General features: G+C 61.8%; 46 protein-coding genes and 2 tRNA genes. 34 read left to right on the top strand and 14 right to left on the bottom strand.

Annotated features, from left to right (window positions below; all coding sequences use genetic code 11):
* Nucleotides 1–219 precede the first annotated feature (219 nt).
* Together JFN93_RS11915 and JFN93_RS11910 are read left to right on the top strand one after the other, a co-directional pair.
* The gene (locus JFN93_RS11915; protein WP_199384310.1) at nt 220–618 is read left to right on the top strand and encodes a response regulator; all 399 of its coding nucleotides are present in this window, start codon (nt 220–222) and stop codon (nt 616–618) included.
* A 14-nt stretch (nt 619–632) separates the two neighbouring features.
* Nucleotides 633–2,252, top strand: coding sequence for a methyl-accepting chemotaxis protein (locus JFN93_RS11910; RefSeq protein WP_199384309.1), 1,620 nt, complete (start codon nt 633–635; stop codon nt 2,250–2,252).
* A 376-nt stretch (nt 2,253–2,628) separates the two neighbouring features.
* Here JFN93_RS11910 and JFN93_RS11905 read toward each other — a convergent pair whose 3' ends face one another.
* The 3 genes from JFN93_RS11905 to JFN93_RS11895 are packed head-to-tail and all read right to left on the bottom strand — an operon-like array spanning nt 2,629 to nt 5,663.
* Nucleotides 2,629–3,852: an MFS transporter gene (locus JFN93_RS11905; protein WP_199384308.1), complete on the bottom strand. Its 1,224-nt coding sequence runs from the start codon at nt 3,850–3,852 to the stop codon at nt 2,629–2,631.
* Nucleotides 3,827–4,630: a hypothetical protein gene (locus JFN93_RS11900; protein WP_199384307.1), complete on the bottom strand. Its 804-nt coding sequence runs from the start codon at nt 4,628–4,630 to the stop codon at nt 3,827–3,829. The genes JFN93_RS11905 and JFN93_RS11900 overlap by 26 nt, the downstream gene beginning before the upstream one ends.
* Before the next feature lie 34 nt (nt 4,631–4,664).
* Nucleotides 4,665–5,663 (bottom strand): zinc-dependent alcohol dehydrogenase family protein, encoded by a 999-nt coding sequence (locus JFN93_RS11895; RefSeq protein ID WP_236021684.1) that lies wholly within the window; start codon nt 5,661–5,663, stop codon nt 4,665–4,667.
* Nucleotides 5,664–6,051: 388 nt separating this feature from the next.
* Here JFN93_RS11895 and JFN93_RS11890 point away from each other — a divergent pair, with 388 nt between their 5' ends.
* From JFN93_RS11890 to JFN93_RS11860, 7 genes are all read left to right on the top strand, one after another.
* The gene (locus tag JFN93_RS11890) at nt 6,052–7,278 is read left to right on the top strand and encodes a tyrosine-type recombinase/integrase (protein WP_199384306.1); all 1,227 of its coding nucleotides are present in this window, start codon (nt 6,052–6,054) and stop codon (nt 7,276–7,278) included.
* 51 nt (nt 7,279–7,329) lie between these two features.
* Complete coding sequence (locus tag JFN93_RS11885; protein WP_199384305.1) at nt 7,330–7,752, top strand: hypothetical protein; 423 nt, start codon at nt 7,330–7,332, stop codon at nt 7,750–7,752.
* Between the two features lie 214 nt (nt 7,753–7,966).
* On the top strand, nt 7,967–8,194 hold the full coding sequence (locus JFN93_RS11880; protein ID WP_199384304.1) for a helix-turn-helix transcriptional regulator: 228 nt from the start codon (nt 7,967–7,969) through the stop codon (nt 8,192–8,194).
* A gap of 26 nt (nt 8,195–8,220) precedes the next feature.
* Entirely contained in the window at nt 8,221–8,466 is a 246-nt protein-coding gene (locus JFN93_RS11875; protein ID WP_199384303.1) for a hypothetical protein, read from the top strand.
* The gene (locus JFN93_RS11870; protein WP_199384302.1) at nt 8,463–10,691 is read left to right on the top strand and encodes a YfjI family protein; all 2,229 of its coding nucleotides are present in this window, start codon (nt 8,463–8,465) and stop codon (nt 10,689–10,691) included. Before JFN93_RS11875 ends, JFN93_RS11870 begins: the two co-directional genes overlap by 4 nt.
* 198 nt (nt 10,692–10,889) lie before the next feature.
* The gene (locus JFN93_RS11865) at nt 10,890–12,614 is read left to right on the top strand and encodes an Eco57I restriction-modification methylase domain-containing protein (protein WP_199384301.1); all 1,725 of its coding nucleotides are present in this window, start codon (nt 10,890–10,892) and stop codon (nt 12,612–12,614) included.
* A 2-nt stretch (nt 12,615–12,616) separates the two neighbouring features.
* A complete protein-coding gene (locus JFN93_RS11860; RefSeq protein ID WP_199384300.1) occupies nt 12,617–13,357 on the top strand; it encodes a PaeR7I family type II restriction endonuclease in 741 nt (246 codons plus the stop codon).
* A gap of 814 nt (nt 13,358–14,171) precedes the next feature.
* Here JFN93_RS11860 and JFN93_RS11855 read toward each other — a convergent pair.
* Both JFN93_RS11855 and JFN93_RS11850 read right to left on the bottom strand, forming a co-directional pair.
* Nucleotides 14,172–15,722 carry an anti-phage dCTP deaminase gene (locus tag JFN93_RS11855; protein ID WP_199384299.1) on the bottom strand — a complete coding sequence of 517 codons (1,551 nt, stop codon included), beginning with the start codon at nt 15,720–15,722 and terminating at the stop codon, nt 14,172–14,174.
* Between the two features lie 437 nt (nt 15,723–16,159).
* A tRNA-Asn gene (locus tag JFN93_RS11850) sits at nt 16,160–16,235 on the bottom strand.
* A gap of 302 nt (nt 16,236–16,537) precedes the next feature.
* Between JFN93_RS11850 and mobB the strand changes: the two genes are divergently transcribed.
* Nucleotides 16,538–17,041 carry a molybdopterin-guanine dinucleotide biosynthesis protein B gene (mobB, locus tag JFN93_RS11845; protein ID WP_199384298.1) on the top strand — a complete coding sequence of 168 codons (504 nt, stop codon included), beginning with the start codon at nt 16,538–16,540 and terminating at the stop codon, nt 17,039–17,041.
* Between the two features lie 512 nt (nt 17,042–17,553).
* A complete protein-coding gene (locus JFN93_RS11840) occupies nt 17,554–18,945 on the top strand; it encodes an OmpA family protein (RefSeq protein ID WP_199384297.1) in 1,392 nt (463 codons plus the stop codon).
* Between the two features lie 98 nt (nt 18,946–19,043).
* On the opposite strand, the gene JFN93_RS11835 is transcribed toward JFN93_RS11840, so the two are convergent.
* The 5 genes from JFN93_RS11835 to JFN93_RS11815 form a co-directional block, all read right to left on the bottom strand.
* The gene (locus JFN93_RS11835) at nt 19,044–19,628 is read right to left on the bottom strand and encodes a putative metallopeptidase (RefSeq protein ID WP_199384296.1); all 585 of its coding nucleotides are present in this window, start codon (nt 19,626–19,628) and stop codon (nt 19,044–19,046) included.
* Between the two features lie 51 nt (nt 19,629–19,679).
* Nucleotides 19,680–19,982: a cytochrome C gene (locus tag JFN93_RS11830; protein WP_199384295.1), complete on the bottom strand. Its 303-nt coding sequence runs from the start codon at nt 19,980–19,982 to the stop codon at nt 19,680–19,682.
* A gap of 66 nt (nt 19,983–20,048) precedes the next feature.
* A complete protein-coding gene (locus JFN93_RS11825; RefSeq protein WP_199384487.1) occupies nt 20,049–20,831 on the bottom strand; it encodes an acyl-CoA dehydratase activase in 783 nt (260 codons plus the stop codon).
* A 17-nt stretch (nt 20,832–20,848) separates the two neighbouring features.
* Nucleotides 20,849–21,832 (bottom strand): 2-hydroxyacyl-CoA dehydratase family protein, encoded by a 984-nt coding sequence (locus tag JFN93_RS11820; RefSeq protein WP_199384294.1) that lies wholly within the window; start codon nt 21,830–21,832, stop codon nt 20,849–20,851.
* A gap of 6 nt (nt 21,833–21,838) precedes the next feature.
* Complete coding sequence (locus JFN93_RS11815; RefSeq protein ID WP_199384293.1) at nt 21,839–22,177, bottom strand: hypothetical protein; 339 nt, start codon at nt 22,175–22,177, stop codon at nt 21,839–21,841.
* A gap of 175 nt (nt 22,178–22,352) precedes the next feature.
* Between JFN93_RS11815 and gcvT the strand changes: the two genes are divergently transcribed.
* From gcvT to JFN93_RS11780, 7 genes are all read left to right on the top strand, one after another.
* A complete protein-coding gene (gcvT, locus tag JFN93_RS11810; protein ID WP_199384292.1) occupies nt 22,353–23,444 on the top strand; it encodes a glycine cleavage system aminomethyltransferase GcvT in 1,092 nt (363 codons plus the stop codon).
* Between the two features lie 42 nt (nt 23,445–23,486).
* Entirely contained in the window at nt 23,487–23,861 is a 375-nt protein-coding gene (gene gcvH / locus JFN93_RS11805) for a glycine cleavage system protein GcvH (protein WP_199384291.1), read from the top strand.
* 1 nt (nt 23,862) lies between these two features.
* On the top strand, nt 23,863–25,194 hold the full coding sequence (gcvPA, locus tag JFN93_RS11800; RefSeq protein WP_199384290.1) for an aminomethyl-transferring glycine dehydrogenase subunit GcvPA: 1,332 nt from the start codon (nt 23,863–23,865) through the stop codon (nt 25,192–25,194).
* A complete protein-coding gene (gcvPB, locus tag JFN93_RS11795) occupies nt 25,191–26,630 on the top strand; it encodes an aminomethyl-transferring glycine dehydrogenase subunit GcvPB (protein WP_199384289.1) in 1,440 nt (479 codons plus the stop codon). Before gcvPA ends, gcvPB begins: the two co-directional genes overlap by 4 nt.
* A 454-nt stretch (nt 26,631–27,084) precedes the next feature.
* A complete protein-coding gene (locus JFN93_RS11790; RefSeq protein WP_199384288.1) occupies nt 27,085–27,888 on the top strand; it encodes a lipoate--protein ligase family protein in 804 nt (267 codons plus the stop codon).
* A 164-nt stretch (nt 27,889–28,052) separates the two neighbouring features.
* Entirely contained in the window at nt 28,053–28,934 is an 882-nt protein-coding gene (lipA, locus tag JFN93_RS11785; RefSeq protein WP_199384287.1) for a lipoyl synthase, read from the top strand.
* Nucleotides 28,927–29,508, top strand: a complete 582-nt coding sequence (locus JFN93_RS11780; protein ID WP_199384286.1) for a M23 family metallopeptidase — start codon at nt 28,927–28,929, stop codon at nt 29,506–29,508. The genes lipA and JFN93_RS11780 overlap by 8 nt, the downstream gene beginning before the upstream one ends.
* Before the next feature lie 174 nt (nt 29,509–29,682).
* Here the strand turns inward: JFN93_RS11780 and JFN93_RS11775 are convergent, their stop codons facing one another.
* Together JFN93_RS11775 and trxA are read right to left on the bottom strand one after the other, a co-directional pair.
* Nucleotides 29,683–30,222 carry a TlpA family protein disulfide reductase gene (locus tag JFN93_RS11775; RefSeq protein ID WP_199384285.1) on the bottom strand — a complete coding sequence of 180 codons (540 nt, stop codon included), beginning with the start codon at nt 30,220–30,222 and terminating at the stop codon, nt 29,683–29,685.
* A 23-nt stretch (nt 30,223–30,245) separates the two neighbouring features.
* Nucleotides 30,246–30,575, bottom strand: coding sequence for a thioredoxin (gene trxA, locus JFN93_RS11770; RefSeq protein WP_199384284.1), 330 nt, complete (start codon nt 30,573–30,575; stop codon nt 30,246–30,248).
* Nucleotides 30,576–30,896: 321 nt separating this feature from the next.
* Between trxA and JFN93_RS11765 the strand changes: the two genes are divergently transcribed.
* The 6 genes from JFN93_RS11765 (at nt 30,897) to hemB (ending at nt 37,779) form a co-directional block, all read left to right on the top strand.
* Nucleotides 30,897–31,571 (top strand): precorrin-2 dehydrogenase/sirohydrochlorin ferrochelatase family protein, encoded by a 675-nt coding sequence (locus JFN93_RS11765; RefSeq protein ID WP_199384283.1) that lies wholly within the window; start codon nt 30,897–30,899, stop codon nt 31,569–31,571.
* Complete coding sequence (gene ccsB / locus JFN93_RS11760) at nt 31,568–32,383, top strand: c-type cytochrome biogenesis protein CcsB (protein ID WP_199384282.1); 816 nt, start codon at nt 31,568–31,570, stop codon at nt 32,381–32,383. The genes JFN93_RS11765 and ccsB overlap by 4 nt, the downstream gene beginning before the upstream one ends.
* A gap of 54 nt (nt 32,384–32,437) precedes the next feature.
* Nucleotides 32,438–33,742, top strand: a complete 1,305-nt coding sequence (gene hemA, locus JFN93_RS11755) for a glutamyl-tRNA reductase (RefSeq protein WP_199384281.1) — start codon at nt 32,438–32,440, stop codon at nt 33,740–33,742.
* Nucleotides 33,743–33,851: 109 nt separating this feature from the next.
* Nucleotides 33,852–34,808: a hydroxymethylbilane synthase gene (gene hemC, locus JFN93_RS11750; RefSeq protein ID WP_199384280.1), complete on the top strand. Its 957-nt coding sequence runs from the start codon at nt 33,852–33,854 to the stop codon at nt 34,806–34,808.
* Between the two features lie 234 nt (nt 34,809–35,042).
* Nucleotides 35,043–36,572: a uroporphyrinogen-III C-methyltransferase gene (gene cobA, locus JFN93_RS11745; protein WP_199384279.1), complete on the top strand. Its 1,530-nt coding sequence runs from the start codon at nt 35,043–35,045 to the stop codon at nt 36,570–36,572.
* 187 nt (nt 36,573–36,759) lie between these two features.
* On the top strand, nt 36,760–37,779 hold the full coding sequence (gene hemB / locus JFN93_RS11740) for a porphobilinogen synthase (RefSeq protein WP_199384278.1): 1,020 nt from the start codon (nt 36,760–36,762) through the stop codon (nt 37,777–37,779).
* A gap of 255 nt (nt 37,780–38,034) precedes the next feature.
* Here hemB and JFN93_RS11735 read toward each other — a convergent pair whose 3' ends face one another.
* Nucleotides 38,035–38,364, bottom strand: coding sequence for a cupin domain-containing protein (locus JFN93_RS11735; protein WP_199384277.1), 330 nt, complete (start codon nt 38,362–38,364; stop codon nt 38,035–38,037).
* Nucleotides 38,365–38,474: 110 nt separating this feature from the next.
* On the opposite strand from JFN93_RS11735, the gene JFN93_RS11730 reads away from it, so the two are divergent.
* The 8 genes from JFN93_RS11730 to JFN93_RS11695 all read left to right on the top strand — a co-directional run bounded on the left by JFN93_RS11730 (nt 38,475) and on the right by JFN93_RS11695 (nt 56,236).
* Complete coding sequence (locus JFN93_RS11730) at nt 38,475–39,572, top strand: ribonuclease Z (RefSeq protein WP_199384276.1); 1,098 nt, start codon at nt 38,475–38,477, stop codon at nt 39,570–39,572.
* A gap of 629 nt (nt 39,573–40,201) precedes the next feature.
* Nucleotides 40,202–41,449, top strand: coding sequence for a CxxxxCH/CxxCH domain c-type cytochrome (locus JFN93_RS11725; RefSeq protein WP_199384275.1), 1,248 nt, complete (start codon nt 40,202–40,204; stop codon nt 41,447–41,449).
* Nucleotides 41,450–41,512: 63 nt separating this feature from the next.
* Entirely contained in the window at nt 41,513–44,233 is a 2,721-nt protein-coding gene (locus JFN93_RS11720; RefSeq protein WP_199384274.1) for a hypothetical protein, read from the top strand.
* Nucleotides 44,234–44,369: 136 nt separating this feature from the next.
* Nucleotides 44,370–44,900, top strand: coding sequence for a hypothetical protein (locus tag JFN93_RS11715; RefSeq protein ID WP_199384273.1), 531 nt, complete (start codon nt 44,370–44,372; stop codon nt 44,898–44,900).
* A gap of 327 nt (nt 44,901–45,227) precedes the next feature.
* Complete coding sequence (locus JFN93_RS11710; RefSeq protein WP_199384272.1) at nt 45,228–48,953, top strand: CxxxxCH/CxxCH domain c-type cytochrome; 3,726 nt, start codon at nt 45,228–45,230, stop codon at nt 48,951–48,953.
* A 51-nt stretch (nt 48,954–49,004) separates the two neighbouring features.
* Nucleotides 49,005–51,098 carry a CxxxxCH/CxxCH domain c-type cytochrome gene (locus JFN93_RS11705; protein ID WP_199384271.1) on the top strand — a complete coding sequence of 698 codons (2,094 nt, stop codon included), beginning with the start codon at nt 49,005–49,007 and terminating at the stop codon, nt 51,096–51,098.
* A gap of 63 nt (nt 51,099–51,161) precedes the next feature.
* The gene (locus JFN93_RS11700; RefSeq protein WP_199384270.1) at nt 51,162–55,634 is read left to right on the top strand and encodes a CxxxxCH/CxxCH domain c-type cytochrome; all 4,473 of its coding nucleotides are present in this window, start codon (nt 51,162–51,164) and stop codon (nt 55,632–55,634) included.
* A gap of 236 nt (nt 55,635–55,870) precedes the next feature.
* Entirely contained in the window at nt 55,871–56,236 is a 366-nt protein-coding gene (locus JFN93_RS11695; RefSeq protein ID WP_199384269.1) for a translation initiation factor Sui1, read from the top strand.
* Between the two features lie 150 nt (nt 56,237–56,386).
* Here the strand turns inward: JFN93_RS11695 and JFN93_RS11690 are convergent, their stop codons facing one another.
* Nucleotides 56,387–56,584, bottom strand: a complete 198-nt coding sequence (locus JFN93_RS11690) for an RNA-binding S4 domain-containing protein (protein WP_199384268.1) — start codon at nt 56,582–56,584, stop codon at nt 56,387–56,389.
* Nucleotides 56,585–56,679: 95 nt separating this feature from the next.
* Between JFN93_RS11690 and JFN93_RS11685 the strand changes: the two genes are divergently transcribed.
* Both JFN93_RS11685 and JFN93_RS11680 read left to right on the top strand, forming a co-directional pair.
* Complete coding sequence (locus JFN93_RS11685; protein ID WP_199384267.1) at nt 56,680–57,243, top strand: elongation factor P; 564 nt, start codon at nt 56,680–56,682, stop codon at nt 57,241–57,243.
* 95 nt (nt 57,244–57,338) lie between these two features.
* Nucleotides 57,339–57,414: transfer RNA gene (locus JFN93_RS11680), tRNA-Phe, on the top strand.
* Nucleotides 57,415–57,671 lie beyond the last annotated feature (257 nt).

Genomic DNA, 57,671 nt, shown 5'->3' with positions numbered 1-57,671 from the left:
CCCCCTCAATCAGGTTGCGGGATTCACCTGCTGAAGCCGTCGCGCCCCTTACCTTTGGCCAAGCGTCGCTTGGCCGCCCAGGCTTTCTGGCCTTCCTTCCCGGGCAGCCGCCGATTCTCTCAATAAAATCCTAAATATTTCCAACTTTGCGCCGATACAAAATTATGTTGTCATCGCGGGCGGTTACTTTTCAATTCAATCCATATTGGAGGGGTGTGCATGAAGACGTTGATTGTGGACGACAGCTTCCTGGTGCGTGAGATCCTGAAGGACACCCTGAGCCCTCTCGGGGAGTGCGATATTACCGTCAATGGCCGCGAGGCAGTCCTGGCCTTTCAGCGGGGGCTGGTCAAGAAGGAGCCGTACGACCTGATCTGCATGGACGTCAAGATGCCCGAGATGGACGGCAACGAGGCTTTGCGCCAAATCCGGGAGATAGAGCGGGATTGCGGCATTGCAAACACCAAAGAGGTGAAGGTCATCATGATCACGGCGGTCGAGGACCCCAAAAGTGTCATCGACTCCTTTTACAACGGAGGGGCGACCTCCTATCTCACCAAGCCGTTCGACGACACGATGGTGATGGAAGAAATCGAAAAACTCGGCCTGTGGCCGTAGCTGGAGGTAGGTAGATGTCGGGTAATTTCCGGGTAGGGGCCAAGTTGATGGTCGCCTTCATCATGGTGGCGGCGGTCGCTGCGCTGATTGGCGGGATCAGTCTTTTCCGCAACCACCGTCTCAATGAGAGCCTCAACGAGATCTCGGCGAAGGTCGTGCATCCGATGGGGCTTGCCTCGAAGCTTTCGGCGACCATGCAACAGCGGAAAGGGATGTTGGCCGAGGCAATGCACGAAAGCGATCCGGCCCGGCGCCAGGCGCTCCTGGGTGATGCGGACAAACTGGTGCTGGAGATCGATCGTCTCCGGGACCAGCTGGAGCGGACCCTGGCCACCGAGAAGGAGCGCAAGACCATCCAGGAGCTGAAAGTCGCGCGGGACTTCGCCGACGAAAGCAGCACCAAGATGCTGAACCTCGAACAGGCGGGCCGGCACGACGAGGCGCTCGAGCTGCTCCGGGACGTGGAAAAGGCGACCTACATGATGCAGGACGCGATGGACAAGCTCGTCGCGGACAAAGATACCCAGCTGCAGGCGGCCCTTGGCGCCAACGACAAGGAAGGGACGATCACCACGGCGCTGGTGGTGATTCTCCTGGTGGTGGGGGCGCTGGTCTCCGTGGTTTTCGCCATGCTGATCCCGCAGACCCTCACCAAGCCGCTCACCGACGCGGCGGAATTGGCGAACCGGCTGGCCCGGGGGGAGCGCAACCTCCCGGTTTTGGACAATGACGACGAAGTGGGGCGTCTGCTCAACTCGGTGGCTGCGGTCGTGGGGGACCTGCGCGGCAAGGTGGCCCAGGCAGGGGACATTTCCGTTGCCATTGCCTCGACCTCGAGCCGGCTCTACGAGACCTCGCGCGAGATCGCCCAAGGCAACGAGGAAGTGTCGGCGCAGGCGGGCGTCGTCGCTTCGGCCAGCGAGGAGATCGCATCGGCGAGCTCGGAGATATCGCGGACCTGCTCGATGGCGGCGGAGGCATCCCGGGAATCGGCTCAGGCCGCCAACACGGGTGCCTCGGTCGTCCAGGAGACCATTGCCGGGATGAACGTTATCGCGGACCAGGTGCGGCAGGCGGCTAAGACCATCGAGGCGCTGGGCGCACGCTCCGAGCAGATCGGGGAGATCGCGGGGACCATCGACGAGATTGCGGACCAGACCAACCTGCTGGCGCTCAATGCGGCGATCGAAGCCGCCCGCGCCGGCGAACAGGGGCGCGGCTTTGCCGTCGTCGCGGACGAGGTCCGGGCGCTGGCGGAGCGGACTTCCCGGGCCACCAGCGAGATCGGCAACATGATCAAGGCGATTCAGGCCGAGACCCGCGACGCGGTCAAGGCGATGGAGGCCGGGGTGCTCCAGGTGGAGAAGGGGGCGGCGACGTCGCACAAGTCGGGGGAGGCGCTCCAGGAGATTTTGACCCGGATCGGGGAGGTCTCGGCGCAGATCGGGGAGATTGCCGCCGCAGCCGAGGGGCAAAACGAAACGTCGGTCCGGATGGCCGCCAATGTGCAGCAGATCGGCGACGTGCTGGCCCGGTCGGCCCGCGGGGCGGACGAGACTTCCGGAGCCGCGGCCGAAATCGACCGCCAGGCGCGTGAACTGGAGCGGCTGGTGCGGGAGGCGACAGCGGGGTAGGTGGGAGCGCCCTTCCGGGCGCGTGAGCCCCGCCCGCAATGAAAAAGGCCATTCCTATGCAAGGAGTGGCCTTTTTGTTTTCCTGACGAGCGTCAATTTTCAGGTGACGCCCTCTCCCTCCGGGAGAGGGTGCCCGAAGGGCGGGTGAGGGAAGGAGCTCCCATGGGAAATCCCCTCACTCCGACCCTCTCCCGGAGGAAGAGGGGGGCTCAGGTGCTTCGGCATGAAGAAAGACACTAATCAGCTTTGGTCTTGAGCAGGTGCCCGGTCGGTAGGAGCGCCTTTCCCCGCGATCATCACCGCCTTCGGCGGTTCGCGCCCGGAAGGGCGCTCCCACAGGGAAAGCGGCTATCCGGTTCAGGTAACGATGGTTGGGCTAATCAGGCGCAGCTTGGCACTCCGGCCCGTGCAGGTTGCGCAGGAAGAGGAACGCCAGCGGCGGGAGCACCACCACGAAGGCGAAACAGAGGTACTGGAGCGCTCCCCGGACGCCGCCGCGGTCGGAAAGAATCCCGATCACCGGGCCGGTGCAGGTGAACAGGAGCCGGAAACAGAGGGTCTGCAGCGAGAGGATACCGGCGCGGTTTGCCGAAGGTGACTCGCGCTGGGTCAGATCGAGCATCATCGGGCCGCGCAGTCCCCGCATCGTGGTCAAAAGGTAATAGAAAAGGAAAGCGCCGATCCCGCCGCACCACCCCAGCCCAAGGTACCCGATCCACACCAGTACGAGAAAAAAGAGGACCATCCGCCGCTCCCCCAGGCGCTGCTGCATCCGGTGGCTCAGGACCGCCGAGGCGGCGACCGTGAGGTTCGCACCGGTCCAGATGGGTCCGAACCAGGCGATCGGAACCTTGCTGTGCTGCAGGTAGGGCTGGATCAGCCAGACCGGGTAGAACGAGGAAATCCCGAGTGCCGCGTTCAGGAGCATGGTCGAACGCAGCCGCGGGTTGTCCCAGAAGACGTAGCGGGCGGTCCGCAGCGCCTCGGAAAGGTGGCTCACCCGCGGGGCGATGCTGCGGACCGGCTCCACCAGCGAGCGGGCGATCAAAAGCGCGAGAAACCATACGCCGATCTGCAAAAAGAAAGGGAGCAGCGGCGCGACCGCGTAAAGCGCGCCGGCAAAGAGGGCGCCGCAGGCCTCACCCAACTGGGCGAAGCCGTTCATCCGCCCCTCGTGGCGGGCGTAGAAGGTTTCCTTCCCTGCGTCGCGCAGCGTCTCGAAAAGGAGCGCACTGTCCGCCCCGCTGATGAAGGATAGGGAGATGCCGAGCAGGATTTCGGCGGCAAGGACGTCGCCGAAGTGATGGGCGACGGTATAGAGTCCCCAACCGGCGAGACCGAGCAGCGACGCGATGTTGAGGGCGGCGCGGTAGCCGAGCCGGTCGCTGACATATCCGGCCGGATATTCGAAGAGCACCATCACGAAAGAGAGGATGCTCTGGATCAGGAGGATTTGGGTGAGGCTGAGCCCGATGTGGTCCTTCCAGAACAGGGTGATGACCGCCATCGGGAAAAGGGTCATCTTGAGGAAGGAGTAGGCGTAGAGCTTGTTCAGGTTCCCCCGCAGCCGCAGGTCACTTCCGCTCGAAGAGAGCAACATTTCCTCCCAGCGCCTCGTAGAGCTCGAGCATGCGGGCCAGCGCCTTCTTTTCCACCTCGGTGATCTTGTGCTCCTTGGTCCCGGCAGCCCCGACGAAGAGCACTTCCGAGCGGCGGGCGGTCGCGAGGCGTTTGATGACCGCATAGCTGTCGCGGTTCATCGGGGCGTCATAGTATTCGGCAAACTTGCCGCCGGGGCGGGCCACCGAAGGGGTGATCTTCAACAGCGCGCTGGTCCCGTCGGTGCGGACCTTCACCGCATTCCAGACCAGCGGCTTGGGTCCGAAGGATTGGATGCATACCCAGGGGCGCGGGGCCTGTCCCTCATCCTCAAGGTAGAGGTAAAAGGAGTCGGCCTGCCGGTTGCGCGGGGAGGAGGCGTCGACGTAGCGAAGCGGAGTCGTGGCCGTCGGCGGTTCCTGTTTCGGGCCGCGGGTCCCTTTGTTCGCCGCGACGGCCGCCTTGATGAGCTCCTTGACCTGTGAAGACTGCTTGGGCATCCGGGTGATCTGCAGGTGCGCGGTGGAGTAATCCCCCTGCTGGATCGAGTCGCGCACCGCCTGGGGGACCGGCTGCGCGGCGACCGGGGCGGCGGGGGCCGGCTTGTCGGTCTCGGAGACGACGACGGTGAGCTCCTTGGGCTTTTTCTCCGCTTCCTTTTTCGGAGCCTCGTCGCCGGTGTTCAGGGAAAGAAGGTAGAAAAAGAGCGGCACGCTGAGGAGCAGCGCGATGATCACCAGGAGGAACTTGGTCTCATCACTTATCTTCTGTTTGCTCATCGGAAACCCCTTCCTGCCAATGATGTCTGCCCGGTCAGTCGGTGTCGCGCACGACGATGACCGCGGCGCCGTTGAAGGCACCGTTGCGCAAAGCGTTCAACGCTTCGTTCGCCTCTTCCAAAGCAAAAGCGGCCACCTCGGTCCGAACCGGGACCTGGGGGGCAAGGGCGAGAAACTCTTCCCCGTCGGCGCGGGTGAGATTTGCCACCGAGCGAACTACCCGCTCACCCCAGAGGAGCTCGTACGGAAAGGCGGGAATCTCGCTCATGTGAATGCCGCCGCAGACGACGGTGCCTCCCTTGGCGGTGGCGCGCAGTGCCGCAGGGACGAGCGCCCCGTCGGGAGCGAAGATGACCGCGGCGTCGAGCGGTTCCGGCGGCAGGTCGGCGCTGCCCCCGGCCCAATCCGCCCCCATCGCCCGGGCGAACTCCTGCCCTTTTACGTCCCCGGGGCGGGTGAAGGCGTACACCTTGCGCCCCTGCCACCGGGCCACCTGGACCAGGATGTGGGCGGCCGCACCGAAACCGTAGAGCCCCAAATGTTCGGCGTCACCCGCCATGCGCAGGCAGCGGTAGCCGATCAGCCCGGCGCACAAAAGCGGGGCTGCCTGCCGGTCGGGATATCCGGCGGGGATCGGGAAGCAGAAGCGGTAGTCGGCGACGGCGTACTCGGCGAAACCGCCGTCGATGTGGTAGCCGGTGAAACGGGCCTTCTCGCAGAGGTTCTCCCGGCCGGAGCGGCAATTGCGGCACTCGTTGCAGGTGGAGCCGAGCCAGGGGACGCCGACCCGGTCACCCGGTGCGAATCCTTCCACGCCGTCTCCCATCGCCTCGACCGTCGCCACGATCTGGTGCCCGGGGATCAGGGGGAGTTTGGGATCGGTGAGCTCGGCATCGACGATGTGCAGATCGGTGCGGCAAAGCCCGCAGGCGTGGACCCGCAGCAGGACCTGGCGAGGCCCCGGCGTCGGAACGGGAACCCATTCCAGGCGCAGCGGGATTCCTTTCCCGTGGAACCTCATGGCTCTCATCATGGCGACCTCCGGAACGACATACTCATCGAACGGATACCGTGCAAGGTACAGGCACTACTATGACACAGGATCGGACTGGCTGGTGAGTAAATTTACTGGATGTATCGGATCAAAAGCGGGAAATAAAGAGTAAAAAGTAATTGCTGGGGTGGGAAAAATGAAAACGGCCGATTTCTTTCGAAATCGGCCGTTGATTTTGCTGGCTCCCGAGGTAGGACTCGAACCTACGACACACGGATTAACAGTTTGAGGATCTGTGGGATGGGGCGGTGTGAGGAGTTTCGTAGAGCTTGAAAAATAGCCATCTTACGCCCTTTGGTGTATCGTAGAACCTTGACAAGGTACTCGTGTCTTGTACCCTATGTGTACCCTATGGGAGGTGGCGAAGATGGGGAAGGATTTTAAACTCACCAAGACGACCGTCGAGAGGTTGCCATACGCAGAAAAGGGGAAGCAGAATGATTTTTTTGACTCCGAGCTTCCTTCTTTTGGTGTGCGGGTTTCCCATTCCGCAAAAACTTATTTTGTTCGCAAACGGATCAATGGCAAAAATGCCAGGGTCAACATAGGCCGGCACGGAGTCCTCACTGCGGATACTGCCCGCAAAGAAGCCATCATGGTCATCGCGGACCTCGGCAAAGGTGTGGATATCAACCGGGAAAAGGCTAAAGCGAGAGTCCGAGGGATGACTCTGGCAGAGGTATTGGACAAATATTTCGTTGCGCGGACCGGATTGAAGCCGCGGACCATTAAAACATATCGGGATCTTTTCAGGCTGTATCTTGCGGACTGGCTGAGGAAGCCTCTTGAGGAGATCACGAAAGATATGGTTGCCCGAAGGCATTTGGAAATCGCCAAAAATCACGGTGATGCGGCGGCAAACAATACGATGCGGACCTTGCGGGCGATCTACAATTTCGGCAACGAAATCTTGGATGATACCCTTCCGGTCAACCCGGTGAAACGCCTTTCCAACACCAAGCAGTGGTTCACCATCGAGCGGAGGCAGACCGTCATTGAGGAGGTAGACCTTCCCGCGTGGTTCGCTGCCGTCAACGGTTTGGAAAATGTCACCATCCGGGATTTCTTCTTGCTCTTGCTGCTGACGGGGGCACGTCGAACAGAGACTGCTTCGTTGCCTTGGGGGGACGTTGACCTAGAGAAGCGGCGGTTCGTCTTGATGAGGACGAAGAACGGAAAACCGCTTTACCTCCCGATGAGCGACTTCATTTTTGATCTCTTCACGCGCCGTTCAGAGTGTCGAGAAAACGCCTTCGTCTTCCCCGGATCAGGGAAGGACGGGCACTTGAAGGACCCCCGCAAGCAGATGCTGAAGGTGACTGCACAGACCGGGGTAGAATTTTGCATACATGACATGCGGCGGACTTTTACCAGTGCCATTGACGGCGTTGTCGGCTACTACGAGCTAAAGAAGCTGCTGAACCACTCCACCAGGACCGATGACGTTACGGCCGGGTACGTCATCAAAAATCTCGAAAAACTGCGACCTTTAATGCAGAAGGTTACTGACCATATCCTGTCCCTTTGCCGCCGTCCAGAGCAAGAGACGGGCAATATTATCGATATTGAAGCGAGGCGGAAGGACCGGGCATAACCAAACCGCCCAGGTCTGTTTTGATGAATTTCCGGGGGAGGAAAACCATACATGGGTATTATCGCCAGGGCTCCGTCTGTAAATGACATATTGAAGAAAGACATCCCACGAGGGGAATTCCTGTTGCTCTACGAACTTCTTCGGGAAGGGAGGGCAGGGGAGATAGATTTGGAGTGCTGGGAACTCTTAATCCGCTTCCTGCATGGTGGGTTTAAAAAGCTAGGCCGGCCCCAACAACAGCATATCGAGGACGAATTATTTGAGGCCGAACAAATTTACCAGGAGTTTGAGGATCTTCGGAGAAAGGGAACAAAGTACGAAGATGCTCTAGTCGTGCTGTCGAAAAAAGAAGGCCGCTGCAGCAGCGAGAAAAGCGTTGAGCGGAAACTTTCGGCGTATCGAAAGTACATTCAAGCGTGGTCGGATCTTATTGAGGATCTAAGTTATGCTGACCTGATGGGCCCAAAAAAGTAAAATTGTCTCTTACACTAAACTCGAAATTAACGATACATCGCTTGGTTGTGTGACGTCTCGCCTGATACTGAAAGTTTCCCTCACATAGAACGTCTATAATTAGGTAAACAAAGTTTCAGCCTCCTGTACCCTTTTACTGGGCCGCAGGGGGCTTTTCTTTTTTTCGCCCTGGGCTACCAAACCACATTGGATTTGCACATGGAGGAACGGGACGATGGACGTGGTGTTACTAAAACAGAAGGCGGTAGAGGAGATAACAGGGTTGTCGGCCAGCACCCTCGAACAGTGGAGACTTCAAGGGAAGGGGCCTAAGTTCGTCAAGCTCGGCAGATCGGTGAGGTATCCGGCCGCCGATCTGAACGAATTCATCGCCGGTCTCGATCGGTACACGAGCACGACGGAAGCGGGCAATGCTCGTTTAACAACAAAGAAACAGCAGTAGCGCATCCGACGGGAGGGAGGACTTTTATGTCGCATGAGAAGATTTTTGAGACAGCAGACCTTGATTTGACCGCTGCGATTATGACAGGCACCGGGAATCCGCCGGTTATAGGTCATCAAAGGGACGGGCTCGTAATTTTCGAGTTCATCGACAACGAAGTGACCAGGGCGATTGTCATTGCTTTCGCGACCGGGCAACTGGTACAGCCCGTTAAACGTTTCGCTGCTGCTCGGGCATGGCTGTTCCGGCAGGTGAAGGGGGGGCGCCGATGAACGGAGGAAGCGAGGAAATTTCCGAATTAATAGCGAAGTTCATCGGCGCCATCGGTTCCGTGTCTACCTTCCAGCGAAAAACGGATATCAACCCCGTATTTCGCCCGTTAACACCGGGGATGTTCCAGCATTCGGTGCGCATGGATAAAGACGGCCCCCTCTTTACCCCCGCCACCTTCAGCGGCCCGAGGAAGAACGCTTCCTTCGTCATCGCTTCGGGTATATGCCTCGATTTTGACAAAGGCCATCCGACGCCTGACGATATCTTCGCTGCGTTCCCCGGCCAACTCGTATGGTTGTACAGCACGTTTAACCACCTCCCCGAGAGCCCGCGCTACCGGGCGGTGTTACCGCTCTCTCGTGCAGTTGAAGCGGCCGAGCATGTTCCCCTTGCAAAAGTGATCTTGGAGGTCCTTCCCGCGGGGTTGACGGCATGCCTTGATCCGTGTTGCCTTGAGCGCGGGAGAATTCACTACCTCCCGTCATGTCCTCCGGGGTCCCGAGAGTACGCACTTTCAAAGATCCAAGATGGAATCCTTCTTGATGTGGATTCACTGTTCCTCATCGGAAGAGAACTTCCCCCGACCGTAGAAGAGATCAAACGCGGAACACGAGCCGACAGCAAGGGCACGAGACCGGGCGATGACTTTATCCGCAGGCACCAGATTGAAGAGGTGTTGGAGACTCTCGGGTGGAAACACGTCCGTGGCGACTACTGGCTCCGCCCCGACTGCGACACCGATAGCGACCACAGTGGCAAGGTTTTTCAGCGGGGCGTCTATGTTTACTCGTCGAGCGCCCCGGTCCCTATCGGCTACCACGATGGTTTCAGCTTGTTCACCCATTCCCGGTTCAACGGAGACTTCGCAGCTGCAGCACGCTACCTTGCCGCCGAGGGTTATGGGGAAAACAGCTTCGTGCAAATTGCTGCCACTGAATCAGAAATCCTAACCGAGCCTGACTGTCCAGGTGAAGCAAAGCCGGGTTGGCCGGTCCTTTCTTCCGCCGCTCTCCCCGGAATCCTGGGAGAGTTTGTTGAGGTTGCTTGTCGGAATTCCGAAGCAGACCCGGCTGCGGTAGCCGCAACGTTCCTGGTCCGGTTTGGCATCGAAGCCGGGGCATCGTCTTTTGTTGCTGTCGGCGAAACACGGCACTACGCACGTCTGAGTGCGGTTATCGTGGGGGAGTCCTCGAAGGCGAGGAAAGGAACGAGTGCAGGACCCATAAAGACGGTGTTCTCTGGACTCCCCAATGGGTGTGCAACCTCCCCTGGTCCCCTGTCATCAGGCGAGGGGATCATCTACGCCGTCCGGGATGAGGAGCGGACTTGGGTGATAGACAGGAAATCCGGCTTCGGGCAGTACCAGGTTTCAGACCCCGGTATCGAGGACAAGCGCCTCTTTATACTCGACGAGGAGTTTGCAAACGCCCTCAATGCTACAAGGCGGGAGGGAAACACACTTTCTGGCATTATCCGGGGGTTGTACGACGATGGGAGTGCCGCCCCCCTTACCAAACACAACCGCACAAAAACCACCGGTGCCCATGTCGGGATCGTTTCCCACGTTACCGTCGCTGAACTCAAGGCGAAGCTGGCGGAAACTGAACAGCTAAACGGGTTTGGGAACCGCTTCCTTTGGGTCTGCGCCCGACGGCAACGCCTAGTTCCGTTCCCGGAGCCGATCCCCGACCAAGAGCGGAGGATGATATGCACCCTGATCCAGGAGAGGTTGGAGCACGCCTTTCGTGGTGGCGAATATCAACTTAGTCCGGAAGCGCGGGAGCTTTGGGCCGCTGAGTACCCCAAATTGTCAATGGCGCACAAGGGTCTTGCGGGGTGCATGGTCAACAGGGGAGAAGCCCAAGTAATGCGGCTCGCGCTGATTTATGCGTTGTTGTCTCTACACATCAAGATTGAGCGGGACGATATCGAAGCCGCCCTTGCCTTCTGGAGTTATTGTGAAGACTCGGCTCTACATCTCTTCGGGGGGGAACTCGGCGACATCCGGAAGCGGAAAATCCTTACCGCGCTAAACGCGCAACCGCGCATGACTCGCAACGAAATCCGGGAGCAGGTTTTCCAGAAACACCTGTCCGCGGAAGGCCTGACTACGGTACTGGAGGAGATGGAGGAAGAGAGCCTTGTGGAAACCCTAGTTGAGAAAACCGACGGGGCACCTCGGCAAATCGTGATGCTGAAGGAGTCTGCGCGAAAAGCGCGATAAGCGCGATAACTTTGGCCATTTCCCCCCGAAAAGCCGGTTGAAACCGATGGACTTATATTTTAGGAGGCGTTTCGCGGTTATTGAGCGGGTTACCTCCTACCAACGGTGGCAGTCACACGAGGATGTGACGTTTTGCCTTTGGGAGGGGTAAACGGATCGGGATTGACTCCATGATTTTTATCAGGTAAGGATTTGGGCATGGCACATGATCAACTTCGATTAGAGTTACCGTCCACCCAAATTCACCCGGTTGTTGCGGCTGCTGTCGAGCAACTATCCGCAAGCACCAATCCGGAGTCTCGTGGCGCAATCTTTACCCGAACAGAAGTCGTCGAATTCATCTTAGATCTCGTCGGTTATACGACAGAGAAGCCGTTGCATCGCTGTAGGCTTCTTGAGCCGTCTTTCGGTGAGGGGGACTTTCTGTTGCCAATCGTGAGAAGGCTTTTAGCTTCCTGGCGACAATTTGGTAGTACGCAAAACGCGTTTGGCGAGTTAGGGGGGGCGATCCGTGGGGTGGAGCTACACCGGGATTCCTTCGATTTGACTCGCGGTGCTGTGATTTCCCTGCTTGTTGGGGAGGGTGTAAGTAAAGAGGCGGCCGAAGCCCTCTCTGGTCGTTGGCTTACATGCGACGATTTTCTCCTTTCCCCGCTGGACGGTGAATTTGACGTTATCGTCGGGAACCCACCTTATGTGCGCCAGGAGTTGATTCCCGGCCCCCTGCTAGCTGAGTACCGTAGCCGTTTTGAGACGATGTACGACCGGGCCGACCTGTATGTTCCGTTCATAGAGCGTTCGCTTTTGAGCCTTAAGCCTGGCGGTTCTCTGAGTTTCATCTGCGCTGACCGCTGGATGAAAAACCGCTATGGCGGTCCCCTACGAAAACTGATTGCGGAGGACTACCACCTTAGGGTGTATGTTGACATGGTGGACACACCGGCATTTCTTTCTCAGGTGTCGGCATACCCGGCGATCACGGTTATATCGCGTGACAGACCTGGCCCGACCCGTATTGCGCGCCGACCCACTATCGATAGCACTATCCTTACAGAACTTGCCGCTGCTCTGGTCGGCCGGTCGCTACCGAAGGATTCCTGTTCCGTTCGAGAGATGCCAAAAGTGACTTGCGGCGCGGAACCTTGGCTTCTCGAATCATCTGACCAAACGGAGCTGATTCGACGACTTGAAAAGGAATTCCCTACGCTTGAGGAAGCCGGCTGTAAGGTCGGCATTGGGGTTGCCACTGGGGCCGATAAGGCTTTCATTGGTAATTTCGAAACTCTGGATGTAGAGCAAGAGCGAAAGCTACCATTAGCCACCACACGCGATATCGAGTCTGGTGAGGTCCATTGGCGGGGGCTCGGGGTCATAAATCCATTCGCTGATGACGGAAAGCTGGTGGACTTGAACTCTTACCCACGCCTGCGCCAGTATCTGCAAGAGCGACGCGACATTATTGCGCGGCGCCACTGTGCCCAAAAAACGCCGGCAAGTTGGTATCGTACCATCGACCGTATTACCCCCGGCCTTGCAACGAAGCCAAAGCTCTTGATCCCGGATATCAAGGGAGAGGCCCATGTTGTGTATGAGGAAGGGAGGTTGTACCCCCACCACAACCTGTATTACGTTATCTCGAACCAATGGGATCTCCGCGCCTTACAAGCCGTCCTGCTTTCCGAAGTCTCCCGCCTCTTCATCGCGACTTACTCTACAAAAATGCGCGGAGGATTCCTCCGTTTCCAGGCTCAGTATTTGCGTCGTATTCGCCTTCCTCTTTGGCGGACGGTTCCCCAGCGTCTACGGATGCAGTTGATCGATGCGGCGTTAACAAGAGATTTAAAGGCATGCAATGAGGCGACATTCGCCTTGTACAACTTAACAAGCGAAGAACAGGCCGCCTTAGGCGGCGGGGAGGGTTAGCTTTGGCGCTGGACCTTGTAGATTACGAAAATAAGGCTCGGGAAGCGGTAAAAGCGTTTTGGGGGAATCGAGAAGCTGCGAGGGTGAAGCAGATCGAGGCGGGAAAGGCCGACCAGGGAGAGCGTGCAGGGGTTACCGCTGGTAAAAACATGGATGGATTTATAGCTTTGGTCATCGACGTGATCCGGGCTAACGGTCTGGCCGATGCTGAGATCCACCAGAAGCGGGCGCTGCTCACCCTGCCGGGGTACTTCAGGCCCACCAAACTTTGGGATCTTCTGGTGATCCACAAGGGAGAGCTCGTCGCTGCCGTAGAGTTGAAGAGCCAGGTTGGCCCATCCTTCGGCAATAACTTCAACAACAGGACGGAAGAGGCCATCGGGACTGCACATGACCTCTGGACCGCATACCGCGAGGAGGCCTTCGGAAAACAGCCGCGCCCTTTTGTGGCATGGTTGATGATGGTCGAAGACGCGGCGGAGTCTCGGGCTCCAGTGCGGGATCTTTCCCCTCACTTCCCTGTGTTTGACGAATTCAAGGGGGCTTCGTATATCAAGCGGTACGATCTACTATGCCAGCGCCTGGTGAAGGAGCAGCTTTATTCTTCTGCGACTCTGATCACATCGGGCCGAAGCTCGGTCACAACCGGAGCGTACTCGGAAATGTCGGCTATGACCGGGTTAAAGGCGTTCATTTCTCAGTTGGCTGGTCATGTAGCTGGAGAGGCTGCGCGACTGAAATAACAGCATTGAAGAGGAAAGCACTGTTCCCAATGATCCCCGAACATGGATGCCCGATGTGCCCTGGGGGGGCTCACTGTTATCGCTGTTGCTTTATCATCGGACGACCGGGTTGATTCCACCCGTTTATCCGTAGATGAGTTTGGGGGGAATAGGAGTGCTGTTGCCAATGAAGTCGTTTGGCACCATATTCGGGAATAGAGAGGGTCGTACCAACCAAAAAACTCGGGTCATACGCCAAATTTGGGAGAATTATTCAAATTGAAATTCGACCAGTCCCGTCGGGATTTCCCGAGAGGCGCATTCCTACGGCGGGCCGGAGTCACAGTCTGCTCAAACCGTAAGATATGGACGCTCGTTCTGAGCGGAGGGGGGGGGTAGGGCAAATCCTCTGGAGCTTCCCTCGTCAGGACCGTGTGCTAACTCATTTTTTTATCCGGGCAAAATGGGTAAAATTTTTTCGGAAAAGGCTGACAGCCGATGGCTGCACGGTCCCTGACTTCTTCGAGGTAACGGAGGGATACCAAAAAGGGCCGGTCCACTTTTAGCGGGCCGGCCCTTCGGTCATTTAGCGGTGCAGAGTCTCTTTTTGTGACCTACCAGTTGAACCGCTCGGAAATACTCACGATCTTCTGGATAACGGCAGATTCACGGGACTTGATTAATAGGCCTTCTCTTGCGGATTTTGCTTCCGTGAAGCAGATGACTTTAGACTCGCAACCATTCGATACCTGTTGAACGCTTCCAACGAAAAGCGGCATTTGCCGGTCTCTCGCCCTTTTTTCCATATCCCCTCCCCAACGATGAAGCCCGTTGTTTATAAGCCATTCTTCGCTAGAGTGTCAACAATTTTCCCTTCGTAGTCGGTGAAGCAATCCAGCAGTTGTGAATAAGCAGGGGTGTCCTTCCCAACGTTTATGGCAACGAACTTGCCATCCACTTTTTTTGTTGTTGTCGTGCAAAAACGGTTCTGATACTGGCGGGGGGCAACTCCCTCAAACGGCAAGAAAAGAACTGCCTCGGTGGTCTCCTCGGTTGTCGAGACAGAATCGTTATGCATTGAAAGTGCGAGGCTTTTTTCGTATGGCTCTATGTAGAACACCTTCTTCATCCCAGACGCGATGATATGTTTCGCGCAGTTATGGCAGGGGAAGGTGGTTACGTACATTGTACCGCTTCTTAATGAAAAACCTTTTCGTGCGGCGCTGGTGATCGCATCCATTTCGGCGTGGACAGCTCGGCAATACTCCGTCAGATCGCTGATACCTGTCTCGTCAGAAATGAGGGGAATCAATTCGGCATCTACTTCGGTTTCAGGGTATTTTTTGGATAACAGCTCCTTAAGCTTCTTTTTTATCACGCCCTTCCGGAATTCGTTTCGGCATTCTCCGCGCGCAACTTTAAAACATCTGGCGTCTTTCTGGCTGTTTTCGACGTACAGGCCACCACCGTACCTGGGGACATCGTTAAATCCGGTTGAAATTATCTCACCATGAGTATTTAACACTGCTGCGCCCACTTGCCGAGACATGCAGCCGGACCTGTAAGCTGCAGACTGGGCGAGGTACATGGCGTATTCGCCATGAGTAGGCGTGACGCTATGATCACCTAGAAGCAGCTTAACGTACCGCTCTATTGAGTCAACAACCCTCTGGGTGGTGAATGGCGAATTCCGTATGAAGAAATCCCCATATTGCAATGTCTTAATCAGTTTTTGGCCGTGACTTATATCTTCTGATTCGTCACGTTTCAAAACCTGTTCGGCATGTTCGGGGGTCATCCCATGAACATCGACCATTATGTTTTTCCGCACGTCAAATGTACAAAGGACGCCAAACAAGCTGAACATCTTGTCGTAGACCAATCTCAGAAGTTTCACTTCCTCCGGGTGCTTTAGACTATCTAGAATCCAAACGAGGGGTTTGGATTCCCGCCGCAATTGCCCAGCGGCTACCTCTTTCTCTGTTATGTCTTTTTGGCGGAATGCTGATACCTTCTTTATGAAAAGCTGAGCGGCGGCGTCTGAGCCGTACTTTAACCTCAACCAGTCTCCGATGTCTTGCAAACACTTGATTCTTTCCTCTTCTGATCCCCAGTCCTTATACTTGAACTTCCCTTTCTCCACCTGTCCTGTATCTTCGAGGGTTGCAATCGCTTCAATCAAAAGGTCGCTCGCTTTGACCGACTTCACCTCGTAAGAATACCTACTGAAACAATCGGAAATTTTTTTGGCTATGTCCGTCGTACCACTGCCCACTGCGCCACAAAGAGCAACAATTTGTTCTTGAGTTCGCCGATTGAGAATGGTGTCGTAAGGCTTTTCCAACTTTTTTACCACTTCCAGCTCAACCGCTTCCGCTGCTTCCATGCCCCCCCCGTGACGAACGATAAGATAGTAATTACTGCACATTCATCAAAACTCGTGCCAATGCCGATACGGGGTAAGTGCTTGATAATACTAAAGCCGTTAATAAAGAGTGTTGCTCGATCTACTGTCCATTTTTTTACAGTCCCTGCTTGCTAATAGGTAAAATATCAAAAAAAACGGGTACATAAGGAGCGATAGTAACATTTTGGACATGTCCATTTTGTTACACTTCTTGAATTGCGCCGAGGACGGGGTGATGTGGGAAAGGTGAGGATTGTATGAGCTGGTAGGTAAATGAGTAACGGGGGGGCTATGAAAGAGGTGTTTGGGGGCATGATCATGTGGGGGGGAGGAAGGGTGGATTAAGAAGATGTACCCTATGTGCACCCTATGAAAATGAAAAAGGTTAAGCCCGAAGGCTTAACCTTTGAATTTGCTGGCTCCCGAGGTAGGACTCGAACCTACGACACACGGATTAACAGTCCGCTGATCTACCGACTGATCTACTCGGGAATGGGCAACAGAGAGCTTATAGCAAATTGCACGGGCCGGTGTCAACCTTTTTTCTATGAGGGTTTGGTTTGTCGATCGAAAAAAAAGATCCTGTCGATGGCTGTGAGTCTTCCACGACGAAGTGGTTCAGAGGGCGCCTGCACCTCATCGATGCCAGGGCGCCGGAATCGGCCTGCGATTGACTTCACCGAAGGGCACGGATATATTCGTGCGGCCGCTGCGCCCTACCGGCAGTTCTCCAGGTATTATCCGAGCCGAGCGCGGGGCGGCGCCATTACTACTTCATGAAACAGGGAGGGGAGATGCCGCCAAAATGTCTTTCTTTTGTGGCTAAGTCGGGTACCGGCAAGACCACGTTGCTGGAGCAGGTGGTCGCGGAGCTGAAACGGCGGGGATACCGGGTCGGGGTCGTGAAGCACGACGCGCACCGCTTCGACATCGACCATCCCGGCAAGGACAGCTACCGCCTGACCGCCGCCGGCGCCGATACCATGATTATCTCCTCGCCCGAGAAGCTTGCCATGGTGAAGCGACACGCAGCATCCCCTCCGGTCGAGGAACTGGTGGCGGCCTATTTCCAGGATGTCGACATCGTACTCACCGAGGGATACAAGAGCGGCCCCCTTCCGAAGCTGGAACTGCATCGGCGGGAGCGCAGCGAGGGTCTTCTTTGCCGCGGGGCATCCCATGATCCCACCCTGGTTGCTGTGGCCAGCGACGAACCTCTGGATCTCGACGTCCCGCTACTGGATCTGAACGACCCTCAACAAGTAACGGACTTCGTGGTAGACAACTTCATTAGGTAGAAACTTAAAAAAATCACATAAACCTCTTGCGCTCCCAGTGGATAATGATAGCCTACTAATGCGTTTTCGGCCGTCAAAAACCTCTGTGGGGTGCCAAAATGCTTTGTAATAACGATGGGTTCGGTTGGACTCGTTATCCTGAAAAAACTCATACGGCGGCTCTTTGGGCCGCCGCTTTAGGTCCGTCTCTGTCCCTTCCTCAGCACGGTGCAGCGTTCGTCCCGGCCAAGCCGTGCGCTGCCCCGCTCTCCACTGCCGCCAACCATTCCGCTATCCTGCCACCGTTTCACCGCGCCCGGAGCGTCCGCTTTACCTCCGTGGCCGAACCTGTCGCCGGCCCCCTGAGGGTGATCGGAGCGTTCGTATTCGCTCTGGTGCTTCTGGTCTGCCAGGTGAACCGGATCCGCGGGCCCGATTTTGCCTTCCCCTGAACGGGCATCCCGCCCGAAGCCAGAGGTGTTGATCTGTGATTTCATACCCGTTCCTGAAAACAGGAAAGAAGGAGGTCCGAAATGAGAAGATACTTGCTGAGCATATTGGTTCCGTTACTGCTGATGCTGGTTCAAAACAGTGCCTTTGCCGGCGAAAGAGCCGGTGCGTTCTCGATCTCGCCGTTTGCCGGAGGATACAACTTCGAAATTGACCAAAGGCGAGACTATGACCTGAGGCAGAATCGTCAGGTTTACGGTCTGCGTCTCGGCTACGACCTTTCCGACCATTTCGAAGCGGAATTGGTAGGTAAGTACATTGATGCAGAAATGGCGTCTGCGCATCGGGATGTCCAGGTCTACGGCTACGGCTTGGACCTGCTTTACAACTTCATGCCTCACTCACGTTTTGTACCGTACGCGGCGATCGGGGGCGGTGGGCTTTCTTTCAATTACCCAGGAGAAGGCGCCGACGGCACCGACGGTGCTTTAAACGCAGGTGTCGGGTTCAAACTGTTCCTGGCGAACAGTGTCGCGTTCCGCGTGGACGGTCGATATATCCTTGATATCGGCAACCGTGGTATCGACAACTGGGAATACACCGCGGGCCTGACCTTCCTCTTCGGCGGTGGCAAGAAGGCTGCGGCGGCTGCCGGCGGGGCTGTCGAGGAGCAGCCGCCGCAGCAGCAGATGGAGAAGGAAGCGCCTCTCGAGCAGGTGCCGGCCGCCGAGCCGACTCCGGGCCACTACAAGTACTGCGTGACCCTCGGCATGCAATTCGACATCGACCAGGCCGTGGTACGTCCGGAGTATCGTGACGAGATCGCCAAGGTCGGCGACTTCATGAAACAGTACCCGACCACCACCGCGGTCATCGAAGGTCACACTGACAACGTGGGTGACCCCGACTACAACATGGGCCTTTCCCAGCGCCGCGCCGAGGCCGTCGTGGATTACCTGGTCACCAACTTCGGCATCGACCGCTCCCGTCTCACCGCAAAAGGGTACGGCATGACCCGCCCGATCGCCGACAACTCGACCGATGTCGGGAAGCAGAAAAACCGCCGCATCCAGGCGGTCATCGACTGCACCTTCACCATGCAGGAAGTCCGTCCTTCGGAACGGCTCTGCGTGAGCCTGGTCATCGACTTCGACCCCGGCCAGGCGGCCATCAAGCCGCAGTACAACGACGAGATCGCCAAGCTTGCCGACTACATGCGGCGCTATCCGACCACCACCGCCCTGATCGAAGGGCACACCGACAACGTCGGCGGCTATGACTACAACATGAAACTGTCCCAGAAACGGGCCGACGCGGTGGTGAACTACCTCGTCGACAACTTCGGCATCGACCGCTCCCGGTTGTCGGCGAAAGGGTACGGCTACACCCGTCGGATCGCCTACAACGACACCGAAGAAGGACGTCAGAAAAACCGCAGGATCAACGCAGTCATCGACTGCGTCGTTCGCCCCTGACGCCTGAGCGATTCTGCAACAAAGAGGGAGGCCGCAAGAACGGCCTCCCTTTTTTATTGTTTAGGCTCGCGGATTTTGTTCACCCCTGGCCTCTACCCTCACTTCGCCGGTGCCACCGAAATCCGCGGGGCGGGAAGCCGGCGTGCGACGATCTTGGGATGTCGGCGACGCAGCGTCCCCATGTCCCCTTCCAGGAAATGCAGGATCGATTGGTCCGGCAGGATCTCCAGGTAGCGGTCAACCAGCTGCCGCATCAGCATGTTGTAGCTTTTCGTCGAGGAGCCGTGCGCGTAGTTGCGCCCGGGGAACCGGCGGATATCGCCGTCGCATTCCGGTGAGACATGGTAGAGCTCATGGAAGATGGTGACGAGCTTTTCGCGGAGGGAAAGTTCCATGAAGCGCGGGACCAGGAAGTAGACGACGTAGAGCATCTCCTGGCCCCGATGGTTGATGGTGGGCATGGTGCAGAGGTAGTCTTTCCGGCCGCGCCGGGTGGTCATGCTCCGGGTGCCCCCCGGAAAGCGCAGCGGGTGGATCTTGGCGTAGCTGCCGCCCCCGCCGGTGCGTCCAAAGGCAATGCACACCAGGAGCTTCAGCGGGTCGATATGGTTCAGCTCGGGGACGCGCAGGGTGACGTCCTCGATGACCCGCTCCAACTCGAAGGTAAGATCGAGCGGGGTCATGCCCCGCTCCAGTTTTTCCGATACTGCACGTCGGACAAGCTAAGGCGCTCCCTACTGCTTCTGCAGGCCGCTGACCTTCAGCTTGTGGCAAAACAGGCAGCGCATCGGGCCGTCCTTGGGCTTGACCGGGTGTTTCGGGGGAAACGGGACGCCGCCCGGCTCGAAATGGCAGGCAGGGCACCCCTTGTCGACTTCCATCTTGCTCTGGGTCTTATTGAAGAGGTCGTAGGACGGCTTGTGCTTGTCGTCCAGCGGAACCCGCTTGGTTTTTTCCTCGCCGGAAATGGCAACGAAGATGATGATGACTACGGCGATGACGCCAATGAACATCCAGTCCTTTTTGCTGATCTGCATCAAAACCCTCCTGGAAAATAAGCTCGGGAGAGGGTAAACGGCTGCTCCCGAAAACTCAAGGGAAATTTAGGCGAGCGCCGCGCAACCGATGGCGCCGTTGTGCTGCGGATGGTGCGGAACGAGGACCTCCATGCGGCACTGCTCCTTGAGCAGGGAGACCATCGCCCCATTGAGGGCGACCCCGCCGGTGATGACCAGGGTCTTCGAGGGGAAGCGTTTGAGCATCGGCATGACCCGCTTCACCAGGGTGAGGTTCACCCCGGCACAGAGCCGGGAGACCGGATGTCCCCGCAGGATCTGACCGATCAGCTCGCTTTCGCCGAAGATTCCGCAGGTCGCGTCCAGCGCGATCGGCTCCTCGGCATGCCGGGAGAGTTCTTCGAGCGGCACTTCGAGCACCGCCGCCATGTTTTCCAGGTACCGGCCGCTGGACGCGGCGCATTTGTCGTTCATGACGAAGTCGGCGAGTTTGCCGGAGACGACCTGGGCCACCTTGGTGTCCTGTCCCCCCATGTCCAGCATGGTGAAGTCGGTAAGCCCGGTCTGGAAAAGGGCGCCGGCAACGTGGGCGCGGATTTCCGAGATGACCCGTGCGCCGTGCAGGTTGATGCTGTTGCGGCCGTAGCCGGTGACGGTGATCCGGGCTTGATCGAGCTCCTCGGCGGAGAAGATGCCGCTCCCCAAGAGGTCGAGGCAGAGTTCGTCGTTATCGATCCGGCCGTACCGCTTGTAAAAGGAAATGGTATCCATGTCCTGGAGTCGGAGGATCTCGGTACCGCTCAAAAGCGCGAACTTCGCCTTCCGGCTCCCCAAGTCGATCCCGATGCTGAGTTTCTGGGTATCGTTCATTGTCTCATTGGTCATTGTTATTGCCGCTCCTGCAACATCTCCAGAAAACCCTCCACCCGGATCTTGGTCCGGGCGTCGACGTCGGCCGGCTTGTCCCCTTCCAGGGTGAGGATCGGGAGGGAAAGCTCCCGGCGCAGTACCATGTCCTCGATCTGCCGGAAGCAGAACGATTGCACGTAATGGATCACGCCGTCGATGCGCCGCGCGGCAAGTTCCTTCTTGATGTCGGCCAGGCGATGGAAGATGTCGTAGGGGTAGGTGTAGGCGCGGTACTGCTCCACGAGGTCGGGGCAGCCGTAGGGCATGGCGAACTGGCGCTGGGTCTCGTTGAACACCACCCGGGCGTTTTGGGTCTCGACGAACTGGTACAGCCCCGAGATGATCGGGGGGACCCCCAAGTAGGCAAGGCGCAACTGCTGTTGCATCGGTGTCCGCTCTTTGGCCCGGGCCAGGAAGGTGTCCACCTCGGCCTCGAAGGCCTCGGCATCCCCGTTCATGTCGGAGGTACAGACCTGGTAGTAGTGGTTTTCCGCCCCGGTCACCCGGTTTTCCTCCCAGGTCAGCCGGTCGATCTCCTTGACCTTGAGACGGATCGCGTCCAGCCGTGCCTTGGCCGCGTGGACCTCGGACCAGCCGACCCCGAAGGCGGCCATCAGCTTTTCGATCTCAGCCCGCAGGAGCTCGGGTTCGCGGCCGCCGGGGTAGGCGAACGGATAGGTGCGGACCCCCTGCAGCGAGAGCACCTCCATCAGCGCCTTGGTATAGCTGCAGTCCCCCTCGGTGACGGCGATCATTTCGGTGACGCCGCTTGCCACCACGGCGCCGTAGATACCCTTGATCCAGCCGCAGACGTTCCTGGGGAACCCGGCCAGTTCCGCCTCTTCTATGTAATCGTTGCTCTGGGGATTGGTGATGAAGATGTTGTTGAGGTCAACCGGGACCGCTCCCGCCGCAACCAGCACTTCGAGCGGGATGGTGGAGGTAAAGCCGACTCTGCGCAATGGGTGTTACTCCGTCTTGATGAAATAGAGATAGATCAGCACTGCGCCGATGGCCAAGCCGCCAAATGCAAAGGGTAGGGTGGAGGAGAGGGTGAGTCCTTCGCTGTCGGTGGGAAGCGTGTAGTGGATGAGCAATAACAGCGCACAGGCGGTGAACAGCACGCTCAGCACGAACTTCGAACGCTTGATGATCGCGTAGAAGGCCAGGATCAAAAAGACCGTGACGAACCACGGGTTGGTGATGGCGCTTTTCACCGTGAGGTGTTTCACGAAATCGACGACGTTCGCCGTTTCGAAAGGCCTCAGGGCATCGCGCGTTTTTTCCACCAGGGCGGCCTTTTCCATGCCTCCTCCTCAAAGATGTCTGATTATAGTCATATGGCCAAAATTGGCAAGTAGTTAAAACAGGAAGGGATTCCGGACCGCCGGCAAAGAAATATGAACAACCGGGAAAATGTTGTTTACAAACGGCGGCGATCTTCTTAAATATACGCATTTTGTTTTGCCAAAAGGGGGGGCTATGGACGAGCTGAAATCCACGCCGCTGGTGAAGGAACATGAGGGGCTGAAGGCGCTGATGGCGCCCTTCGGCGGATGGCTGATGCCGATCCAGTATTCCGGCATCATCGCCGAACACAAGTGGTGCCGGGAGAAGGCGGCCCTCTTCGACATCTGTCACATGGGTGAGTTCCTCTTCAAAGGCGACATCGTGGCCAGCGGCCTGGAGGACGTCTTCACCTTTTCCGTCAAGGGGATCCCGGTCGGGCGCTCGCGCTACGGTTTCCTGCTCAACGAAAAGGGTGGGGTGATCGACGATCTCATCGTCTTCCGCCTGGCGGAGGACGAGGTGATGATCGTGGTGAACGCCGCCACCATCGCCAACGACTTCGCCGTCATCAGTTCCCGTCTCAAGAATCCCGCACTTCTCACCGACATCTCCGACGCCACCGGAAAGCTCGACCTCCAGGGCCCGCTCTCCCGCGAGGTGCTGGTCGAGCACCTGGGGTCCGACATCGCGGAAATCCCCTTCTTCAAATTCATCCGGAAAAAGATCCTCGGGGTCGATGCCTTGGTCAGCCGCACCGGGTACACCGGCGAGCTGGGGTACGAAATCTTCATTCCGGCGCCGAAGGTGCGCGAGCTGTGGGATCTCCTCCTCAAAGACGCGCGGGTCGAGCCCGCCGGGCTGGGAGCCCGCGACCTGCTCCGCCTCGAAGTCGGCTACTCCCTCTACGGCAACGACCTCGACGACGTGACCACGCCCCTTTCGGCGCAGCTTATGGCCTTCGTCAACCTCGACAAGTCGTTCGTCGGCAAGGAGGCCATTCTCAAGGAGCAGAGCCAGGGCTCGCCCAAGAAGAAGGTTGCCTTCAAGGTCGATTCGCGCCGCTCGCCGCGCCACCATTACGAGATCCACTGCGACGGCAAAAACGTCGGCACCGTCACCAGCGGCGCCTTCTCGCCCATGCTCGGCTGCGGCATCGGGCTCGGCCTCGTCGCCCCCGAGGTCGCGGAACTCGGCAAGCGCCTGGTAATCAAGCACGAACGAGTGGAAATGGACGCAACCGTGGTGGAGCTCCCGTTCTATGCCGGGGGATCGCTGCGCTCCTGATCGGATTTCAGCTGTTTATTTACTTACGAGGAGGATGGACAGATGGCCAAGTACTACACCAAAGAGCACGAGTGGGTTGAGTTGGACGGCGCCACCGGGACGGTCGGGATCAGCGAGCATGCCGCGCACGAACTGGGCGACATCACCTTCGTCGAACTTCCCAAGATCGGCAAGGCGGTGAAGCAGTTCGATACCCTGGCCGGGATCGAGTCGGTCAAGGCCGCCAGCGACATCTACGCCCCGGTCTCGGGCAAGGTGGTCGCGGTGAACGACGCGCTCGACGCCGCCCCGGAGCTGGTGAACGAAAGCGCCGAGGAGAAGGGGTGGGTCTGCCGCCTGGAGGGTGTCGACGCGGGTGAACTGGCCGCACTGATGGACGCCGCCGCTTACCAGCAGTTCCTCAAGGGGCTCGAATAACATGGGATACTGTCCGAACACCCCGGACGAGATCCGGGAAATGCTGGCGGTGATCGGGGTCGGCAGCGTGGAGGAGCTCTTCTCCGCGATCCCGGACAAGCTGCGCGCCAAGTCCTTCGACCTTCCCGCCGGGCTCTCCGAGTTCGAGCTGATGCGGATCATGAAGGAGAAGGCCGCGGCCTCGGGTCAGGAGATCACCAACTTCATCGGCGGCGGGCTCTACGACCACATCGTTCCGGCGGTGGTGGATCATCTCTCCGGGCGCGCCGAGTTCTACACCGCCTACACGCCGTACCAGCCGGAATGCGCGCAGGGGACCCTCCAGGCGCTCTATGAATACCAGAGCTCGATCTGCCGGTTGACCGGCATGGAGGTTTCCAATGCCTCCCTCTACGACGGCGGGACCGCCCTTGCCGAGGCCGCGCTGATGGCGCTGCGGATCACCGGGCGCAACAGCATCGTGGTCGATGCCTCGGTGAACCCGTTCCACCGCGAGGTGGTCCAGGGATACCTGCACAGCCTGTCGGCGCATTCGGAGGTGATAGCCCCGGACGGCTGCGAGCCGGCCATGGACCGCCTCATGGCCGCCATCACCGACGAAACCGCCGCGGTCATCGTCCAAAACCCCAACTTCTTCGGGAGCGTAACCGATTTCACCGAACTGGCCAAGAAGGCGCACCAGCACGGGGCGCTCCTCGTGGTCGGCTCCTACCCGGTGGCCCTGGGCCTGATCAAAACCCCGGGGGAAATGGGGGCGGACATCGTGGTGGGGGACGGGCAGAGCCTCGGGAACCCGCTCTCCTTCGGGGGACCCTACTTCGGGTTCATCACCACGACCAAGCAGTACATCCGCAACATTCCGGGACGCATCATCGGCGAGACCGTCGACAAGCTCGGCCGCCGCGGCTACGTCCTGACCCTCCAGGCCCGGGAACAGCACATCAAGCGGCACAAGGCGACCTCCAACATCTGCTCCAACCAGAGCCTCTGCGCGCTGCGCGGCCTGATCTTCATGTCGGCCCTGGGCAAAGAGGGGCTGAGCGAGCTCGCGGCGCTGAACTACGACAAAAGCGAGTACGCCAAGTCGGTCTTCTCCGGCATCAAGGGGGTCACGGTCGCCAACCGGGGCGCCACCTTCAACGAGTTCACCCTCACCCTTGCCAGGCCCGCGGCCGAGGTCGTGGAAAAGCTCCTTACCCAGGGGATCGCGGCGGGGCTTCCGCTCGCACCCTACTATGAAGGGCGGGATAAGGAACTGGTGGTGACCGTGACCGAGAAACGGACCAAGGCGGAGATCGAGCGTCTGGCCGGTCTTTTGGAGGGGGCACTATGAAACTGATCTACGAACTGTCCGTTTCCGGCCGCAGCGGGGTGCGCATCCCGGTTTCCGACGTGCCCAAGGCGGCGCCGCTGCCGCAATCCTTGCGCCGGGCCGAGCCGGCCGCGCTCCCCGAGGTGGCGGAGCTCGACCTGGTGCGGCATTTCACCGGCCTTTCCCGGAGAAACTACTCCGTCGACACCAACTTCTACCCGCTGGGCTCCTGCACCATGAAGTACAACGCCAAGGTGATGGAAAACGCCGGCTCGCTCTTCGCCGACAGCCATCCGGTGCTGGCGCTGCTTCCCGGCGGGCCGGAAAAGGTCCAGGGACCGCTCTCCCTGATCCACGGCCTCGAGCAGCAACTTGCCGAGATCACCGGCATGGACGAGGTGACCACCCAGCCCTTGGCCGGCGCCCATGGCGAGATGACCGGGATCATGGTGATCGCCGCCTACCACAAGGCGCGCGGGCAGAACCGGCGCTACGTCATCGTTCCGGACTCTTCGCACGGCACCAACCCGGCCAGTGCGGCGATGGCGGGGTACGAGATCGTCACCATCCCCACCGCACCCTACGGCGACATGGACCTCGATGCCTTCCGGGCCGCGATGAACGATCAGGTGGCGGCGGTGATGATGACCTGCCCCAACACCCTGGGCATCTTCAATCCGCACATCGCCGAGATCTGCGAGATCGCCCACCAGGCCGGCGCGCTCGTTTACTACGACGGCGCGAACCTGAACGCTATCCTCGGCAAGGTCCGCCCCGGCGACGTCGGCTTCGACGTCATCCACGTCAACCTGCACAAGACCTTCGGCACCCCGCATGGCGGCGGCGGCCCGGGCAGCGGCCCGGTCGGGGTGAAATCCCACCTGATCCCGTACCTCCCGACCCCGCGCGTGGTGAAGGGGGCGGACGGAACCTTTGGCGTGGAGGCCCATCCCGAGGGGATCGGCCGGGTCTCCGACTTCTTCGGCAATTTCGCCATCATGGCGCGGGCCTTCGCCTACATCACCATGCTGGGGCGGGAAGGGCTGATCGAGGTGAGCGAGCAGGCGGTCCTGAACGCCAACTACATGATGGCGCGCTTGAAGGAGGAGTACGAGCTTCCCTTCGACATCACCTGCATGCATGAATGCGTCTTCTCCGCCTCGCGCCAGCTGAAAGACGGGGTGCACGCGATCGACATCGCCAAGTACCTGATCGACCGCGGCTTCCACCCGCCGACCGTCTACTTCCCGCTCAACGTGAAAGAGGCGATCATGATCGAGCCAACCGAGACCGAGAGCAAGCAGACCATGGACTCGTTTATCGCCGTCATGCTCGAGGCGGCCGAGGTGGCGCGGACCCGTCCCGAGGAGTTGCACGACGCTCCGGTGACCACACCGGTCGGGCGGCTCGACGAAACCCGGGCGGCCCGGGCGCTGCAGGTCTGCTGCGAGCTTTAGGCTTGTCCGCGCCCAGCGGTTTTCCTATGGCCGGGAAAGCCGCAGCTGTGCTACTCTGTCCGCTGGTTACACCGGAGAAGTCGCACAGGAAACATTCAGAGTAATGAGCGCGACCTCCGGGGATGGTTACCGGAGGTCGCTTCATTTTGTGGAATCCACCCGCGTTTGGATGCCGAACGCGGTAGGCGCTACATTCCTGGTCGTGATCATCCCCCTTACGGTAGGAGCGACATTCCTGTCGCGATCATCGGCCTTACTATGGGAGCGCCTTTCCTGGCGCGATCCGCCAATGGCGGTGACGACTGCCTCCCCCCGGGCAGGCGACCTGGTTGCTGATCCAAAGACTCTCGCTCGCGACAAGACTCTCGCTCGCGACAAGAATGTCGCTCCTACGGAGTTTGTGGCCGCATCGTCTCCTGCGGGAAAACTTTTAACCCACGAGGTGCTCAGACCCTTGACCCACTGGCGTCTCATAGATACCGGACCGCTGGACGCGGCCGCGAACATGGCGGTGGATGAGGCGCTTCTCGCCTGCTTCGACCCGGCCACTTCGCAGCCGGTGCTGCGGCTTTACGGCTGGTCCCCACCGGCGCTCTCGCTCGGCCGTTACCAGGATGCCGCCACCGCCCTGGATCTTCCCCGCTGCGCTGCCGACGACGTCGCCGTGGTCCGGAGGATGACCGGCGGCGGCATCATCTACCATGCCGACGAACTCACCTACAGCATTGTCTGCCGACCGGACCAGGTCGGGGAGGGGGCCGGAGTGAAGGCAGGTTTCCGGCGGCTGTGCGGCTTTCTGTTGGGGGCCTACCGAAAGCTCGGGCTGAACCCTTCCTTCGCCATCGACCACAATCCCGAAGGTGCTCAGCTCGGGGTCCGGACCTCCTTTTGCTTTGCCGGCAAGGAGGAGTGCGACATCGTGGTGCAGGGGCGAAAGCTCGGCGGCAACGCCCAGCGCAGGGCGCGCGGGCTGATCCTGCAGCACGGGTCGATCCCGCTGCAAAGTCGGGTGCCGCTTGGGCTTACGTACGTGACCGATTCTTCTCCCGGCGCGGAACGGGCGGCAAGTCTTGCCGAACTGGGGGTGGAGACCGAGCCGGATCGGCTCAAGACGTTGCTGCGGGAGGCGTTTGAGGAGACGCTCGGGGTGCGGCTCACTCCGGTTTCGTTGTCTCCCCAGGAAGCGGACGCGGTCGAGCGGCTTACCCGCGAGAAGTACCGCGCGACCCGCTGGAATATTGAGGGGATCGATCGCTAAGGCTATACTTGCCGCTGGCCTTGGTAGGAGCGCCATTCCTGGCGCGATCCGCCACAGGCGCCGACAGCGGTTGCGGTTATTCGCGCCTGGAAAGACGCTCCCACAGGGTAGGCTCCATTACCCAATTATCCTTGCCCTCCACCCGGAGGCTTCTCGGTGACCCGATGACCTTGGTCCGTAAGCCGGAATGGCTTCAGAAAAAAATCACGCCGTCCGCCCACGCCCACGTGGAGCAACTCCTTGGCGAGCTGAACCTGAACACGGTCTGCCAGCAGGCGCGCTGCCCGAACATCAGCGAATGCTTCGGCAAGCACCAGGCGACCTTTCTCATCCTCGGGCGCATCTGCACCCGCCTCTGCTCGTTCTGCTCGGTTTCCAAGGAAACGCCGGGACCGACGGACCCGGTCGAGCCGATGAACGTGGCCCGTGCGGTGGCGCGGCTGAAGCTATCCCACGTCGTCATCACCAGCCCGACCCGCGACGACCTCCCCGATGGCGGTGCCGTTCTTCACGCCGCGACGGTCGCGGCCATCAGAGCCGAATCGCCGCAGACCAAGATCGAGCTGCTGATCCCTGACTTTGGTGGCAAGAGCGAGCCGCTGGCGACGGTGGTGGCGAGCCGCCCCGATATCCTGGGACACAACGTCGAAACCGTTCCCAGGCTCTACCACATCCGCTCCGGTGCCGATTACCGGCGCTCCTTGCATCTCCTCGACGAGGCGCGGCGTCTCGACCCGGGCTTGAAGACCAAGTCCGGCGTGATGCTCGGCCTGGGCGAGGAAGAGGGGGAGCTGTTCCAGGTCATGCGGGATCTGCGTGAGGTTGGCTGCGCGTACTTCAGCCTCGGGCAGTATCTTGCGCCCAGCCGCCAGCACCATCCGGTGCAGCGTTTCGTCGAGCCGGAACTCTTCGACCGCTACCGCGAACACGCGCTCTCGCTTGGCTTTCTCCACGTCGAGAGCGGGCCGTACGTGCGCAGCTCCTACCATGCCGAGGATTACGGGAGGGGAAATGCCCCTGCGCAGAGCGAGGCACCCGATGCCTAGTCCTTTCTGGAAGCGGCTCGCGGTTATCGTGGCCCTGGCCGGGACGTTTCTGCCGGCAGGTGAGGCACTGGCTTCCCGCAAATCCCCCGTCGACGGCGGAAAGATCACTTCGGGGGTGGGATGGCGGGTAGACCCGTTCGGCAGCGGCAGGATGATCTGGCACAACGGCTACGACATCTCCGTTCCGGTGGGGACCCCGGTGCACCCGGTGGAGCGGGGGACGGTGTATTTTGCCGGGACCTACAAAGGCTACGGCGAGATGGTTGTCATCGACCACGGCAACGGATACGTCACCATCTACGGTCACAACTCCGCCATCAAGGTAAAGGCCGGCGACGTGGTCGACAGCACGACCGTCATTGCCCTCTCCGGCAACACCGGCCGGTCCACCGGACCGCACGTTCATTACGAACTGAGGTACATCGGCGGGACGCCGAAGGAACAGCGGGCTCGGGTCGAGAATAACCTGAAACAGACAGTGCAGGATAAGGTGGGTGGCTGGGTGGAGGATTATGTCAGCGGCAAAGGCGGGAACAGCGAGATCACCATCCTCCCCGACGGGGAAGGACAGTGATTTCAAGGAACAATGAACAAGGAACAGTGAACAATAAAAGGCAGTAGGTCCCTTGTGTCCTTTGTGTCCCTTGTGTCCTTTGTGTCCTTTGTGTCCTGGAAAAGAGAAAACCCCCAAAAGACGTTGCGGCCTTTGGGGGTTCTTTTTTGTCACCCTTTGCTGGACTGGTGGTGCCTATTCGGCGAGGAGCCTCTTGATGGACTCTTCCATCGCCCGGGCGGTCTGGTCGGAGTAACCTTGGAAACGCTCCGCGATCACGCCTTTTTTGTTGATCACGAAGATGGTCGGTATGGAACGCAGCCCGTAATCGGTCTGCATGTCCTCTCCGGCAATCGCCACCGGGTAGTTCACCCTTTTCTCGGCGAGAAAGTTCTTCACCAGCCGCTCACCGCCGTCGTCCACGCTGACGCCCAAAACCTGCAACCCCTGCTTCCCGTACTTCATGTTGAGCGCGTTGAGGTGCGGGATCGCTTCGCGACAGGGGACGCACCACGTGGCGAAGAAATCCATCACCAGGACGTAGCCCCGGTAATTCGCCAACGACAGCGGCTGCCCCGACGTGGTGACGAGCTTGATAGCCGGCGCGGGCTCGCCTTTTTGCAAAATGGCCGCCGCAGGTTGCGTGAACAGCAACAGCCCTGCCGCGGCCAGCAACAACACCTTCTTGCCTGCCAGTCCTGCGCGTTTAAAACTGAAACCTTGCTTGCCTTTCATATGCCTTCTTTAGATGCGGCCTTTTAAAGGGCCTTGTTGATCAGAGTTTCCAGCTGGGCTTTCGGGATTGCGCCGACCACCTGGTCCAGCACCTTGCCGTCTTTGAACAAAATGACGGTCGGGATGCCGCGTACCCCGTATTTGCTCGGCGTTGCCGGGTTGTCATCGACGTTCACTTTGCCGACTTTCACCTTGCCTGCGTACTCGGAGGCGACGGTGTCGATGAGGGGGGCAATCGCCTTGCAGGGGGCGCACCAGGTAGCCCAAAAATCTACCAGCACCGGAAGATCCGACTGAAGTACTTCTTTCTCAAAGTTGTCGTCGGTGAATGCGAGAACGTTTTCACTGGCCATGTAACCCTCTCCTTGGATGAAAAATTGAATAGGTTCATCATATGCTAGCGGTCGAAAAAAGCAAGGAGTAATTGAGCCCCGCCAATGGCGGCGTTACCAGTGCATTGGCTGTTGACAATGTCGTAAGTATCGGGCGATAGTGACACGCTTTTTAAAGCAAATTGCACAACTTCTGCGGCACCTGGATGGATTCTGCAACAGTTGTGACCGTTAGTTGTAGAAGCGGCATTCCGGTTGGGATCACCTGCCAAATCGCGGCAGGAATGCCGCTCCTTCTGAGAGCTTCGCAGCCGTTGTTGCCAATCATGCAAAGGGGGGACGATGCGGTTTTACCCGATATCGCTCGACGTCAAAGGAAAGCGTGTGGTCATCGTCGGCGGCGGCTCGGTTGCGGCACGCAAGGCGGACCGGCTGGTGCAGGCCGGCGCCCGGATCACCGTGGTCGCGCCGAAAGTCGCTAAATCTTTGGCGGACCTCGCCGATAAGGGGATAATCTGCCACGTTTGCCGTCCTTTTGGCCCGGGAGATCTCGCCGGGGCGCGTCTTGCCTTTGCCGCCACCGACGACCGGGAGGTCAACCGTGCGGTAGCCGAAGAAGCCCGCCGGACGGGGATCTTCGTCGATGTGACCGATGCGCCTGCCGAGAGCGATTTCGCCACCCCGGCCGTTCTCCAGCAGGGAGAACTCCAGATCACGGTTTCCACCGCTGGCGCGAGTCCTGCATTGTCACGGAGGATCGTCGAACAGTTACAGGCAGAGTTCGGCCCTGAATATGCCGAAACTGTTGATCTTTTCAGAGCTGTCCGTGAAAAAACATTGACTGTAACGGGCGGGGCCGCATACAATAAGCGGGTTTTTGCCGATCTAGCATCCCGCGATTTGCCTGCCTTGATCAAAAACGGCCGGAAGGACGAAATAGAACAGATACTTCTGAAGCTGTTCGGTACCGGGTTTTCACTCGATCCGGAACGGGCCGAAAAAAAGGATCCTTCATGAATGCCCTCCTTTTCTCCAGTACCCTTGTCGTTTATGTCGCAGCTACCGTCGTTTATCTCAGTTACCTGGTCAAGCCGCGTGATGTACTCGGACGGGTCGGCCAGGGGCTGGTTGCGGTCGGGTTTCTCGTCCACCTCGGGTTCACCCTGAACCGCTACCTCGTCGCCGGGCACACCCCAATCACCAATCTGCACGAGTCCCTCTCCTTCTTCAGCCTCGCCATCGTCGGGACCTTCATCATCTTCGAGCGCCGCTACCGTGCCGCCATCCTGGGTTCCTTCATCATCCCGCTGGCGCTGCTCATCCTGGTCCTGTCGATCGGCTTCTCCAATGGGATCATGCCGCTCAACCCGGCGCTCAAGAGCAAGTGGCTTTTCGTGCACACCGTGATGGCTTTCCTCGGTTACGCCGCCTTCGCCGTTTCGTTCGCGGTCAGCATCATGTACCTGATCCAGTCGCACTTCCTGAAAAAGCGCCGGCTCGGTTCGCTGTTCCAGAAGCTTCCGCCTTTGGACATCCTGGACGAGATCAGCTACCGCTGCCTCACCTTCGGGTTTCCGCTTTTGACCTTCGCCATCATTTCCGGGGCGATCTGGGCCGAGACCGCGTGGGGAACCTACTGGAGCTGGGATCCCAAGGAGACCTGGTCGCTCATCACCTGGTTCATCTACGCCGCCCTTCTGCACGGCAGGCTCACCACCGGCTGGCGGGGCCGGAAGGCCGCCTGGCTTTCCATCCTGGGCTTCGTCATCGTTCTTTTCACCTTCCTCGGCGTGAACCTTCTCATGTCGGGACTGCATAGCTACAGGTAGGGGGCGCCGGGGCGGCGTCGCCCGGAGCTACTCTGCAGAAGAGGCAGGTTGTATATGAACATTATTGTGGTTGGGCTGTCCCATAAAACAGCCGGGGTCGAAATTCGGGAAAAGGTCGCTTTTGCCCCCACCCAGATGGCAAAGCCGCTCAATGCCGTGGTGTCGCTCCCCGACATCACCGAGGCGGTCATCGTCTCTACCTGTAACCGGGTCGAGATCTATGCCACCACCCGTGACATCGCCGGCGGGATGGCGCGCCTGAAGCGTTTCCTGGCCGACTACCACAACTTCCCGCTTGAGACGCTGGAAAAGCATCTCTACAGCTACTACGGGGTCGACGCCACCCGGCACGTCTTCCGGGTCGCCTCCAGTCTCGACTCGATGGTGGTCGGCGAGCCGCAGATCCTCGGGCAGATCAAGACCTCCTACGGCTATGCCGCCGAGTACAAGAGCTCGGGCCTGATCCTGAACCGCTTCCTGCACAAGGCCTTCTCGGTCGCCAAAAGGGTGCGCACCGAGACCAAGATCGCCTCGTCGGCGGTTTCGGTCGCCTTCGCCGCCGTGGAACTGGCCAAGAAGATCTTCGGAGAGCTCTCCGACAAGACCGTCCTTCTGATCGGCGCCGGCGAGATGTGCGAACTCGCCGCCAAGCACTTCATCAACGTCGGGGTGCGCGGGGTGATGGTCACCAACCGTACCTACGAGCGCGCCGAGAAGCTCGCCGAGGAATTCGCCGCCAAGCCGATCCACTTCGAGGACCTCTTCGACCAGCTGCACAAGGCGGACATCATCCTCTCCTCCACCGGGGCGCCCCATTTCATCATCGGCGGCAAGGACGTCGAAGAAGTCATCCGGCGCCGCCGGCAGAAGGCGATGTTCTTCATCGACATCGCGGTGCCGCGCGACATCGACCCGAAGGTGAACGACGTGGAGAACGCCTACCTCTACACCGTCGACGATTTGAACGGCGTCGTGGCGAGCAACCTGGAGCAGCGCAAGATCGAGGCGGCCAAGGCCGAGGCGATCGTCGAGCAGGAGATCGGCCAGTTCTTCAAATGGCTCTCCTCTCTGGAGGTCACCCCGACCATCGTGGCACTGCGCAGCAAGTTCGACGAGATCCGCAAGGCCGAGCTCGCCAAGACCATCTCCGGTTGGAAGGACCTCCCGCCGGACGGCCAGAAGAAGCTCGAGGCGCTCACCAACGCGATGATGAACAAGCTGCTGCACCCGCCGACCAGCGTGCTGAAAAACCCGGAGCAGGGAAACCGGACCGACCTGTACATCGACGCCCTGAGAAACCTCTTCGACCTGGAGACCGCCGCGCCGGAGCAGGACGGGATGATGGAGCTGGAAGAATAGTCAAAAACCGGGGCTAGGGACTAGGGGCTAGGGGCTAGTAAAGGCAAAGAGCCGTTACCAGCCCCTAGCCCCCGGCCCCTAGCCCCCGCATTTCTAAAGGAGATCACAGATGGCATTGAAGCAATTGAGGATCGGGACCCGCGCGAGCCAGCTCGCGCTCTGGCAGGCAAATTGGGTGAAGTCCGAGCTCGAAAAAAGGTACCCGGATCTTGAGGTCACCCTGACCAAGATCAAGACCATCGGCGACAAGATCCTCGATGTGCCGCTCGCTCAGGTGGGGGGCAAAGGGCTTTTCGTGAAGGAGATCGAGGAAGCCATGCTGCGCGGCGACATCGACATCGCCGTCCACAGCATGAAGGACGTCCCGACCGAATTCCCCGAAGGGCTCGGGCTTTACTGCATCACCGACCGTGAAGACCCGCGCGATGCCGTCATCTCCAACGGGGTGAAGTTCCTGGACCTCCCGCAGGGGGCCAAGATCGGCACCTCGGCGCTTAGGCGCCAGGCGCAGCTCCTCAAGGTCCGTCCGGACCTCGAGATGGTCATCATCCGCGGCAACGTGGAGACCAGGATGAACAAGCTGCAGACCGAAGGTCTCGACGCCGTCATCCTCGCCGCCGCGGGGCTCAACCGTCTCGGCTTCGCCGACCGGATCACCGAGCTTTTGCCGACCGACCTGTCGCTGCCGGCGATCGGGCAGGGGGCGCTCGGCATCGAGTGCAACCTTTCCAACGAGGAAGTGAAGCAGACCATCGCCTTCTTCAACAGCCCGGACACCAGCCGTGCGGTCCGCGCCGAGCGCGCCCTTTTGTGGCGCTGCGAGGGCGGCTGCCAGGTTCCCATCGCGGCCTACGGGCAGGTGAGCGGCGACCAGCTCACCCTGACCGGCTTCATCGCCTCCGTCGACGGCAAGACCTCCGTCAAGGGGACCTTGACCGGCCCGGCCGACGACTGCGAGAAGATCGGGGTGGCCCTGGCCGAGAAGCTCCTTTCCGAAGGAGGGCACGCCATCCTGGCCGAGGTGTACCAGCGTGAAGTGAGCCGGGAGAAGGAAATCCCGGTCTAATTGCACCGTTCTCGAGCACCAAGGGAAAAGGCTAACGGCTGGCCGGGGACGACGTCGACCCCGGGCGGCCTTAGCCTTTTCCCGTTTCGTCGTTAAAAGCCCCGAACCGCCTTCCCCCCCGTCCGCCAGGGGAGGGGGATGCAGGATGTCACGGGCGCAGCATGCTGCGCCTACGGTAAGTATGACCTTGGTCCCCGACCCCCGATCCCAGACCCCCAACCCCGAGGTTTTAATATGGCTCACGGAAAAAAAGGTTTCGTCTATCTGATCGGTGCGGGCCCCGGCGACCCCGGCCTGATGACGATCAAGGGACGCGACTGCCTGGAAAAGGCTGACGTGGTCCTCTACGACTACCTCGCCAACGACCAGCTGCTTCGGATGGCCCCGCCGGGCGCCGAGCTTATCTATTCCGGCAAGATCGGCGGGGAGCACAACCGGGAGCAGCACCAGATCAACCAGCTCATGGTGGCAAAGGCGCTCGAGGGGAACGTCGTGGCGCGGCTCAAGGGGGGGGACCCCTTCGTCTTCGGGCGCGGCGGCGAGGAGTGCGAGGCGCTGGTAGCGGCCGGCGTCCCCTTCGAAGTGGTCCCGGGCATCACCGCGGGGATCGGTGCTACCAGCTATGCCGGCATCCCGCTCACCCACCGCGGCGTCACCACCTCGGTTGCCTTCGTCACCGGGCACGAGAGCCCGGGCAAGCTGAGCTCCGAGATCGACTGGGAAGGTCTTTCCCTGGGAAGCGGCACCATCGTCTTTTACATGGGGATCCGCAACCTCCCCCAGATCGCGGAAAACCTGATGGCGCACGGCCGGTCCCCCCAGACCCCGGTCGCCCTGATCCGGTGGGGCACGCGCCCCGAGCAGCAGGTTTTGACCGGGACGCTCTCCGATATCGCCGAGAAGGCGCAGGCCGTCGGGTTCAAGGCCCCGGCGGTGACCGTCGTCGGCGAAGTGGTGCAGCTGCGCGACACCCTGCGCTGGTTCGACAACCGCCCCCTGTTCGGGCGCTCGGTCCTGGTGACCCGCGGCGCGGACCAGGCCGGGGAGTTCGCGGTGCGCCTGGAGCGCCTCGGGGCGCGGGTGCTCTCCTGCCCCACCATCGAGATCGTTCCCCCCACCGACTACCGTGAGCTCGACGAGGCGATTACCGCCCTGGACAGCTTTCACTGGGTCGTGTTCACCTCGTACAACGCGGTGAAGTACTTCTTCGACCGGCTCCACGCCCTCGGCCGGGACACCCGCGCCCTGGGGGGCTGCCAGGTCTGTGCGGTCGGCCCCAAGACCGCGGCGGCACTGGCGCCCTACGGCATCAAGGCCGACCTCGTCCCCGCCGATTACAAGGCGGAAGGGGTGGTGACCGCGTTTGGCGAGCTGGACCTCTCCGGAAAGTGGGTCCTCTTCCCGCGTGGGGACCGGGCCCGCGAGGTGATTCCCGAGGAACTGACCCGCATGGGGGCTCAGGTCCTCACCCCGGTCGCCTATTGCAACGTCACCCCGCCGGAGCTCCCGCAGGAGGCGCTCGCCGCGCTGGAGGCGCACCGGGTCGACTGCGTCACCTTCACCTCGTCCTCCACCGTGCAGAATCTGGCCGCCATCCTCGGGGAAAACCGGTTCCTGCGGCTTTTGGAGGGGGTCACCGTCGGGTCGATCGGGCCGATCACCTCGAAGACCTGCCGGGAACTTGGCCTGGAGGTGCACGTCGAGCCGGCGCAATATACCCTTGACGCGCTCACCGAGGAACTGGTCAAATACATGAACCGTTGAAACCCGTTTCTGCGTTCGACGTTTGACGTTCGACGTAGAAACCTTCTGGCCTAGCTTTCATGTAATACCTCCGACTTTGTTGGAGGCTTGGGTAAAGATTTCCAACGCCGAACGTCGAACGTCGAACGTCGAACGCCGAACGCCGAACGTCGAACGCCGAACGTCGAACGCAAAAAAGGAGCCGCCAATGTTCTATCCCGTGTACCGAGCCAGACGCATCAGAGGGAAAGAGGTGTTCAGAAACATGGTCCGCGAGACCTCTCTTTCCGCCAACGACCTGATCTACCCGATGTTCTCCGCCTTCGGCAAGGGGATCAAGAAGGAGATCTCCTCGATGCCGGGCATCTACCAGCAGTCCATCGAGCACATCGTCGAGGAGGCCCAGGAGGCTTACGAACTCGGCGTCCCGGCGGTGATCCTCTTCGGCATCCCGGAAGTCAAGGACGCCATGGGGAGCGATGCCTACTCGGAAACCGGCATCATCCAGGAAACCATCCGCGCCATCAAGAAGACGGTGCCCAAACTCGCCGTCATCACCGATGTCTGCATGTGCGAGTACACCGACCACGGGCACTGCGGCATCATCAAAAACGGCGACGTGGACAACGACGAGACCCTGGAGCTTTTGGCCAAGGAGGCGCTCTCCCACGCCCGCGCCGGCGCCGACATGGTCGCCCCCTCCGACATGATGGACGGCCGGGTCGCCGCGATCCGCGAGGCGCTCGACAACAACGGCCACAAGGACATCCCGATCATGAGCTACGCCGTGAAGTACGCTTCCGGCTACTACGGCCCGTTCCGGGAAGCCGCCGAGTCCACCCCGCAGTTCGGCGACCGCCGCTCCTACCAGATGGATCCGGGCAACCGCCTGGAGGCGATCCGCGAGGCCCACATGGACGTTGAGGAAGGGGCCGACATCCTCATGGTGAAACCGGGCCTGCCGTACCTCGACATCGTGCGCGACGTACGCAACGAGTTCAACCTCCCGACCGCCGTCTACAACGTCTCCGGCGAGTACTCCATGGTGAAGGCCGCCGCCAAGGCGGGGTGGATCGACGAGGACCGCGTCATCATGGAGACCATGCTCTCCTTCAAGCGCGCCGGCGCCGACCTCATCCTCACCTACCACTCCAAGGAAGTCGCCAAGCTCTTGAAGAAGGGGTACGAGCTGGCGCAGCAGGAGCGCTGCGGCTGCGGCTGCCGGTAATCCCGTTCCAGGAGTTGGAAATGCAAAAAGGCCCGTTCTTTCGAGCGGGCCTTTTTGCGTCCTGAGCGGAGGGGGCAATCCCCCTGCTCCTCCTTGATGAAGCTGACCCCTTTCCCCCGACGCTGTCGATGAAGGTTGTGAACCTGAAGCAGGCCACTCTTTCGAGGAGAACATCGAATCCGATTCCCGGGGATCCCCCGGAAGGAACAAAAAAAGCCCGGGGAAAACGGGCTTTTCTGTCGGGTCCGGCCGGCCTTAGCTTCTGATCATCACCAACAGCATCTTGAACTGCTTGAGCGCCCGGACCTTGTGCGGCTTGTGGCTCGGCATGATGATCATCTCGCCCGCCTTCACGGTGTTGGGTACGCCGTCGATGGTGATCTGCGCCTCGCCGTCCAGAACCTGCACCATGGCATCGTAGGGGACGGTATGCTCGCTGAGCCCTTCCCCTTCGGCGAAGGCAAACGCGGTGACGGTTCCGACCGGCTCGTCGATGATGGTCCGGCTCACCACCGCGCCTTCCTGGTAAGCGGCCTGGTCGATCAGTTTCAACACTTCTGCTTTGGCGACACCTTTCTTTGCCATGGCGTAGTCTCCTTTTCGTTTGGTCTTCGTCTCATCCTCTTTGATCCTACTCTACTCCCACCGGCACCTATCCAAATTGATTAAAATCAAGTTATGCTAGAATTAACCTTATGCCCAAGCCGTTCCGTTACATAGAGCCGGTACTGTATGCCGGGCTCTTCGACGATCCCCTCCTCCTAGTCTACGTCCGCCCTCTGGGACGGTCGATCCTTTTCGACTGCGGCCAGCTGCACCATCTCGCCAAGCGGGAACTCAAATCGCTGGACGCCATTTTCATAAGTCACGCCCACATGGACCACTTCATGGGAATGGACACCTTCATCCGGCACAGCCACGTCTCGCCCCGGACCACCGAAATTTTCGGCCCGCCGGGGCTGGCCGACCGGTTGCAGGCGAAGCTCACCTCCTACGACTGGAACCTCGCCGACACCTTCTGGGGCAACCTGCGGGTGGGCGAGGTGCACGGCGATACGGTCAGCGCCACCCTGTTCAGCGGCCCGGAAGGGTTTGCCCGCCGCCCGGACGGGGAGTCGCTAGGTCCCATCATCTACCGTAACGACTATCTCAACGTACGCGCCGTCCTTTGCGACCACAAGATCGGGGTCCTTTGCTACCGGCTCACCGAAACCGAGGCGTTTGGCCTCGACGAGGAGTTGCTGGAACGGGAGCACCTGGTGAAGGGACCCTGGATCTCGGAACTGGAGCGTCTCTACCACGCCAACACCATGAGCGGGATCGCCGTCCGGTACCTGCGCCGATCCGGCGAGTCGATCCGGGAGGAGACCGGGCGGGCCGATGAGCTCTACGCCCGGGTCCGGCGGGAGACCCGCCCGGCATCGATCGGCTATGTGACCGACATCGCCTTTTCGGACGAGAACCTGGCCAAGGTCGAGGCGCTTCTGGAGGGGGTCACCCTGCTCGTCTGCGAGTGCGCCTTCCTGGCAGCCGACCAGGACAAGGCCCGCAAGACGGGCCACTTCTGCACCAGCGATCTCAATTTGCTGCTCCAACGTCTGCGCCCCACCTACGCCCTCCCCATGCACCATTCCAAGGGGTACCTCGGCACGAGCCAGAACCTCTTCGATGAACTCCGCCCCCCCGCCGGGGTCACCATCCTCCGGGTCCCGGACCGCATCACCCCCCGCCCCATCATGGCCTGCGAGGTTCCCAGGCCGATTCCCCTCCCTCGTAACCTTTTGGTTAACTGACCTGTCCGTAAGGTTGCACCTGTCCTCATTTCCAAATCAAGAAAAAATGATGTGATTACCGACGGTTATCGCTGCCGGCCGCTTGCCTGTCGTATTTTTGGCGCACCCCTTTGACGTTTCCATAGAACGGGGAGTGGTGGCAAGAACCACGCTGATTCGCGGAGTTACCCGCAAGTAAAGACAATGGCATGTTTCCTGATACACTTCGGACTCAACAAATAGGACAAACCGGCTCGTTCACACTCATAGCAACGTGATAGGCTAGTGCTCTATTGTTTGAAAAAATTAATAATGACTTGAGCCTTGATACATCTTTTGAAGTTTTTAACCCTAAGGCAATACAAACACTGTCTCAAATGGAAATTGTGGGCAAGAAAATACCAATTTGTCAAAAATAATTATTTTGTAAACGCATGGTTTCACATGAACAAATGACTGAAACCAGGCTGTAATAAAATTCAAAGTCACTTGCATTACTTTAAATTGTAGATGCTGAGCGATAGACTATTCTTAAATCCAGAAACAGCTTTTTCTTCTGAGTGAACTTGTCGAAAAAAAACCGCATCCGCTATGAGTGTTGCACCCTTCACAATGACGTGAGCGACACCGAGCGGACCCGGGGGGAATACATGTCCAGATCCAGCTTCGTGGCACGCATGGCAGCCGGAGCGCTCCTCGCCGTTTTGGCGGGCTGCGCCACCCAAAACGATCAGGCCCCGCCTTTATCGGACACCGGGCAGCACAGCAAGACCTGGGTCGTCGATCACCGCGCCGCCTACGTCGCCAATCCGGATTTGTGCCGGAGCTGCCACGGTGCCGATCTGCGCGGGGGGATCTCCAAGGTCGACTGCTTCAACCAGGGGAACCTGCCGGGGTGCCACGCAAACGGGCATGGGCCGCGTGTTCCGAACCACCCGATTCCCTTCAAGGACCCCGCACTGCACGGACCGGTAGCCAAGGCGGACCTGACCAACTGTCAGACCTGCCACGCCACCGCCGGCGGAGCCGGGAGCAACCCGCGCTTCAACCTCGCCATCGGCAGCCTGCCGGCCGGCTGCGAGCAGTCCGGGTGCCACAACCTCGCCAATCCTGCGTTTCCGGCCCGCTCCTCGGCCCATCCCCGGCCCTGGCGCACCCATAACGGCGCCGGAAACCTCCAGAATGCCTGCACGCTCTGTCATGGTGGGAGCAGCCTCGGTGGCACGGCGGCCGGAGGGGTAGGTCCGGCGTGCAACGGTTGCCATACCCTCCTTGCGGCCGGGAACGTCCCGACCCGGAACCACTGCGACAGCTGCCACGCCTTCCCGCCGGCCAGCGGCTCCCACTCCGCGCACCTCGCGGTCGGCAGCTTCACCTGCGACGCCTGCCACTCCGGCGGCGGGACCGGGACCCTGGCGCATTACAACCACACGGACACCACGCCGATTCTGGCTGTCTATACAAGCTACAACGCGAAGTCGGGCGCCGGCCAGATCCTTGCCAACGGCACCTGCTCGAACATCCGTTGCCACGGCGGGATCACGACCCCCGCCTGGGGGGTGGGGCAGATCAACGTCGCCACCGACTGCACCACCTGCCACGTCGATGACACTGCCGCCGCAACCCAGACGCAGTACAACAGCTTCCATTCCGGAAGGCATGACCTGCACGTGAACCAGTTGGGGCTCGCGTGCACGGTCTGCCACGACATGACGGTAACCGCGGGGGGGAATTCCCATTTCAGCAACCTGAAAACCTCCGCATTCGAACTTCCGGCTGCCGCGACCATCAAGCCGTTCATCCAGTACGGGCAAGCCGGACCTAACAGCTGTTCTCCGGGGACCGGAGTACCACCCGGCACCTCGCTAGGCTGCCACCCAGTACGCACCTGGCAATAGCCGGATGCTTTGAATACGGGCGGCGCTCCCGGGACAGCATGAAAGGCCGGGAGGCGACCAAACATGAATCGGAGCCTGAAAAAGATTTTCGTCGGGCTGGCAGTGCTGATAACGGCGTCCCTGCAAGCAACCCTGTCCCACGGGGTCCTGGCGCCCAACGTATCCAGCCTCGGAACCATAAGCGACCGGATCAGCACCCCGGTACGGGTGGCAACGGACCTGCTCGGAAACATCTACCTGAGCGACCCGCGGGCCGGAGGGATTCTGAAATTCAGCACCCAGGGGAAATTCCTGGCGCAGTTCAACACCGCGGCGACGCCGCAGGGTCTTGCGGTCACCGTGACCGGCGACCTGGTCGTCGGCCAGGGCACCTTCGTCGCGGTCCTATCCTCGACCGGGACCGAGAAGTTCCGGCTGGGCAAGGGGGTAGGGCAGTTCCGGATGGCAAACGGCATCGCCGTCGACCAGACCGGGAGGATCTTCGTGGCGGACAGCCTGGACAACTGCATCCAGGTCTTCGGCGCCGACGGGTCCCCGCTCACGATCGCGGCGGCTGCGGCCGGCAAACCGGCCAACAGTTTCGGCACCTTCGGCAGCGCCAGCGGCCAGTTCTCGCAACCGACCGGCGTCGCCTTCGAGATGGTCTCCGGGAACCTCGCGGTAACCGACACCCTGAACGGCCGGGTCGAGTTCTTCACCCCGGACGGCGTTTTCGTCAAGACGGTCGGGGCGGCGGGAAGCGGCAACGGCAAATTCACCGCCCCGGAAGGAATCAGTTTCTCCTACGGCGCAAGCGGCGTCCTCATGTACGTGGTGGACGCCTTTCAAAGCAACATCCAGGTCCTCGACCCGAGCTCCGGGGCCTTTGTCCGGGTCATCGGGGGGTACGGCACCGGCAGCGGCCGGCTCACCGTTCCGACCGACGCGGTCTTTGACAGTTTCGATCCGCACAACACCCGGCTCGTGGTCGCGAACGACACGGGAAACCTGACCCTGTACGGGGTCGAGCTTCCGGCGGCCCCGGCCAACACGGGAGGGCCGACCCTCTCGATCGACCCGCTGCCGGTGGCAACCAACCTGACGGCCCTTAATCTGACCGGGCAGGTCGCCGCGGGAGCGACGGTGAAGGTAACCGTGAACAGCGGCGCGGCTCTCGCGCCGGTGGCTTCCCCCAGCGCGACCAGCTGGAGCGACGCAGTGAGCAACCTGGCGGCCGGGAACAACATCTTCACCGTCACCGCCACCGATTCCGCCGGACGGTCGACCACGGTGACCGCCACCGTACTCGTGCTGCCACCGAGCGGGGGAGCGCCGGTGACCCCGATCACGGTGGATGCGCTGCCGTCCCTGGTGTCGACACCGCTTCTCGCCCTGCACGGCACGGTACCGCCGGGATCGACGGTCCTGGTGAACGGCAACGCGGCGCTGGTGAACGGCGGGAGCTGGACCTACCAGGCGGCCCTCACCGAGGGGGCCAACAGCCTGCTGGTCACCGCCAGCAACCCGGCCTATTCCCTGGCCACCACCGGCGTGAGCGTGGTGCTCGACTCGATCGCGCCGGATCTCATGGTTTCCATGCTCCCCACCGGGAGCACCACCAGCGTGCAGCGTTTCCCGATTTCGGGAACGGTTACCGACACCTCGACCACCAGCGTGCAGGTGGTGGTGAACGGGGGGACACCGGTGACCGTGCCGGTCATTGCGGGGAGTTTCTCAACCGCGGCCGTCCTCACCCTCGGGGCAAACACGGTCGGAGTCACCGCAGTCGACGCCGCCGGTAACGCAAGCCCGACCGCGGTCGCCAACGTCAACCTGGCGCCTTCGGCCCCGGTGGTCACCTTCGCCACGGCGGATGGAACCACGGTGGCCACGAACAGCATCGATGTCGCCGGCGCGGCAAGCCCCGGAAGCGCGGTCACCGTCAACGGCGTGGCCGCGACGGTCACCGGCGGACGCTGGAGCGCCAACGTCCCGCTCACCCCGGGCCTGAACAACCTGGTCGCCACGGCGACCCTGGGCGACGTCAATTCCTCAACGAAAGTGGGGATCAACTACAACCCGTCGGCGCCTCCGCTGGCGGTGGCCCTTCCCGGCCAGAACGCGGTGGTACTGGGGGGGCAAAGCCAGCAGATCGGCATCAACGGCGCCGTCGCCGCCGGGACCACGGTGAGTGCGACGATCAACGGGGCTCCGGTCCCGATCTACCAGAAACCGGACGGCTCCTTCGGACTCGCCTTTACCGTCCCCACCGGCCAGTTCGGGACCTACACCGTAACGGTCACCGCCGTTGATGCGGCGGGAAACGAGACGACGAGCGTGAGGGAACTCACCGTCGCCGACCCGACCCCGCCGGCGGTAACGGTGGAATCGACCTCGCCCCTCAAGGTGAGCGTCGGCGGCGGGGCGATCCTGAGCGTACGCGACAAAAACGGCCCGGTGGGCAACGTCCTCGTCTACGGGGACACCGCCTCGGTCGACCTGACCGGGGTCAGCTACGATCCGGCGACCCTCGATATCACCGCGGTCACTCCGGGGGGATCGAGTTCGAGAAACGGGATCCTGGTTCCGGTCCAGGTGCCGGGACAGACCTGGAGCCCGGGGGTGCCGACGGTGGCCGACGCGCTGGAATCGCTGAAGATCACCGCCGGGCTGCGACCCGCGGGGATCAACGAGAAGCTGCACGGCGACTTGGCTCCTTTGGTGAACGGAGTTCCGATGCCCGACGGCAAGATCGACATCAAGGACACGGTGGCGACCATGATGCGGGTGCTGGGACTTTGGTAGGCCACGAGCAAGGAGCGTCCCTCCCTCTTTGCGGGAGGACAGGTGGGGGATGGGGGCCCCTGAATAAGCCGGCCAACCCCATCCTCACCCCGACCCTCTCCTTGCAGGAGAGGGAGGACGGCATAGAGGTCCAGTCATGAGACTCATCAAGCTTTTGATTCTTATATCGGTAGCCTTCCTCGCCGCGGCGTGCGGCGGGGGAGGGGGGAGCACGCCCCCCCAAAGGACGGCAACCATTACCTTTGGGGTCATGTCCAACATAACCACCCAGATCCTGGGGATCACCCTGGCGGCGAAACTTCCCCCCGGGGTTGACGTCGCCTTCAACCCGTCGACCTTCGAGCTGACCAAGCCGAGCCTCCGTGCCACGACGGGGACCTTGCAGGGCGGGGTCAACGGAACCTTCTCCAGCAGTACGAACACCGTCACGCTCAACTGGGTTGGCGGTGGTCTCACCAGGGATTTTGGGGCGCTCCCGTTTGCGCAGCTGGATTGTACGATTCGCCCCGGGGTCAACCTGACCCAGCAGGACTTCACCACCCTGAACACCCCGTTCCCCGCCTTCGTTGCGGCTGGGGCGGACGCAACCACCAATGCACCGGCCTCCACCGACGACATCTGGGCCGGAAAAGTAACCCCGACGATGACGGTGAACTTCGGTTTCTGACCGATCGAGCCCCGTGAAAGCGGACCGGCTGCCGCTCTCGGCAGCCGGGTCCGGAAGCTTCCTGTCCTCTCAGACCGATACTGTTGCACCTCGACTTTTCCCGGGTGGTCCGCTCGCAACCGAAGGGGCACCGGGCCTAACATACCAGCAGCACCTCGCCGCATTTCCGAGTTCGTTATCCGCCGTCAGGTTCCCGAAGACGGCAGGAGCCACCGACCGTCCACGCCCTGGCGCCCTCGGCGCCCCTGCGTCAACGGAACAGCTCATGATCATTGTTCATTGATCATTGATCATTGAATACGACTTCACCCTTGTCGGGAGCATCGTATGAAAGAAGTGACCGTCACGACCCTGCTCGCTTGTCTCCTCTGGCTGGTTGCCGCCGCTCCGGCCTCGGCGGTCACCGTCGATCCGCCCCACGGCGACTACAGCTGCATCGTCTGCCACACCGGGCACGTCACCCTGGGGAGCACGGGGTTCAACAACATCTGCCTCTCCTGCCACCGGCCGGGGGTGCCGCGCGCCGGTGCCAAGCCCTTCACCCTGGCCGACGCGTCCGACCCGTTCGGCCGCTACACCGGCGGCGGCAAGGTGAAGCTGCAGACCTCGCACCGCTGGGACGGCGGCGATACCGTCCCCGCCGCGGGGGCCGAGCCGCCGCTCTTCCCGGCGCTCACCTCGGTCCGTACCAAGACCGGCGGGGACCTGGCCTGCATCCGCTGCCACAACCAGCACTCCAACGCCAACCCGCCGTTTCTGCGGATGCCCAACGACCAGGACCAGCTCTGCTTCGACTGTCACCGCAGCCGCAACCTCCGCGATCAGCTCTCCGGCACCCATCCGGTCAACTTCGGCCTTACCGCGCCCGATTCCAAGGCGGTCCTGAACCCCGCCCAGTACAACAACCCGCCGGTGAACGCGAACCCGGCCAATGCCAGCTCCGACCTGAACGCCTTCCTCAAGGGGGGGAAAGTGGTCTGCTCCACCTGCCACCGGGTGCACTACGCCGATTCCAACAGCGCCACCTTCGACTCGTACAGCTCCTACTACCATCTGAAAGACGGTGACGGGGTCATCCTGCGCACCGACCGGCGCGGCGCTCCGGTCGCCGCCGGGGCCGCCGACAACGTGAACATCTGCACCAGCTGCCACGCGGGGAAGAAGAACCACAACTACCGCGGCCAGAACGTGCAGTGCACCGACTGCCACGGCGCCCACGTCGTCCCCGGCGACGGGAGCGTCCCGAACAGCTTCCTGATCCGGCGCCTGATGAACTTCTCCAGCCCGGTCGGCGCGGTGCGCCAGCGCCCGGTCTTCTCCACCGCCACCTCGGCCCTTTCCGCCAACTTCAAGGACCAGTCCGGAACCGGCGTCTGCCAGGCCTGCCACGAGGTCCCCATCGCCGTGTCGCCGCTGCACGCCCTCCCCGAGGCGATGGCGCGCGACTGCAAGGACTGCCACTTCCACGACAACGCGCTCGGCTCCTTCTCGGGCGGCTGCAACATCTGCCACGGCTACCCCATCACCACGACCAACATCGGCGGCCCCACCGGGCTCGCCACCCCGGCCACCGGGGTTTTGGGAGCCTCCCCCGCCTCGGCCGGGGCGCACGGGACCCACGTCACCTCCAAGTCGATCCAGTGCCTGGCCTGCCATTCCGGCTACACCCAAAGCCCGATGGGGAACCACGTCCTGGAGATGGGCTTCGGCGTCACGCCGCAGACCTGGTTCGGCTTCGTCGGGACGGTGACCACCGGCACCATCAACGCCAACTCTTCGCTCAACACCGGCTACAGCTTCAAGGCGAACCCCGGGACCACCCTCAACCTGACCCCGGGCGGCCAGGTGAGCTGTTCGATCTACTGCCACGGGGGGACGCTCACCGGCGGCACCAATACCACCCCGGTCTGGACCGGGACCGGACAGGCAACCTGCGGTTCCTGCCACGGGGCGAGCGCCGCGAATCCGCCGACCACCGGAAGCCACCTGCGCCACGCGGGTAACGGGACCAGCCTGGGCAAGAACAACCTCGCCCTGGACTGCAGCACCTGCCACGGCAACGTCGGGGCGGTGCGGCACGTGAACGGGACCGTCCTTTGGGACGTCACCAAGAACGGGGCGGCCGCCGCCTACCGCGGCGCGGCCACCGGCTCCACCGGCACCCTCGCCCCCAGCGCAAGCTACGGCCAGTGCTCCAACACCTACTGCCACTCGGACGTGCAGGGACCGGGCGGGGTGGGGGGACCGCAGAACTTCGCCACCCCGACCTGGGGGGGCGCCGCGCTTGCCTGCAACGGCTGCCACCAGTTCGACATGACCCAGCCGAGCGCACCGGGGAGCCACCGGAAGCACTTCACCAGCACCATCTGGGGGCAGACACCGACCTGCGACACCTGCCACTTCGGCGCCGGGGGCGGGACCGGCAAGCATGCCGACGGCAACATCGACGTCGTCTTCGCCGGCGGCGGCAGCTACAGCCAGTCCCCCAACCCGCCGGGGAACGGCTACGGAAGCTGCGCCGGGACCTACTGCCACAGTAACGGCACCAGCTTTACCGCTCCCTTCGGGGCGGCCCGGCTGCTGCCGACCTGGAACCAGCCGCTCCCTTCCGACTGCAGCGGCTGCCACGGCGGGCTCAGCACCGGCCCGGATTACCCCAACGGCACCCCCAAGGCGAACAGCCACGCCCAGCACGTCGCGGTGAACCACCTGGGTTGCAATGCCTGCCATGCCAGCGTCACCAGCGACGGGGTCACCATCACCACGCCGGGGAACCACATGGTGCAGAAGTACTTCGTCGCCGCCGGCGGCGGGGCCGCCTTCTCGGTCACCGCCCTGGGGACCCCGGCGAGCCCGACCAGCTGCGCCGACATCAGCTGCCACGGCGGAACCGGTCACGGGGCCACCTGGGGTGCAAGCCTTGGGTGCCAGGACTGCCACCTCTCCGCGAGCGCGGACCTCGACGTCTTCTCCCTCCCGTTCACGACCGCGTCGCCGGTCGGCAACGTGAACCAGGCGGAGTGGACGACGACCGGCCACGGCAAGACCGCCGGGAGCTACAACTCGGGGAACCCGGCGGCGAAGCTCGCCGGGACCTCTCCCTGCCTCTACTGCCACGACGCCGGGACCGGCCACAACGTCGCCGTCAACCCGTTTAGGATGCTCAACTACTCCTCGGCCGCCTGGGGGCGCAACCAGCCCTGCCAGAGCTGCCACGCTCCGGGCTCCGCCGGGGTGAGCGCGGGCGGGGTCCTGGTGAACGCGACGGTCAAGATCTCCTCGGCCCACTTCGGGGTGAAACACGGCGGGGCGAACAACGCCGGCCAGTTCTGCTGGGACTGCCACGATCCCCACGGCGACGGGAACGACTACATGATCCATGCCCAGGTGGCGCTTTCCTCCGACCACGGCACCGGCGCCCCGGGGAGCTCCGCTGCCGTAAGCTTCGTCCTCGCCCAGCCGGGCACCCCCGCCTGGGGCGATTTCGTCAAGCCGGGACCGGCCTTCAACGGGGTCTGCCAGGTCTGCCACACCGGGACCGGGGCGAGCGCCGTCGACCACTTCCCCGCCGGCGGCTTCGACGCGAACCACAATCCGGGCAGCTCCTGCGTCGGCTGCCACAGCCACAACGGCGCGGCCCCGACCCTCGGCTTCCAGCCCAGCGGGACCTGCGACACCTGCCACGGCTATCCCCCGGTCTCGGCCGGCTTCGTCGGGACCTCCGGCAACTGGTCCTCGGCGCGGCTGGAGAACTATCCGGGCGGCGGCGGGGCGCACACCATCGCCAAGCACGTCTCGCCGAAAGCGACTCCCGCCGGCGGGTTCAGCAACTGCAGCAAGTGCCACAACGTCCTGGACCACCGGATGAGCCCGGTCACCTTCCTCCCGGCCAGCAACGTGACGGTGCGGGTGAACCCCTTGTTCGGCTACGAGTTCGGGAAACTGGCGCGTTACAGTTCCAACCGGCAGAACGGCACGGCACACGTGACCGGCAACTGCTCCAACATCAACTGCCATTTCGGGGCTTCTCCGAAATGGGATCCGCAGCACTAGGGGGACCGGATCGGCAGTGCCCGATCCGGGGACTCAACGAGGGGTGACGTTATGAGGAGAATCGAGGGGAAATCGATGTCGTTCGGGATCGGGTGGGGGATGATCGCGGTCGTTCTTGCCCTGGTTGCGGCGGGGCCGGTCGAGGCTTCCGTGCTCAACTCCTGTGTCACCTACTGCCACCGGATGCCGCCCAAGGACGGCACGCGCAAGGGAAACCTGCACTTCGATTCCCGCTCCAGTGCCTTCGGCGGCAGCCACAGCACCCATGCCTTGGGTACGGTCAGCACCTGCGAGCGGTGCCACCCGGGGGCGAGCGGCTACAGCTTCGGCCACATGACCAGCGCCGCCAAACCGGTGATCAAGGTCGGCTCCAACATCAACAACTCCCCGGCCACCGGCGCCTATAACAAGGCCGGGGTAAAGGCGACCTTCTTCAACCAGACCTCGCTCCCCGTCCTCGGGAGCTGCAGCAACGTGAACTGCCACTTCAACAGCGCCACCGATACCTGGGGAACCGCACCGTATGCGACCGCCGACACCACGAGCTGCGCCAAGTGCCACGGCGCTCCCCCCGCGACCGGCAACCACGCGAAGCACGTGACGGTCTTCGGCGGCACCGTGAGCAGCTGCGCCAGGTGCCATCCGGACCACGCCGCCGAAAGCGCCAAGTTCCAGCACGCCACCTCCGCCGCGGCCGGGCACCGAAACCTCATCGTCGTCCCCGGCTCCGGCGCCTACGGGACCGGGCGGACCGTCTACCCGAACTACCTCCCCAGCGGCTCGGGAAGCTATGCAAGCTGCACCAACGTCTACTGTCACTCCACGGTCCAGGGGGGCGGAACCACCGGCGGCGGGGCACCTTCGGCCTTCGGGACCGTCGCCTGGGGGGGCGCCGCCCTGTCCTGCGGGAGCTGCCATGCCGACGAGTCGGGGCTGGCCGCCACCGGAAGCCATGCCCTGCATGCCGGGACGACCGGCAACGGCCAGTACGCCTGCGCCACCTGCCACAACGGGACGGTGCCGCCGGTCCAGGAGCAAAACCACGCCGACGGCAACATCAACCTTTCCTTCTCGACGCCGACCCAGCTCACCGCCCCGATGGTGCAGGCGACCCAGTATTCCAACGGCAGCGCCTTCTCTCCGTCGGCCGCCTACGGCAGCTGCTCCAACACGAGCTGCCACGGCTCGGGAAGCCCGACCTGGGGGGCCAACACCACCCGGGTCAGCTGCGAGAAGTGCCACGGCTCGGCCGCCACGGTGCCGTTTTATGCCACCAACGCGGCGACCGCGACCAGCGACGCCAAGGCGGGGGCGCACACGAACCACCTGAATGCCACAAGCTCCGGGCACAACATCACCGGGAACATCGCCTGCACCGAGTGCCACACGGTCCCCGCCACGGTGAACACCCTGGGGCACTTCTCCAGCGCCTCGCTCATCACCTTCGGCACCCTGACCAAGAGCGGCGGCGGGACCCCGAGCTTCACCCGCGCCAACCGGACCTGCAGCGCCACCTACTGCCACGGCGCCACCCTGGTGGGGGGCTCCAAGACCAGCCCGGTATGGAACACGCCGTTTCTCACCGGCAGCGCCGCCAACGACTGCGCCACCTGCCACGGCTATCCGCCCCCCGAAGGGCCGCACCTGCCGACCAAGCTGCCGACCGAGTGCGCCGGCTGCCATCCCAACGTGAACGCCGCCGGGACCGGGTTTATCAATCCGGCGCTGCACATCAACGGGACCATCGACGTCAACAGCAACTGCGATTCCTGCCACGGCTATCCGCCGGCGAGTGCCGGGTTTGTCGGGACCAGCGGGAACTGGTCTTCCGCCCACGGCGAGAACTACGCCGGCGGCGGGGGAGCCCACACCATCAACGCCCACGTGAAGAAAGGGGCGCGCCCCAGCGAAGGGTGGGCCAACTGCCAGAAGTGTCATAACCCGGCCGACCACGTCATGTCGCCTCTGGTCTGGCTGCCGAGCAGCAACATCAAGGTGCGGGTGAACTCGGTCTTCGCCTACGAGAACCTCAAGTTCGCCCGCTACACCTCGAACCGGCTCGACGCGGCCAACCACGTGACCGGGACCTGTTCCAACATCAACTGCCATTTCGGCGCGTCGCCGAAGTGGGATCCGCTGCACTAGAAGCGCCGCTTACGACGTGAGTACGCCACACCCTCCGACAAGGAGCTACCGATGGAAATGACGATGAGATACGCTGACTTGGGCAGGCTTGCGCTGATCGGAGCGATCACCCTTACGGCCTGGCTGGGCGGGACCCGGCCGGCGTCGGCGGAGGTGATCAACTCCTGCGTGACCTACTGCCATTCGCTGCCGCCTGCCGATGGAGCCCGGAAGGGTTCCACCGTGGCGACGCCGACCAACGCGACCCTGCAGGGAAACCACGGGACCCACGCCACGGCATCGGTCAACAGCTGCGCCAAGTGCCACCCGGGAGCCGCCTCCTATACCTTCGGGCACATGACCACGGCGCAAAAGCCGGTGATCAAGCTGGGCGCGAACCTGAACTCGTCCCCGTCGACCGCGCAGTACCTCAAGGGGGGCACGGCGACCGTCTTTTCCAACCAGACCAGCGTCCCGATCCTCGGTAGCTGCAACAACGTGAACTGCCACTTCGGCTCCGGCACCGACAACTGGGGGAGCGCCGCCTACGCGAGCCCCGACACCACCGTCTGCGCCAAGTGCCACGGCGCCCCCCCCGCCTCGGGAAGCCACGCCAAGCACTTCGTCTCCTTCGGCTCGACGGTGACCGGCTGCGCCCAGTGCCATCCCAACCACGCCGCCGAGGGGACCCCCTTCCGCCACGCGACCTCCGCATCCCCGGGCGGGCGCAACCTCGCGGTCAGCTTCACCGCCGCGCCGACCGGCGCCGGGACCTACACCGCGGGGACCCACGTCCTGTATCCGAACTACTTCACCACGAGCACCGGCTACGGGTCCTGCGCCAGCCTGTACTGCCACGGCAGTTCCGCCCCCTCCTGGGGGGGCGCCTCCCTGCAGTGCAACTCCTGCCACGGCGCGAGCAACAACGGTGATCTCTCCGCCGGGACCACGGCGGGGCACGCGATCCACTACAACCAGGCGACGGTCTTCACCAACATCACCGGCAACAACGTGACCAGCGCGGCGGCCTACGGCTTTGCCTGCCGCAACTGCCACCCGACCGGCTCCCATGCCAACGGCCCGGCCAACACCCTTTCCTCGGCCGAGATCGGCGGGGCGAAACTGACCGGCGCGCAGTACACCCCGGGGACCGCGTCGGTGACCGACGCCAAGGGATTCAAGTACACCGCGGGGAGCTGCTCCACCAACAGCTGCCATGCCAACGGCCAGGGGGGCGCGCCGCTGGTGACGGTCTCCTGGAGCGCCGCCGCCACCGGCACCTGCGTGCAGTGCCATGACACCAAGCAAACCGGCGCTACGGCGACGAAGCTGTCGGGCAAGCACGACAAGCACATGAACCCGACCAACAACGCGATCATCGGGACCAACAACGGGCTGGACTGCGTCAACTGCCACGCCAAGACGGTGAGCGCCACCACCACCGTCTCCGACCGGACCAAGCACGTGAACGGGTTCCTCGACTACTCCGGCGCCCGGGCCGGGGGGAGCGCCCGCTACAACGGGACCACCAAGGTCTGCTCCAACGTCTACTGCCACAGTAACGGCAATCCGGGCGCCATCGTCTACGTCAACATGACCGGGAGCAAGAGCTGGACCGGCGCGGCCAGCCTCTCTTGCAACGGCTGCCACGGGCGGACCAGCGCGATCGGCGCCCCGGACTACGTGAACGGCGGGGCGGCGCCGAGCAGCACGGCCAACAGCCATCCCAAGCACGTCGCCGGAGCGACCGGCACGACGATCTGCGCCACCTGCCATAACAAGACGGCCAATGCCACGGTGGCGAGCCGCTTCAAGGATTACACCGCGGCCAAGTACCACCTGAACGGCACCCCCAACGTCTACTTCGACACCACCCAGGCCGGCGCAACGGCCAGCTTCACCCAATCCTCCGGAACCTGCTCCAACGTGACCTGCCACGGCGGGACCGGGAGCAGCGCCACCTGGGGCGCGACGCTGAACTGCCAGGACTGCCACGGCAACGGGGCTTCCGCCTCTACCGCGGACTTCGGCGCCACTTTCTGGAACAACGGGGTGATGTCCAAGATCCAGATGACCGGAACCGGCTCCTGGGCGGGCAACGGCCACGGGCTCGCCTCCGGGACCTATCCCGGGACCGGCTATCCCGCGGCCAACTTCGGGGTGCAGGCCAGACAGTGCGAGTTCTGCCATGATGCCACCGTCGCCCACAAGGTGGCGGCGAACCCGTTCCGGCTCTTGAACTTCTCCACCGCCGCCTACGGCAGAAACGCCCCCTGCCTGGTCTGCCACTCGGCGACCGGCGCCGGGGTGAACGTGAACGGCACCACCATCAAGCGGACCACCTCGCCTGCGGTCGAGGCGGACCACTACGGCTCCAAGCACAGCGCTTCGCTCTCCGGCGGCCAGTTCTGCTGGGATTGCCACGACCCGCACGGGACCGGCAACACCAACCAGGCGATGGTCCGCGCCAACCCGGCGGTCGCCTCGGACCGCACCACGAGCGCGCCGACCGCGCAGAGTACGACGGCCGCCGCCTTCACCCTGTCGGCGACTCCGACCGGAACCGACTTCGCCAAGAGCGCGGCGCCCTTCAACGGGGTCTGCAACGTCTGCCACACCACCACGAGCCACTACACCCAGACGGCCGGGGACGGCCACAACTCCGGAAGCGCCTGCACTGCCTGCCACTCGCACGCCGGGAGCGCCCACGGCGGGGATGCCTTCACCCCGGTCGGCGGCGGGGTATCCACCGGCGGCAACGCCTGCTTCGGCTGCCACTCCAACTTCCAGGCCGCGATGAGCATCGTCGGCACCAGCCGGACCGCGAGCTACCACCACGTCCTGGGGACGAGTTCCACCGACGCCGGCGACCAGGCGCCCAACACCGGGAGCTACCCGACCAGCACCACCAACGTCTACTGCGTCTCGTGCCACGTGGACCACAACTACTTCAACAACGGCGGGACGGTCACCACCAAGGGGGCGAACCTCAGGGTGGACATCGCCACCGTCTCGGGGGCGGCGCCGTCCAACACCGATTTCGTGAACAGCGGTACCTTCGGCATCTGCGTCTCCTGCCACAGCGCCTCCTTGACCCGCGATACCACCAACCAGGCGGCGGGCGGAGTGGCGACGACCCCGATCGTCTCGGGAAGCCAGTACGCCGCCAGCATGCATAACTACACCACCCTGTCCGCCTTCGGGACCCAGCTCTTCGCGGCGAACTGCGTGAAGTGCCACACCGACGAACAGGCCAAGGACAAGCAGACCTCGGTGAACAAGTTCGGCCCGCACTTCAGTGCGTCGGTCAGCATCTTGGACGACCTGGGAACCGGCACCCTGGCCCAGTACCGCGAGCAGACGCTTTGCTTCCGCTGCCACAGCCAGTCCACCGACACCGCCTTGGGCGGGACGCTCAAGGCGGCCAACGGCAAAGACTGGTTCGGCTCCAATACCATGCGGAGCTCTGCCGAAGACACCTACAAGTCGTTCACCTCGGCGGGCCGGTCGCCGCGGCACAAGATTTCCGCCTACTCCGGGCTGCACAAGGCCAACGAGACGCTCGCCGACATCGCGGCTGCCAAGCACGTGGAATGCACCGACTGCCACAACCAGCATGCCGCCAAGTTCGGCAACCACTCCTCGACCGCACCGACCACGGCGAAGGGGAGCCGGGCCAACACGCTGCCGGGAGTCCTCACCGGCGTCGCCGGGGTCACCGTGACCACCTGGGGGACCAGCTGGGGGAGCGCCAACACCTACGGCCAGTCCGGCACCACGGCGCTTCCGAACGCCACCGCGGAATACCAGGTCTGCTTCAAGTGCCACACCAACGCGATGGGGTCGACCGGCTGGTTCAAGAACATGACCAGCGCCGGGCAGGTGGGGGCCAAGAACCTGGCCTGGACCGACCTGAGCATCGAGTTCAACCCGAACAACGCCTCCGGCCATCCGATCGTTGCGGCGCTGCCGAGCACCCGGCAGCTCACCGCGGCGAAGCTCGCCGGCGGGTGGACCCCGGGGAGCGTGATGACCTGCTCCGACTGCCACGCCACCGATTCCACGGCGTCCAAGGGGCCGCACGGCTCGTCGGTGAAGTGGATGCTCGCCGGGGTGAACAAGGCGTGGCCGTACACCTCGGCCGCCGCCAACGGGACCACCAGCGGGACCTACTTCCGCCTGGCGACCTACAACACCGGAGCCGGCACGGTGAACGGCCTGTTCTGTCTGAACTGCCACACCGTGACCGGGTCGAATAGCTGGCACTCTGCCGGCGGTCTCGCCACCTCCGGTGGCGAACACTACAACAGCACCACCGGACCTCCGGTCTGCGTGAACTGCCACCTCCGGGTACCGCACGGCGGGAAGATCTCCCGGCTGCTGCAGACCACCAACGCCCCGGTACGCTACCGCGCCAACGGCGCGTCCGGCACGCCGCTCTTCAAGGCGTGGGGGACCTCGACGGTCAACATCAAGGGGAGCACCTTCGGTAACGCGAACTTCGGCTCATCGTGCTCCGAACACAGCGGCGGCGGCTCCGGGGGCGAGGCCTGGTAAACCGCCGGAACATGCAACCTCCTGACTTGGCCGGGGAGAAATCCCCGGCCTTTTTTTGCGGATTGTCATCGAAAAGGGATTGTCCGTGAAAAGAAGTAGACCTCGCTCCCTACGTCCCCTCTCCTTCAAGGAGAGGGACAGGGTGAGGATGGGGCCACGAAAGCTACGTGGCGTGCTTGCCTCCCGACCCTTTCCCGTGGTAGCTAAAGGGAGAAGAAATTTAGGAGGGGCAAGACGTGAAGAAAGACGCAGGAAACGGCAGCCGCCTGGTCTGGTCCAGCGAGGCGGGGAGGATGTGTCCCGAGTGCGGCAAGCCGGTTAAGGGGTGTGTCTGCAAGAAGAAGGGCGCCGCCCCGGCGGGGGATGGCGTGGTGCGGGTGCGGCGCGAATCGAAGGGGAGGGGGGGCAAGACCGTGATGGTGATCACCGGGCTTGCGCTCGACGCGATGGCGCTGGCGGCGCTGGGGGCGGAACTCAAGAAGGCCTGCGGCAGCGGCGGGACCGTGAAGGACGGCACCATCGAGATCCAGGGCGATCACGGTGACCGGATCATGCAGGAGCTTTTGAAGCGGGGTTACCAGGCCAAGCGGGCCGGCGGGTGAAGGATGAGAGGCGGGGCTAGGGGCTGATGGCCAGGATCTAGGGGAAAGCCAAAGGCTCCAGGGAATCGTAAAGACCGATCCCCCTAGCCCCCAGCCCCTAGCCCCTAGCCCCGATTTTAAAGACGCCCCGGCTTGCCGCTGGATCCATGACTACTCAACCTGATACGCCTTCCCCTCCATCACCACGGTATCGCCGGGGCGCAGCTTGCGGCCGCGGCGCAGTTCGGTTTCGCCGTTCACCTGGACCAGCCCCTCCGCGATGAGGATCTTCGCCTCCCCTCCGGAGCTGACCGCGTCCACGGCCTTGAGAAAGCTGTCCAGCTTGATGAACTCTCCATCGATCTTCATTTACCAATCCCCTTTTCCCGATGCGCTGCATCTCTGTTGAAGTCACCGACGATATTTGATACAAAAAGGTATTTCGCGCAAGGAGATTTCTTTCTATGTACACCACCAACGATTTCAAAAAGGGGCTCGTCATCAAACTGGACGGCGCTCCGTGTCTGATCCTGGACGTCGCTTTCCAGTCCCCCTCCGCCCGTGGCGCCAATACCATGGTGAAGACCAAGTACCGCAACCTGATCACCGCGCAGGTCTTGGAGAAGACCTTCCGCTCCGGTGACAAGGTGGACGAGGCCGATTTCGAGCGCCACAAGGGGCAGTTCCTCTATTCCGACGGCGGCAAGGGGATCTTCATGGACCTGGAGAACTACGAGCAGTTCGAGATGGACGAAGAGGCGTTCTCCGCCCTGCAGCCGTTTCTTTTGGACGGGACCGAGGTGCAGCTGGGGATTTTCCAGGAGCGGATGGTGAACGTCGATCTCCCGATGACCGTGGAACTGGTCGTGACCGAGACCGCCCCGGCGCTGAAGAACGCGACCGCCACCGCGCAGACCAAGGAAGCGTTGCTGGAAACCGGGTTGAAGTTGCAGGTGCCGCCGTACCTGGAAGCCGGTGAGAAGATCAAGGTCGACACCCGGGACGGCCGTTTCATCTCCCGCGCCTAAGTCATAGCGCTACCCGTTACTATCTGAGCAAAAGAGCCGGCGCTGCACAAAAGTGTTGACAGCCGTCGGCAAACAAAGTATAAGGTTGGTCTCTTGCCCAGATAGCTCAGTCGGTAGAGCAGAGGATTGAAAATCCTCGTGTCGGCGGTTCGATTCCGTCTCTGGGCACCAGCAAAAATCAAAGGCACTTACGCGAGCAAGCGTAAGTGCCTTTTTGTTTGCCTGCAATCTGGAAATTGCCCCGGCGGCTCTTGGTGAGTTCCAAGAGCCCTCTGCGAAGCTAAGGAGCCTCCCTGCGAAGCTTAGGAGACCCTCTGCGAAACTAAGGAGACCCTCTGCGAAACTTAGGGAACCCTCTGCGAAACTAAGGAGACCCTCTGCGAAACTAAGGAGACCCTCTGCGAAACTAAGGAGACCCTCTGCGAAAC

Source organism: Geomesophilobacter sediminis (assembly GCF_016458275.1).
Taxonomy (GTDB): Bacteria; Desulfobacterota; Desulfuromonadia; order Geobacterales; family Geobacteraceae; genus Geomesophilobacter; species Geomesophilobacter sediminis.
Note: the sequence above shows the minus strand (reverse complement) of the source record. Positions and strands in the feature narration are given on the sequence as shown.

Excerpts from the sequence above, each read along its gene's own strand:
- JFN93_RS11915 (WP_199384310.1), top strand. The coding sequence starts at position 220 with ATGAAGACGTTGATTGTGGACGACAGCTTCCTGGTGCGTGAGATCCTG.
- JFN93_RS11835 (WP_199384296.1), bottom strand. The coding sequence starts at position 19,628 with ATGACCCCGCTCGATCTTACCTTCGAGTTGGAGCGGGTCATCGAGGAC.
- JFN93_RS11730 (WP_199384276.1), top strand. The coding sequence starts at position 38,475 with ATGCCCAAGCCGTTCCGTTACATAGAGCCGGTACTGTATGCCGGGCTC.
- JFN93_RS11895 (WP_236021684.1), bottom strand. The coding sequence starts at position 5,663 with ATGATGAGAGCCATGAGGTTCCACGGGAAAGGAATCCCGCTGCGCCTG.
- JFN93_RS11870 (WP_199384302.1), top strand. The coding sequence starts at position 8,463 with ATGAACGGAGGAAGCGAGGAAATTTCCGAATTAATAGCGAAGTTCATC.
- gcvPA (WP_199384290.1), top strand. The coding sequence starts at position 23,863 with ATGGGATACTGTCCGAACACCCCGGACGAGATCCGGGAAATGCTGGCG.
- JFN93_RS11690 (WP_199384268.1), bottom strand. The coding sequence starts at position 56,584 with ATGAAGATCGATGGAGAGTTCATCAAGCTGGACAGCTTTCTCAAGGCC.
- JFN93_RS11825 (WP_199384487.1), bottom strand. The coding sequence starts at position 20,831 with ATGAACGATACCCAGAAACTCAGCATCGGGATCGACTTGGGGAGCCGG.
- JFN93_RS11905 (WP_199384308.1), bottom strand. The coding sequence starts at position 3,852 with ATGTTGCTCTCTTCGAGCGGAAGTGACCTGCGGCTGCGGGGGAACCTG.
- JFN93_RS11880 (WP_199384304.1), top strand. The coding sequence starts at position 7,967 with ATGGACGTGGTGTTACTAAAACAGAAGGCGGTAGAGGAGATAACAGGG.
- trxA (WP_199384284.1), bottom strand. The coding sequence starts at position 30,575 with ATGGCCAGTGAAAACGTTCTCGCATTCACCGACGACAACTTTGAGAAA.
- ccsB (WP_199384282.1), top strand. The coding sequence starts at position 31,568 with ATGAATGCCCTCCTTTTCTCCAGTACCCTTGTCGTTTATGTCGCAGCT.
- JFN93_RS11855 (WP_199384299.1), bottom strand. The coding sequence starts at position 15,722 with ATGGAAGCAGCGGAAGCGGTTGAGCTGGAAGTGGTAAAAAAGTTGGAA.
- lipA (WP_199384287.1), top strand. The coding sequence starts at position 28,053 with ATGACCTTGGTCCGTAAGCCGGAATGGCTTCAGAAAAAAATCACGCCG.
- JFN93_RS11715 (WP_199384273.1), top strand. The coding sequence starts at position 44,370 with ATGAGACTCATCAAGCTTTTGATTCTTATATCGGTAGCCTTCCTCGCC.
- JFN93_RS11780 (WP_199384286.1), top strand. The coding sequence starts at position 28,927 with ATGCCTAGTCCTTTCTGGAAGCGGCTCGCGGTTATCGTGGCCCTGGCC.
- JFN93_RS11765 (WP_199384283.1), top strand. The coding sequence starts at position 30,897 with ATGCGGTTTTACCCGATATCGCTCGACGTCAAAGGAAAGCGTGTGGTC.
- JFN93_RS11775 (WP_199384285.1), bottom strand. The coding sequence starts at position 30,222 with ATGAAAGGCAAGCAAGGTTTCAGTTTTAAACGCGCAGGACTGGCAGGC.
- JFN93_RS11735 (WP_199384277.1), bottom strand. The coding sequence starts at position 38,364 with ATGGCAAAGAAAGGTGTCGCCAAAGCAGAAGTGTTGAAACTGATCGAC.
- JFN93_RS11710 (WP_199384272.1), top strand. The coding sequence starts at position 45,228 with ATGAAAGAAGTGACCGTCACGACCCTGCTCGCTTGTCTCCTCTGGCTG.
- JFN93_RS11885 (WP_199384305.1), top strand. The coding sequence starts at position 7,330 with ATGGGTATTATCGCCAGGGCTCCGTCTGTAAATGACATATTGAAGAAA.
- gcvPB (WP_199384289.1), top strand. The coding sequence starts at position 25,191 with ATGAAACTGATCTACGAACTGTCCGTTTCCGGCCGCAGCGGGGTGCGC.
- gcvT (WP_199384292.1), top strand. The coding sequence starts at position 22,353 with ATGGACGAGCTGAAATCCACGCCGCTGGTGAAGGAACATGAGGGGCTG.
- JFN93_RS11890 (WP_199384306.1), top strand. The coding sequence starts at position 6,052 with ATGGGGAAGGATTTTAAACTCACCAAGACGACCGTCGAGAGGTTGCCA.
- JFN93_RS11900 (WP_199384307.1), bottom strand. The coding sequence starts at position 4,630 with ATGAGCAAACAGAAGATAAGTGATGAGACCAAGTTCCTCCTGGTGATC.
- gcvH (WP_199384291.1), top strand. The coding sequence starts at position 23,487 with ATGGCCAAGTACTACACCAAAGAGCACGAGTGGGTTGAGTTGGACGGC.
- hemA (WP_199384281.1), top strand. The coding sequence starts at position 32,438 with ATGAACATTATTGTGGTTGGGCTGTCCCATAAAACAGCCGGGGTCGAA.
- JFN93_RS11815 (WP_199384293.1), bottom strand. The coding sequence starts at position 22,177 with ATGGAAAAGGCCGCCCTGGTGGAAAAAACGCGCGATGCCCTGAGGCCT.
- JFN93_RS11700 (WP_199384270.1), top strand. The coding sequence starts at position 51,162 with ATGAGATACGCTGACTTGGGCAGGCTTGCGCTGATCGGAGCGATCACC.
- JFN93_RS11910 (WP_199384309.1), top strand. The coding sequence starts at position 633 with ATGTCGGGTAATTTCCGGGTAGGGGCCAAGTTGATGGTCGCCTTCATC.
- JFN93_RS11840 (WP_199384297.1), top strand. The coding sequence starts at position 17,554 with ATGAGAAGATACTTGCTGAGCATATTGGTTCCGTTACTGCTGATGCTG.
- mobB (WP_199384298.1), top strand. The coding sequence starts at position 16,538 with ATGCCGCCAAAATGTCTTTCTTTTGTGGCTAAGTCGGGTACCGGCAAG.
- JFN93_RS11865 (WP_199384301.1), top strand. The coding sequence starts at position 10,890 with ATGGCACATGATCAACTTCGATTAGAGTTACCGTCCACCCAAATTCAC.
- JFN93_RS11830 (WP_199384295.1), bottom strand. The coding sequence starts at position 19,982 with ATGCAGATCAGCAAAAAGGACTGGATGTTCATTGGCGTCATCGCCGTA.
- JFN93_RS11875 (WP_199384303.1), top strand. The coding sequence starts at position 8,221 with ATGTCGCATGAGAAGATTTTTGAGACAGCAGACCTTGATTTGACCGCT.
- JFN93_RS11705 (WP_199384271.1), top strand. The coding sequence starts at position 49,005 with ATGAGGAGAATCGAGGGGAAATCGATGTCGTTCGGGATCGGGTGGGGG.
- hemC (WP_199384280.1), top strand. The coding sequence starts at position 33,852 with ATGGCATTGAAGCAATTGAGGATCGGGACCCGCGCGAGCCAGCTCGCG.
- hemB (WP_199384278.1), top strand. The coding sequence starts at position 36,760 with ATGTTCTATCCCGTGTACCGAGCCAGACGCATCAGAGGGAAAGAGGTG.
- cobA (WP_199384279.1), top strand. The coding sequence starts at position 35,043 with ATGGCTCACGGAAAAAAAGGTTTCGTCTATCTGATCGGTGCGGGCCCC.
- JFN93_RS11720 (WP_199384274.1), top strand. The coding sequence starts at position 41,513 with ATGAATCGGAGCCTGAAAAAGATTTTCGTCGGGCTGGCAGTGCTGATA.
- JFN93_RS11685 (WP_199384267.1), top strand. The coding sequence starts at position 56,680 with ATGTACACCACCAACGATTTCAAAAAGGGGCTCGTCATCAAACTGGAC.
- JFN93_RS11725 (WP_199384275.1), top strand. The coding sequence starts at position 40,202 with ATGTCCAGATCCAGCTTCGTGGCACGCATGGCAGCCGGAGCGCTCCTC.